General features: G+C 63.1%; 47 protein-coding genes and 1 pseudogene (1 of these 48 cut by a window edge). 26 read left to right on the plus strand and 22 right to left on the minus strand.

What is annotated here, in order from left to right; translation table 11 throughout:
• The 5 genes from ACFWEM_RS19420 to ACFWEM_RS19440 all read right to left on the minus strand — a co-directional run.
• Positions 1-716, minus strand: the 5' portion of a protein-coding gene (locus tag ACFWEM_RS19420; protein WP_283305929.1) for an IclR family transcriptional regulator. 67 nt of this gene lie to the left of the window's left edge; the window shows 716 of its 783 coding nt (coding positions 1-716); the start codon lies at positions 714-716; its stop codon lies beyond the left edge, outside the window.
• A 210-nt stretch (positions 717-926) separates the two neighbouring features.
• Complete coding sequence (gene bphC / locus ACFWEM_RS19425; RefSeq protein ID WP_378536064.1) at positions 927-1,838, minus strand: biphenyl-2,3-diol 1,2-dioxygenase; 912 nt, start codon at positions 1,836-1,838, stop codon at positions 927-929.
• A 39-nt stretch (positions 1,839-1,877) separates the two neighbouring features.
• Positions 1,878-3,059, minus strand: coding sequence for an acyl-CoA dehydrogenase family protein (locus tag ACFWEM_RS19430; protein WP_378536066.1), 1,182 nt, complete (start codon positions 3,057-3,059; stop codon positions 1,878-1,880).
• A gap of 51 nt (positions 3,060-3,110) precedes the next feature.
• On the minus strand, positions 3,111-4,307 hold the full coding sequence (locus ACFWEM_RS19435) for a Rieske 2Fe-2S domain-containing protein (protein ID WP_378536069.1): 1,197 nt from the start codon (positions 4,305-4,307) through the stop codon (positions 3,111-3,113).
• Positions 4,308-4,433: 126 nt separating this feature from the next.
• Positions 4,434-4,979: a hypothetical protein gene (locus ACFWEM_RS19440; protein WP_378536071.1), complete on the minus strand. Its 546-nt coding sequence runs from the start codon at positions 4,977-4,979 to the stop codon at positions 4,434-4,436.
• Between the two features lie 222 nt (positions 4,980-5,201).
• Between ACFWEM_RS19440 and ACFWEM_RS19445 the strand changes: the two genes are divergently transcribed.
• Entirely contained in the window at positions 5,202-6,776 is a 1,575-nt protein-coding gene (locus tag ACFWEM_RS19445) for an AMP-binding protein (RefSeq protein ID WP_042453457.1), read from the plus strand.
• Positions 6,777-6,800: 24 nt separating this feature from the next.
• On the opposite strand, the gene ACFWEM_RS19450 is transcribed toward ACFWEM_RS19445, so the two are convergent.
• On the minus strand, positions 6,801-7,484 hold the full coding sequence (locus ACFWEM_RS19450; RefSeq protein WP_378536073.1) for a response regulator: 684 nt from the start codon (positions 7,482-7,484) through the stop codon (positions 6,801-6,803).
• Positions 7,481-9,133 (minus strand): ATP-binding protein, encoded by a 1,653-nt coding sequence (locus ACFWEM_RS19455; protein ID WP_378536075.1) that lies wholly within the window; start codon positions 9,131-9,133, stop codon positions 7,481-7,483. The genes ACFWEM_RS19450 and ACFWEM_RS19455 overlap by 4 nt, the downstream gene beginning before the upstream one ends.
• A gap of 112 nt (positions 9,134-9,245) precedes the next feature.
• Here ACFWEM_RS19455 and ACFWEM_RS19460 point away from each other — a divergent pair, with 112 nt between their 5' ends.
• The gene (locus ACFWEM_RS19460; RefSeq protein ID WP_378536077.1) at positions 9,246-10,298 is read left to right on the plus strand and encodes a Bug family tripartite tricarboxylate transporter substrate binding protein; all 1,053 of its coding nucleotides are present in this window, start codon (positions 9,246-9,248) and stop codon (positions 10,296-10,298) included.
• Positions 10,299-10,391: 93 nt separating this feature from the next.
• Positions 10,392-11,777 carry a CitMHS family transporter gene (locus ACFWEM_RS19465; protein ID WP_378536079.1) on the plus strand — a complete coding sequence of 462 codons (1,386 nt, stop codon included), beginning with the start codon at positions 10,392-10,394 and terminating at the stop codon, positions 11,775-11,777.
• A gap of 6 nt (positions 11,778-11,783) precedes the next feature.
• Here the strand turns inward: ACFWEM_RS19465 and ACFWEM_RS19470 are convergent, their stop codons facing one another.
• Positions 11,784-12,971 carry a nitric oxide synthase oxygenase gene (locus ACFWEM_RS19470; RefSeq protein WP_378536081.1) on the minus strand — a complete coding sequence of 396 codons (1,188 nt, stop codon included), beginning with the start codon at positions 12,969-12,971 and terminating at the stop codon, positions 11,784-11,786.
• A gap of 235 nt (positions 12,972-13,206) precedes the next feature.
• Between ACFWEM_RS19470 and ACFWEM_RS19475 the strand changes: the two genes are divergently transcribed.
• Positions 13,207-14,367: a globin domain-containing protein gene (locus ACFWEM_RS19475; protein WP_378536083.1), complete on the plus strand. Its 1,161-nt coding sequence runs from the start codon at positions 13,207-13,209 to the stop codon at positions 14,365-14,367.
• A 3-nt stretch (positions 14,368-14,370) separates the two neighbouring features.
• Here ACFWEM_RS19475 and ACFWEM_RS19480 read toward each other — a convergent pair whose 3' ends face one another.
• Positions 14,371-15,117, minus strand: coding sequence for an FAD-binding oxidoreductase (locus tag ACFWEM_RS19480; RefSeq protein ID WP_050656278.1), 747 nt, complete (start codon positions 15,115-15,117; stop codon positions 14,371-14,373).
• A 16-nt stretch (positions 15,118-15,133) separates the two neighbouring features.
• Positions 15,134-16,330: an FAD-binding oxidoreductase gene (locus tag ACFWEM_RS19485; RefSeq protein ID WP_378536085.1), complete on the minus strand. Its 1,197-nt coding sequence runs from the start codon at positions 16,328-16,330 to the stop codon at positions 15,134-15,136.
• A 182-nt stretch (positions 16,331-16,512) separates the two neighbouring features.
• Between ACFWEM_RS19485 and clpB the strand changes: the two genes are divergently transcribed.
• The 5 genes from clpB to pyrE all read left to right on the plus strand — a co-directional run bounded on the left by clpB (position 16,513) and on the right by pyrE (position 22,720).
• Positions 16,513-19,065: an ATP-dependent chaperone ClpB gene (gene clpB / locus ACFWEM_RS19490; protein WP_230816327.1), complete on the plus strand. Its 2,553-nt coding sequence runs from the start codon at positions 16,513-16,515 to the stop codon at positions 19,063-19,065.
• Between the two features lie 173 nt (positions 19,066-19,238).
• The gene (locus tag ACFWEM_RS19495) at positions 19,239-20,195 is read left to right on the plus strand and encodes a hypothetical protein (protein WP_378536087.1); all 957 of its coding nucleotides are present in this window, start codon (positions 19,239-19,241) and stop codon (positions 20,193-20,195) included.
• A gap of 86 nt (positions 20,196-20,281) precedes the next feature.
• Positions 20,282-21,169 carry a hypothetical protein gene (locus ACFWEM_RS19500; protein WP_378536186.1) on the plus strand — a complete coding sequence of 296 codons (888 nt, stop codon included), beginning with the start codon at positions 20,282-20,284 and terminating at the stop codon, positions 21,167-21,169.
• A 46-nt stretch (positions 21,170-21,215) separates the two neighbouring features.
• Positions 21,216-22,016: an SDR family NAD(P)-dependent oxidoreductase gene (locus ACFWEM_RS19505; protein ID WP_378536089.1), complete on the plus strand. Its 801-nt coding sequence runs from the start codon at positions 21,216-21,218 to the stop codon at positions 22,014-22,016.
• A gap of 170 nt (positions 22,017-22,186) precedes the next feature.
• Positions 22,187-22,720, plus strand: coding sequence for an orotate phosphoribosyltransferase (gene pyrE, locus ACFWEM_RS19510; protein WP_003944385.1), 534 nt, complete (start codon positions 22,187-22,189; stop codon positions 22,718-22,720).
• A gap of 52 nt (positions 22,721-22,772) precedes the next feature.
• Here the strand turns inward: pyrE and ACFWEM_RS19515 are convergent, their stop codons facing one another.
• The 3 genes from ACFWEM_RS19515 to ACFWEM_RS19525 are packed head-to-tail and all read right to left on the minus strand — an operon-like array spanning position 22,773 to position 25,093.
• Positions 22,773-24,029: an MFS transporter gene (locus ACFWEM_RS19515; RefSeq protein ID WP_378536091.1), complete on the minus strand. Its 1,257-nt coding sequence runs from the start codon at positions 24,027-24,029 to the stop codon at positions 22,773-22,775.
• A 23-nt stretch (positions 24,030-24,052) separates the two neighbouring features.
• Entirely contained in the window at positions 24,053-24,496 is a 444-nt protein-coding gene (locus ACFWEM_RS19520) for a MarR family winged helix-turn-helix transcriptional regulator (RefSeq protein ID WP_378536093.1), read from the minus strand.
• Positions 24,497-24,529: 33 nt separating this feature from the next.
• The gene (locus tag ACFWEM_RS19525; protein WP_378536095.1) at positions 24,530-25,093 is read right to left on the minus strand and encodes a TetR/AcrR family transcriptional regulator; all 564 of its coding nucleotides are present in this window, start codon (positions 25,091-25,093) and stop codon (positions 24,530-24,532) included.
• An 88-nt stretch (positions 25,094-25,181) separates the two neighbouring features.
• Here ACFWEM_RS19525 and ACFWEM_RS19530 point away from each other — a divergent pair, with 88 nt between their 5' ends.
• Together ACFWEM_RS19530 and ACFWEM_RS19535 are read left to right on the plus strand one after the other, a co-directional pair.
• Positions 25,182-25,862: a lysophospholipid acyltransferase family protein gene (locus tag ACFWEM_RS19530; protein ID WP_378536097.1), complete on the plus strand. Its 681-nt coding sequence runs from the start codon at positions 25,182-25,184 to the stop codon at positions 25,860-25,862.
• Positions 25,863-25,911: 49 nt separating this feature from the next.
• Positions 25,912-26,625 (plus strand): lysoplasmalogenase family protein, encoded by a 714-nt coding sequence (locus ACFWEM_RS19535; protein WP_378536099.1) that lies wholly within the window; start codon positions 25,912-25,914, stop codon positions 26,623-26,625.
• Positions 26,626-26,629: 4 nt separating this feature from the next.
• Here ACFWEM_RS19535 and ACFWEM_RS19540 read toward each other — a convergent pair whose 3' ends face one another.
• Positions 26,630-27,073 carry a hypothetical protein gene (locus ACFWEM_RS19540; protein ID WP_378536101.1) on the minus strand — a complete coding sequence of 148 codons (444 nt, stop codon included), beginning with the start codon at positions 27,071-27,073 and terminating at the stop codon, positions 26,630-26,632.
• Between the two features lie 34 nt (positions 27,074-27,107).
• Here ACFWEM_RS19540 and ACFWEM_RS19545 point away from each other — a divergent pair, with 34 nt between their 5' ends.
• From ACFWEM_RS19545 to ACFWEM_RS19565, 5 genes are all read left to right on the plus strand, one after another.
• Entirely contained in the window at positions 27,108-27,890 is a 783-nt protein-coding gene (locus ACFWEM_RS19545) for an SDR family oxidoreductase (RefSeq protein WP_378536103.1), read from the plus strand.
• A 67-nt stretch (positions 27,891-27,957) separates the two neighbouring features.
• Entirely contained in the window at positions 27,958-28,557 is a 600-nt protein-coding gene (locus ACFWEM_RS19550) for a DUF6636 domain-containing protein (RefSeq protein ID WP_378536105.1), read from the plus strand.
• Positions 28,557-29,249: a TrmH family RNA methyltransferase gene (locus tag ACFWEM_RS19555; RefSeq protein ID WP_378536107.1), complete on the plus strand. Its 693-nt coding sequence runs from the start codon at positions 28,557-28,559 to the stop codon at positions 29,247-29,249. The genes ACFWEM_RS19550 and ACFWEM_RS19555 overlap by 1 nt, the downstream gene beginning before the upstream one ends.
• Before the next feature lie 57 nt (positions 29,250-29,306).
• Positions 29,307-30,428, plus strand: coding sequence for a glycoside hydrolase family 76 protein (locus ACFWEM_RS19560; RefSeq protein WP_003944321.1), 1,122 nt, complete (start codon positions 29,307-29,309; stop codon positions 30,426-30,428).
• Between the two features lie 11 nt (positions 30,429-30,439).
• A complete protein-coding gene (locus tag ACFWEM_RS19565; RefSeq protein WP_378536109.1) occupies positions 30,440-31,183 on the plus strand; it encodes an alpha/beta fold hydrolase in 744 nt (247 codons plus the stop codon).
• On the opposite strand, the gene ACFWEM_RS19570 is transcribed toward ACFWEM_RS19565, so the two are convergent.
• Positions 31,110-32,177 (minus strand): GNAT family N-acetyltransferase, encoded by a 1,068-nt coding sequence (locus ACFWEM_RS19570; protein ID WP_378536111.1) that lies wholly within the window; start codon positions 32,175-32,177, stop codon positions 31,110-31,112. The two genes, ACFWEM_RS19565 and ACFWEM_RS19570, sit on opposite strands and share 74 nt — an antisense overlap.
• Before the next feature lie 6 nt (positions 32,178-32,183).
• Between ACFWEM_RS19570 and ACFWEM_RS19575 the strand changes: the two genes are divergently transcribed.
• A complete protein-coding gene (locus ACFWEM_RS19575) occupies positions 32,184-33,536 on the plus strand; it encodes an LLM class flavin-dependent oxidoreductase (protein WP_378536113.1) in 1,353 nt (450 codons plus the stop codon).
• Positions 33,537-33,580: 44 nt separating this feature from the next.
• Complete coding sequence (locus ACFWEM_RS19580; RefSeq protein ID WP_378448523.1) at positions 33,581-34,708, plus strand: GTP-binding protein; 1,128 nt, start codon at positions 33,581-33,583, stop codon at positions 34,706-34,708.
• 11 nt (positions 34,709-34,719) lie between these two features.
• Here the strand turns inward: ACFWEM_RS19580 and ACFWEM_RS19585 are convergent, their stop codons facing one another.
• Both ACFWEM_RS19585 and ACFWEM_RS19590 read right to left on the minus strand, forming a co-directional pair.
• Positions 34,720-35,382, minus strand: a complete 663-nt coding sequence (locus ACFWEM_RS19585; protein ID WP_003944306.1) for a DedA family protein — start codon at positions 35,380-35,382, stop codon at positions 34,720-34,722.
• 29 nt (positions 35,383-35,411) lie between these two features.
• Positions 35,412-36,155 (minus strand): VTT domain-containing protein, encoded by a 744-nt coding sequence (locus ACFWEM_RS19590; protein ID WP_378536116.1) that lies wholly within the window; start codon positions 36,153-36,155, stop codon positions 35,412-35,414.
• A 203-nt stretch (positions 36,156-36,358) separates the two neighbouring features.
• On the opposite strand from ACFWEM_RS19590, the gene fbaA reads away from it, so the two are divergent.
• Positions 36,359-37,396 (plus strand): class II fructose-bisphosphate aldolase, encoded by a 1,038-nt coding sequence (fbaA, locus tag ACFWEM_RS19595; protein WP_021343256.1) that lies wholly within the window; start codon positions 36,359-36,361, stop codon positions 37,394-37,396.
• Between the two features lie 79 nt (positions 37,397-37,475).
• Here fbaA and ACFWEM_RS19600 read toward each other — a convergent pair whose 3' ends face one another.
• The gene (locus ACFWEM_RS19600; protein ID WP_378536118.1) at positions 37,476-38,351 is read right to left on the minus strand and encodes a nuclear transport factor 2 family protein; all 876 of its coding nucleotides are present in this window, start codon (positions 38,349-38,351) and stop codon (positions 37,476-37,478) included.
• Positions 38,352-38,476: 125 nt separating this feature from the next.
• On the opposite strand from ACFWEM_RS19600, the gene ACFWEM_RS19605 reads away from it, so the two are divergent.
• From ACFWEM_RS19605 to ACFWEM_RS19615, 3 genes are all read left to right on the plus strand, one after another.
• A complete protein-coding gene (locus ACFWEM_RS19605; protein WP_378536120.1) occupies positions 38,477-38,893 on the plus strand; it encodes a DUF3151 domain-containing protein in 417 nt (138 codons plus the stop codon).
• Positions 38,880-40,025 carry an aromatic acid exporter family protein gene (locus ACFWEM_RS19610; protein ID WP_378536122.1) on the plus strand — a complete coding sequence of 382 codons (1,146 nt, stop codon included), beginning with the start codon at positions 38,880-38,882 and terminating at the stop codon, positions 40,023-40,025. Before ACFWEM_RS19605 ends, ACFWEM_RS19610 begins: the two co-directional genes overlap by 14 nt.
• A 91-nt stretch (positions 40,026-40,116) precedes the next feature.
• Positions 40,117-41,046, plus strand: a complete 930-nt coding sequence (locus ACFWEM_RS19615; RefSeq protein WP_003944295.1) for a cation diffusion facilitator family transporter — start codon at positions 40,117-40,119, stop codon at positions 41,044-41,046.
• On the opposite strand, the gene ACFWEM_RS19620 is transcribed toward ACFWEM_RS19615, so the two are convergent.
• Positions 41,036-41,500 carry a pyridoxamine 5'-phosphate oxidase family protein gene (locus ACFWEM_RS19620; RefSeq protein WP_378536188.1) on the minus strand — a complete coding sequence of 155 codons (465 nt, stop codon included), beginning with the start codon at positions 41,498-41,500 and terminating at the stop codon, positions 41,036-41,038. The two genes, ACFWEM_RS19615 and ACFWEM_RS19620, sit on opposite strands and share 11 nt — an antisense overlap.
• A gap of 64 nt (positions 41,501-41,564) precedes the next feature.
• On the opposite strand from ACFWEM_RS19620, the gene ACFWEM_RS19625 reads away from it, so the two are divergent.
• On the plus strand, positions 41,565-42,509 hold the full coding sequence (locus tag ACFWEM_RS19625) for a helix-turn-helix transcriptional regulator (protein ID WP_378536124.1): 945 nt from the start codon (positions 41,565-41,567) through the stop codon (positions 42,507-42,509).
• Between the two features lie 4 nt (positions 42,510-42,513).
• Here ACFWEM_RS19625 and ACFWEM_RS19630 read toward each other — a convergent pair whose 3' ends face one another.
• The gene (locus ACFWEM_RS19630) at positions 42,514-43,455 is read right to left on the minus strand and encodes a DUF808 domain-containing protein (protein ID WP_378536126.1); all 942 of its coding nucleotides are present in this window, start codon (positions 43,453-43,455) and stop codon (positions 42,514-42,516) included.
• A 240-nt stretch (positions 43,456-43,695) separates the two neighbouring features.
• On the opposite strand from ACFWEM_RS19630, the gene ACFWEM_RS19635 reads away from it, so the two are divergent.
• Complete coding sequence (locus ACFWEM_RS19635; RefSeq protein WP_378536128.1) at positions 43,696-44,352, plus strand: class I SAM-dependent methyltransferase; 657 nt, start codon at positions 43,696-43,698, stop codon at positions 44,350-44,352.
• A 27-nt stretch (positions 44,353-44,379) separates the two neighbouring features.
• On the opposite strand, the gene ACFWEM_RS19640 is transcribed toward ACFWEM_RS19635, so the two are convergent.
• Positions 44,380-45,549 carry a thiolase family protein gene (locus ACFWEM_RS19640; protein WP_378536130.1) on the minus strand — a complete coding sequence of 390 codons (1,170 nt, stop codon included), beginning with the start codon at positions 45,547-45,549 and terminating at the stop codon, positions 44,380-44,382.
• On the minus strand, positions 45,546-46,961 hold the full coding sequence (locus ACFWEM_RS19645; RefSeq protein ID WP_378536132.1) for an MFS transporter: 1,416 nt from the start codon (positions 46,959-46,961) through the stop codon (positions 45,546-45,548). The genes ACFWEM_RS19640 and ACFWEM_RS19645 overlap by 4 nt, the downstream gene beginning before the upstream one ends.
• Before the next feature lie 58 nt (positions 46,962-47,019).
• Between ACFWEM_RS19645 and ACFWEM_RS19650 the strand changes: the two genes are divergently transcribed.
• Positions 47,020-47,508 carry a winged helix-turn-helix transcriptional regulator gene (locus ACFWEM_RS19650; RefSeq protein WP_378536134.1) on the plus strand — a complete coding sequence of 163 codons (489 nt, stop codon included), beginning with the start codon at positions 47,020-47,022 and terminating at the stop codon, positions 47,506-47,508.
• Positions 47,509-47,621: 113 nt separating this feature from the next.
• Positions 47,622-47,794: pseudogene (locus ACFWEM_RS19655) on the plus strand (HNH endonuclease); the annotation flags it as partial.

Here is a 47,794-nt window from a genome sequence, read left to right on the forward strand (position 1 = left end):
AGCGATCCGCCGTCGATGCCTCGCCAGATGGCAGCGGCCGCCATCCGAACCGGTGCTGCGCTGACGTGGTCGAGGCGGAGAGCCTTCGACGGCGCGCAGATGGATACCGCGGCAACAGCGCGGCCGATGGGGCCGATCGGTGCCGCAAGACAGCTGAATCCCGGTAAGCCGTTTCCGGTTTCGAATGCAACCCCGGATTCGCGAATCCGGGCGAGGTGGGGCAGCGCGTAACCCGATGACTTCGGCGAACCGAACGCGAGCAGCGCCTGACCGATCGCAGTGGTCTCGGCCCGGCGTCGACCACCCACACGCGTCGGCACCGCGGCTGCGAGGCGTCCGCCGATCTTCTCCATGTAGACCACATCGGGGCCGTCGAGGATGCCGAGGTGAACCACAAAGCCGGTGACGCGGTAGAGCTCGTGGAGAAGCGGCATGGCTGCAGCGTGGAGGCGGTCCTGATGAACCGCGAGCGATCCCAATTCGACGAGGCGCATACCGAGTTCGTAGTCGCGGCCGTCGCGACGCAGCCAACGCATCGAGACGAGACGTTCGAGCATGCGATGGGCAGACGAGCGGGGAAGGCCCGTGCTCCGAACGACTTGAGCGAGCGTCAACCTGCCGGGACCGTCGAAGGCGTCGAGAACCAGCGAGACGCGATCGAGAATTGCCGTCGGGGCCGAATCGCCGCCTAAAGCATCCACAGCCTGCAGTGTCATCGTGTACCTCACTTCTCCTAGAGCTCCACAACCAGTGAACTGGCTATTTCAATTAGAAATAGTTTCATAGACTTCCGAATTTGTGAAGTGGATCACCGGTCTGTTTTCGGGCGCGCCACCGAAGAAACGACGAAGGGGGCTTGCGCGAATACTCGCGCAGGCCCCCCTTCGTTCAACTACTGGCAGGTACTACATCGCTGCCGGCAGGTACTACATCGCTGCCAGCGGCTCGCTACCCGACCAGTCGTGGCCCCAGTAGCTGTCTGCTGTGATCTCCTCGGAGGAGTACGAGTCCTGATCCACCTTCGAGCCCTCGGTGCCGAACTCGATGTCCCAGCCGCCGGGTGCGCGGACGTAGAAGGAGATCATCTTGTCGTTGGTGTGACGACCCAGGGTCGACGACACGGAGAACCCGTCCTTCATCACTCGGTCGAGTGCCTGGCCGACGGCGTCGAGGGTGTCCACCTCGACCATGATGTGAATCAAGCCGGGCGCGCCGCCGTGCGGTGCCGGGCACAGGGCCAAGCTGTGGTGACGCTCGTTGACGCCCATGAAACGGATTCGCAACGGCCCGAATTCGGGCGGAGCCGGCAGACGGAACGCGCCGCGCGGGTAGAAGCCGAGCACCTCGGTGTAGAAGTCGAAGCTCGCCGCGCTGTCCATCACCGGAAGCACGACGTGGCCGAGACCCTGTGAGCCGGTGACGAATCGAGCGCCGAAGGGCGTCACCACCGGGCTGTGGTCGAGGATCGCTCCGTGGAAGACCTCGACAGCTGCTCCGCCGGGATCGGTGAAGGCGATGACTTCTTCGACCCGTCGAGCGTCCGCCTCGGCGAGCGAAAGCTGCTCCACCTCGGTGCCGTTCTTCTCGAGCGCTTCCTGAACGCGGCGCAGTGCGGCGTGATCGGCGACCTCCCAACCGATGTTGACGATCTCGTCGCGCTCACCCTCGACGACGACGATGCGCGCAGCGCGCTCGTCGAGCCGCAGGTACAGAGCGTTCTCATCCGGCCCACTGCCCTTGGCGAAGCCGAGAACGTCGAAAGCGAAAGTGCGCCAACGTGCCATGTCGTTGGTCGAGATCTTGACGTAGCCAAGTCCCTTGATGTCAGTGTGTGTCATCGTGTCTGGTTCCTGTCGATTTCTTGTGTCGAAGTCTGATCAGATCATCGCCCGCAGCGGACCCTGCGGGTCGGCGCCGAGGCGGCTCAGTGAGGCGGCGTGGAATACGGTGCCCGGTACGTGAATTGCGTGATGCTGCCCAGCGTGAGCGTCGCGCCAGAATCGCTGGAGCGGCTTGTCCATCCGCAGTGCGTTGCCGCCGCAGCGTGGGTAGACCTGATCGATCGCGTTGATCGCGCGCCAGGCGGCCTGCACCTGAGTCTGACGTCCCTCGGCGCGCTGCTCGAAGGTCACTTCCTTGCCGGCGTCCACTCGATCCCACATGCGGTCGACGTTGGCAAGCAGGGTGTCGCGCGCGGCCCGGATGTCGGCAGTTGCCTGACCGATCGCGAACAAGGTGTACGGGTCGTCCTTGACGGCCGTGCCCTGTGCGTTGATGCGATCGGCCTGGTACTCGTTGGCGTGGAAGAGCATTCCCTCGCAGATGCCGATCGTGGCGGCGGTGATACCGAGGGGGAACATGTTCGACCACGGCATCAGGTACAGCGTCTCGGTGCGTCCGTACTTGCGCACGGCCGTGCCGTCGATGACCTCGTCGCAGTCCATGACGCGGTAATCGGGGACGTAGGTATCCTTGACCACGAGGTCTTTGGAGCCGGTGCCGCGAAGTCCCATGACATCCCACGAATCTTCGATGATCTCGTAGTCGGTACGCGGAATGATGACATGGAGCATGCGCGGCGGCATCTCCATGTTGCCGTCCTTGTCACAGGCCATCGCGCCGAGGAATGCCCAGTCGCAATGGTCTGTGCCGGAGGAGAACTGCCAGCGACCGGAGAACTTGTAGCCACCGTCGGTCGGGATACACATTCCGCCGGGCATGTACGGCGACGCCATCCAGGTATCGGGATCCGATCCCCAGATCTCCTGCTGCACCTTCGGATCCGCGAACGCAAGCTGCCACGGGTGAACGCCGACGATCCCGTGGACCCAGCCGGCCGAGGGATTCAGCGAAGCCATGCGCATGACGGTCTCGGCGAATTCGCGAGGATGCGCCTCCATGCCGCCGTGTTCCTTGGGTTGCAGCATGCGGATGGAACCGATTGCCTTCATCTTCTTGGCAGTGTCGTCGGCCACCCGGCCGATCCGCTCGGCCTCGATGCCTTCGGCGAAGATGTCGTCGGCCATCGCGTTGATCTGTTCGAGCACTTCGTACGTCATGTTGTTCCTTGCGTTCAGTCAGGTTGTCTCAGAAGTGTTTTCGACTGCGAATCAGGAGGTTGTCTCGAGCGCCTGGGCGTCACGTGCGGCAACGTTTTCGGCGACTTCCCGCTTCCAGCTCTCCACTGCGCGGGTGGTGTCGATCTCGAATTCGAAGCGCTTCGTCATGTCTTCCGTGACGTTCTCGACATCGGTGTAGAACTGGTTGTACCAGCGCCGCAACTGGTAAACCGGGCCGTCCTCCTCCGAGAGCAGCGGGTTGTCGATCGGGGCCTTGTTCTTCCAGATCTCCACGTCTTGAAGGAATCCCATCTCGACACCCTCGGTGAACTGCGCTGCCATCGCGGCAGTGGACTCGTCGTCCATACCGGGAAGCTTCTTGACCATCGCGCCGTACTGCAACACGAAGGCATTGTTCGAGATGGGGTAGTGGCAGTTGATCAATACGGTCTCGATGATCTGCCCGTTGGCTTCGCTCTTGATCCAGTCGATCATGTACGACGGACCGAAATACGATGCATCCGAACGAAGCACAGCGTTGGGATCGCCGTAGTTGGTACCGCTGATGATGTCCTCACGTCCCACCGATTCCATGTACTGGCTCGCGACGTGACCTTCGAAGATGTTCTTGAAGTACTTGGGGAACGAGTAGTGAACGTAGAAGAAGTGGGCCATGTCCACGACGTTGTCCACGATCTCGCGGCAATGCGAGCCTTCGATGGTGAGCGTGTTCCAGCTCCAGTCGCTCCACTCGCTGCTTCCGAAACCCTCGATGTCGGGAATTGTGACCTCGGCGGGCGGGGGATTTCCCTGGGGGTCGTGCCAGACGAAGAGCTGGCCGTTCTTCTCGAGTGTGGTCCACGCCCGCGTCTTGGCCAGCGGCGGAACCCGTCGTGCGTAGGGGATCGCCGTACATTTTCCGTTACCGCCCCAACGCCAGTCGTGGAACGGGCAGGCGATCGAATCGCCCTTGACCGTGCCCTGCGCCAGGTTGCCGCCCATGTGGCGGCAGTAGGCGTCGAGGATCTTGATGTCGCCCTTACTGTCTGCGAAGACGACAAGGCTGGTGCCGAATGCGTCGATCTGGTGGGGTTGACCGTCGCGGTAGGTCTTGCTGAGTCCGAGGCAGTGCCATCCACGCGCGAACCGCGCGGGAGGCGCTGCCGCTTCGATTTCTCGAATTTCCTCGCCGGCGCCCGACTGCGTCGGGGCGTCCGTAGTGGTGAGTGGGCCGGTTCCGAGTGCCATGTCTTCCTCCGAGCCGCGTCTTGCGACGCTCCAGTGATGTGATCCGCCTCATACAACGACGAAGCGCCCGCTGGAGATACGGCAGTTCCCGCTGGATGGAACGCCTACTCGGTGACCTGCAGAGATTCAGCTCGCGAGAGTCGCCGCATTGTCGATCGCGTAAGTCGCCCAGGCGCGGGCGGTGACGACCCCGGCGGGATCGGTGGCGACCAGAGCTACGTCGGTGACGCTCTCGTGGTCCTTCTCGTACGTGGCGAGCACCGTCACGGAGCAGTTCAGATCTGTTCCTACGGAGGTCGAGGTGCAGCGTCCGCGGAACCGGCGTAGCGACGCGGAACCGTAACGTCGAGCGGCGAAATCAGCAAGGGCGGCAACGGAATCGGTTCCGGCGTCAGGTGTCGGGGCTTCACGAACGAAGACCTCGGCCACCAGATGCCCGGTCTGATCGTGGTATTCGGTGATCCGCTCGAGCGTCGAACCCAGCGACCTCACGGATCCGGTGAGCAGCGCGCCGGGGTCGGGGCGTCCGAAGAACACGACGTCCTGCTCGACGACGGACCCGTCGGGTGCGGAGCGCACGGTTCCGTACAACGAGTCGAAATCGGACAGGAGCGTGGTGGCAGCACGGGGAGCAGTTGCCGTGAAGTGGGCGGTACCGAGGTTGGTAGTCATGACACTCTCCGTTGGACGCGACCGAGACACGGTCGTCTCGGTGGGTACATCGACGCTAACCACCGCTCTGGCGGGTGACGACGGGCTTCCCGCTGATCGGGAGCATTCTCGGATTCGATCGAAGAGGTGGAACCTGTTCCAGTTTTGTGCAATTCTGGATATCGTATCCGTGACCGGGAGCACATCTCGATGACTGCACGCGCCGAGCAGAAGGAAGACCAGATGACAGACGAGTTCGCTGACCTGCACCGACCGGTTTACGGTCCGGACCTGCTCATCACCGCTCTGGAACGCAATCACGACAAGCCCGCGCTGTACCTCGGCGACGTGATCCTCACCGGCGGTCAGATGCGCGATCAGATCAGCTGCTTCGCCCAGGCGCTCGCGTCACTGGGAATCACTCAGGGCACCAGCACCGCAATGCTGTCGAAGAACCGCCCCGAGGTCCTGATCAGCATGGGCGCGACCATGATCACCGGGTGCCGGGCAAGTGCCCTGAACCCGATGGGATCGCTCGACGATCACAAGTACATCGTCGACGACGCCGAGATCGAGACCCTCATCTTCGATCCCAACGCCTTCGAGGAGCGTGCCGCCGAGTTGAAGGCGTCGTCGCCTTCGTTGACCAACGTGCTCTCGATGGGGCCGTCCGAGGTGGGAATCGACATCCTCGCGCTGGCTGCCACGTTCGAGCCCGCGCCGCTGAAGGCTGCGCACGTCGACGCCGAAGACGCCAGCAGCATGGTCTACACCGGTGGAACGACCGGCAAGCCCAAAGGTGTTGTGGGGTCCTTCCGTTCGGGTGCGGCGCTCAATCAGATCCAGATGTCGGAGTGGCAGTGGCCCGAGGACAACCGCTTCCTCATCTGCACGCCCCTCTCTCACGCGGGTGCAGCTTTCTTCATCCCGACTTTGCTGCGCGGCGGCGCGTTGATCGTCCTGCCCGCCTTCGAACCAGGCGCGGTGCTCGAGGCGATCGAGAAGCACAAGATCACGGCAACCATGCTGGTACCCACCATGATCTACATGCTCATGGATCACCCGGATCTGCCCAAGCGTGACGTCTCGAGTTTGCAGACGCTGTTCTACGGAGCGTCCGCGATGTCTCCGGCCAGATTGCAGGAGGGCATCAAGAAGTTCGGTCAGATCTTCTTCCAGTTCTACGGTCAGACCGAGTGCGGCATGACAATCTCGGTGCTGCGCAAGGAAGAACACCTCGCCGACGATCCGGCTCGCCTCGCCACCTGTGGACGGCCGGTGCCGTGGCTCGACGTCCGGTTGCTCGACGACGACCTCAACGAGGTGCCGCAGGGAGAACTCGGTGAGATCTGCGTGCGCGGTCCGCTGATCATGAAGGGGTATTGGAAGAAGCCGGCCGAGACCGCCGAGGCATTCCGTGGTGGTTGGCTGCACACCGGCGACATCGCGCGTAAGGACAAGGACGGGTTCATGTCGATCGTCGATCGCAAGAAAGACATGATCGTGACCGGTGGTTTCAACGTGTTTCCGCGCGAGATCGAGGACGTGATCTCGGCGCACCCGTCCGTCGCGTCGGTGGCGGTAGTCGGTGTGCCCGACGACAAGTGGGGCGAAGCCGTCAAGGCGTGCGTGGTGCTTCGTGCCGGACTGACCGTCGACACCGAGGAACTGGTCGAGAAGGTGAAGGCGGCCAAGGGTTCGGTTCACGCGCCCAAGAGCATCGACTTCGTGGATTCCCTTCCGCTGACGCCGCTGGGCAAGTTGGACAAGAAGGCACTGCGCGCGAGGTACTGGGAGACCAGCGCCCGCGCGGTCTAGCAACCAGCGTCGTGTAGCGCAGGTTCAGCGTTTCCAGACGTATCGACGCTCCGGGCGGCCCACCACTCCGTATTTCAGCGAGGTGGTGGATCGCCCGGTTTCGTACAGGTACTCGAGGTAGCGCCTCGCGCTCGCCCGCGAGATGCCGACCCTCTCGGAAATGTCTGTAGCCGAGGCGGGTTCGGTTTCGTCACGAAGTGCTGTCTCGACCAGCTGAAGGGTCTCGGGACTGAGTCCTTTCGGTAGACCCTTGAGGGACGATGCCGCGGTCGCGCCACCGGCCACGCCGAAAGCCTCGTCCACCGCTCGCTGTTCAGCTTCTCCGATGCTGTCGAGGTTCGCGTACGTCGATCGGTACCGCTCGAGACGCTCACGTAGAACGTCGAACGTGAATGGTTTCATCAGGTAATGCACGACGCCGCTGCGCAGTGCCTTCTTGACCGAGCCCGCCTCGCGTTCACTCGTGATGACAAGAACATCCAGCTCCGGTGCCAGCTCGCGAAACGGGGCGATCAGATCGAGTCCGGTGGTGCCGGGCAGGTGGACGTCGAGAAGAACCAGGTCGGGTTGCAACTCACCGACTGCGGTCAGGGCGGCCTCGGCCGAATGGGCAACGCCGCACACTTCGAAACCGTCTATCCGCGAGACGAATCCGCTGTGCACCTTCGCCACCATGAAGTCGTCGTCGACCACCAGTACCCGGATCATGCGCCCTCTCCGTCGTGCAGGACTGCCGTGAAGACAGTCCACTCGATGCTTTCTGCCGAACGAGTGCTCACGGTGACATCGCCGCCTCGCCGACGACACGTCAGGCGTACCAGCGCCAAGCCGAAACCGTGTCCGTCACTCGATTGTCCCTTGGTGCTCCAACCCTGGCCGAACACCCTGTCGCGATTCTCCGGCGCGATACCGGGGCCGGCGTCTTCCACCCGCACTTCGACGGCGGTGCCACGGTCGCGAATCGACAGCCGAACCTTGCGACGCGAGGCTTCCGGCATCTCACCGACGGCGTCGACGGCATTGTCGACGAGGTTTCCGACCACCGTCACGAGATCTCGTCCGAGTCTGCGGTCCACCGTCTCCAGATGCGTGTCCGGCGCCAGTTCGACCGTGACCAACCCCTGTGCAGCGGCGCCTATCTTGGCGATCACGAGTGCGGCGGTGCCGACGTCGGCGATCTTCTCGGTCACGGTCGCACTGACCTGCGCGCGCTCCATGGTCAGACCCTCGACGTAGCCGACCACCTCGTCGTATTCGCCGAGTTGGATGAGGCCGGAGATGGTGTGCAGTTGATTGTCGAACTCGTGGATGTGAGCGCGTAGTGCGTCGGTGCTGGTTTTGGTCACGTCGAGTTCTTCTTCCACGGAACGCAATTCGGTGCGGTCGCGGAAAGTGGTGACCGAACCGATGGTGCGGCCCTTCGATTCGATCAAGACGGTGTTGAGGACGAGCAGGCGATCGCCCACAAGAACCAACTGATCGGATTCGGTTGTGCCGGAAGTCAGTACACTCTGGAGGCGGTCGTCGAGGCCGAGGTCCCGCACCGATCTACCGGCGCTGCCCCGTGGGATGTCGAGGAGTTGGTGGGCACTGTCGCTCATCAGCACCACTTTTCCCTGTGCGTCGAAGGCGATGACGCCTTCCTTGAGGCCGCGCAGCATTGCTTCACGTTGGCGAACCAGGTCCAGGATCTCGCCGGCCTCCATGCCGAGGGTCTGCCGTTTGACCCTGCGGGCCAACAGGATCGACCCGACGCCGCCGAGAAGGGATGCCACCGCGAGGTACACCAGGAGATTCGGCGCGGACTGCCCTAGCCGCGTCCAGATCGAGGGGTACTCGATGCCGACGATCGAGGTTCCGGTAATCGCTCCTTCGCTGCCGAGAATCGGAACGTGCGCCTCCACGGCCTTGCCGGAGGGGGTGTCGACCAAACCCGTCCATGACCGATCCTGGGTCTGACGTGCGTCGATGCCGACATCGCCGGGACGCGTCGAAATCACGACACCGCCGTCGGCGTCGGCAAGCGAGACGTAAGTGACGCCCGAGATGGCGCGCACCGAGTCGACAGAACCTTGTAGTCCGGAGCGGAGGCGGGTCTGAGCCTGGGGGAGCAGTTCGCGTACTGCCGGGTTGGCTGCGAGCGATTCCGCTGCCGAGAGTGCGCGGCGTCCTTCCTCGCGTTGGAAACTCGCAGACGACTGCGCGAGGGAGAGAGCAGTGACGCACACGAGAACCGCAACGACGATCAGAAGTTGCAGTTCGAGAAGTTGTGTCGCGAGAGTGTGCCGGCGCCGACGCAGTCGCGCACGCAGAGGCAACTTGCGCTCTCGCTCCGCCTGCTCGTTTCCTGAGGACACCAGCCAGACCCTAGCCTTCAGTTCGATGCCGGGAAAGCGGCCGTTCGTGAGCACAATGAGCACAAATCAATTTGCTTTCCCAATGGTGACCCCAGTCACAAAGTGCGCCAGTATGAAACCTGTTCACACATCAGTACCGGCAGAGAAGGACAAGGCCATGAGCGCATCGAAGCGGCTGAGCAGGCATATCGCCCTGCTCGGTGCCTGCGCGATGACTCTCGTGCTCTCGACCGGATGTACTCCGCTCGAGTCCTTTCTTGCCGGTGACCGAGCGGGTGAGAGTTCCGAAGAACTGCGCGTACTGGTGCCCTCGGTGGCCGGTGGTGGTTACGACCTGACTGCCCGGACCATGGTGCAAGCACTTGCCGACGAAGGAACCGTCGACGCCGACGTCGTTGTGCTGCCCGGATCGGGCGGCATCGTCGGACTCAACCGCTTGGCTCTCGAACGCGGAAACCCCGACCTTCTCATGGTCATGGGACTCGGAGTTCTCGGTTCGCTCGAGATACTGCCGTCCGAGCACACACTTGCCGACGTGACGCCGATCGCGAGACTGGTCGAAGAACCGGAAGCGCTACTGGTTCCAGCAGATTCACCGTACAAAACTCTCGCCGATCTGACGCAGGCGTGGGTGGCGGATCCGTCGTCGATCTCGATCGGCGGTGGTTCGAGTGAAGGTGGACCGGACGGGTTGTTCCGCCTTCTGTTCGCCCGCGCGGTTGGTGTCGATCCGTCGCGCTCCCCGTACCGCATCTACGACGGCGGCGGAGAACTGCTTCCCGCACTGCTCACGAGGCAGGTCGACGTCGCTGCTACGGGTATCGGTGAGTACCTCGATCAGATTGCGGCAGGCACGGTTCGGGTCCTTGCGGTCAGCTCACCGGCCCGTACCCCGGCGGTGGATGCGCCCACGATGGCGGAGTCCGGCGTCGACGTCACGTTCACCAATTGGCGCGGGCTCATGGCGCCGCCGGGCCTGACGGACGATCAGCGTCAGCACTTGCAGAATTTGGTGCGGGATCTGGCGGCAAGCCCGCGGTGGAACGAGCTGTCTCGCCGAAACGGTTGGAACAGTGCAGTTCTCACCGAACCCGAGTTCTCCGCATTCCTCACCGATCAATCCCGGTTTGTCGACGCAACACTCGATCCGCCCGGCACCAACTAAGCACAACCGAAGTTTCGTTTCACCTCAACGAAGGTCACCGGCTCGATTTGCCGTGCCGTTTTTCTCGGCAATTCAGCACAAAAGGAGTTCATCATGCTCGTCACACTCGGCTTCCTCATGGTTGCGGTGTTCATGTTCCTGATCCTCACCAAACGCGCGACCCCGGTGGTGGGACTGACTCTGGTTCCGGTGGCCTTCGGACTACTTGCCGGGGCCGGCCTCGGAATCGGCGACATGATCACCGACGGCATCAAGTCGCTCGCACCCACCGCGGCGCTGTTGTTCTTCGCGATCATCTTCTTCGGAATCATGATCGACGTCGGACTCTTCGATCCGCTGGTCAAGCTCATCCTGCGGATGGTGCGTGACGATCCGATGCGGCTCGTGGTCGGAACCGCAGTGCTCGCGATGGTTGTCTCCCTGGACGGCGACGGTTCGACGACCTTCATCATCGTGACCTCCGCGATGCTCCCGCTCTACCTCAAACTCGGCGTCAGTCCCGTCGTCCTGACGGTGATCGCCGGCCTGTCCAACGCGACGATGAACATCATTCCCTGGGGTGGCCCGACCGTCCGGGCCGCGAGCGCGCTGGGACTCTCACCTTCCGACGTCTTCGTCCCGATGGTGCCGTCGTTGATCGTCGGACTGATCATGGTGCTCGGGTTCGCCATTCACCTCGGGATCATGGAGCGCCGAAGGATCGGGACTTTGGTCCTGACTTCTGAGCGCATCCTCGAAAAGGTCGGAAACGGTGGAAGTTCCAGCACCGGAAGCGCCGGCACCGGCGGCTCGAACGAGCCGGAAGACGACGGCGGCGACACCGGACGCTTCATCGACGGACTTGCCCCCGGGCGTGACACCTTGCGGCCGAAGCTGCTCTGGTTCAACGCAGCGCTGACGACGATCCTTCTCGTTGTGCTCGTGATGGACATCCTGCCCATTCCGGTCCTCTTCATGATCGCGTCGTCGATCGCCCTCGCGGTCAACTTCCCGGCGGTCAAGGATCAGGGTGAAGCAATCGCACGCCATTCGTCGAGCATCGTCTCGGTGGTCGCGATGGTGCTGGCAGCAGCCGTACTGACCGGCGTTTTCCAGGGAACCGGCATGGTCGAGGCAATGGCAGAGTGGCTGCTGCAGGTCATTCCGGACGCGATGGGCCCGCACCTCGCCGTCATCACCGGCGTCCTGAGCATTCCGCTCACGTTCTTCATGACCAACGACGCGTTCTACTTCGGTGTGCTCCCGGTGCTGTCCGAGACGGCAGCGCAGTACGGCATCGAGCCGGTGGAGATGGCACGTGCGTCGATCACCGGGCAGGCAGTGCACATGCAGAGCCCGCTGGTCCCGGCGATCCTGCTCCTGGTCACACTCGCCGGTGTGTCGCTGGCGGATCACCACAAGAAGGTTCTGTGGCGAGCCGGTCTGATCTCGATCACGATGCTCGTGGTCGGCGTCGGATTGGGACAGATCCCCTTCTGAGCGCGATCAGTTGTGGAAGGGGCACCGGCCTTGGTCGGTGCCCTTCTTCTTTTTTGTCACGAAGTTGGGCCGGATGTCGAGATCGGGCTCGTCGTACAGGCGGTGGAACGTCGGCGTGAGCGAGCTGGACATGGGCGGGTTCACCCATGACCAGTCGGTGGGGCACTTGCGCCCGGCCTTGTCCTCGCGCGCGATGTGATCGATGAATTGCTTTGCGACAGTGTGGTGGTCGACCATGATGACGCCGGCCTTGCGGTAGCTGTGAATAACTGCGCGGTTCAACTCGACCAGTGCGCGGTCCTTCCAGAGCGTGCGGTCGTGGCTCATGTCGAGCTCCATCATCGCTCCGATGGTGGGCAACATGTTGTAGCGATCGCCGTCGCTGAAGTTACGGGCTCCGACCTCGGTGCTGACGTACCAACCGCTGAACGGCGTGCAGGGGTACACGATTCCGCCGATGTCGAGGTTCATGTCCGAGACTGCGGGAACGGCATGCCATTTAAGTCCCAGATCAGCGAACCAGCTGTATTCGGGATGCTCGATCTCGACCTCGAGAACGAGGTCGGCCGGGACGTCGAAGTACTGCAGGGGTTCGTCGGGAACCGAAATCAGTACGGGGAGAACGTCGAACGGCGTACCGGCGCCTTTCCATCCCATCGCGGTGACCTGAGCGGTCAGATCGACGTGCCACGGGTCGCCGAGGATGGTGCCGTCAGGCTGCCGGTAGCCGGCGTAGCGGATCAGTTGCGGGCTGAGGATGCGGTACTCCTGACCGTCCTCTCGGGGGAGTGGCCCGACCGTCACGACCGACTGCAGAGCGCCGCCGTTGGTCGACATACGCAGGTGCTCCCAGCATGCTTCTGCGAGAGCGGAAGCCGTGACGGCATCGCGCGCGTCGATGAGTTTGAGGGTCCGCCAATGCGCGCGGCCGACACACCTGGCGTGGTTTCGCCAGGCGAGTTTGGCGCCGACGAGCAATTCCTCCGCTGTGTGCGTGTAGGTACCGGTCCGATGGAGCTCACGCAAGGCCTCGCGCCGCCGAGACGTCGGGAGGTGGCCCAGTTCCGGAGAGTCGAAAAATTCGACGCACTCGAGTTCCCGACGTTGAAGCTCGGTCAGCGTCGGGGTAGTGGAGGCGATCTGGGACGTAAGCCCGCTATCGGTGGGCAATTCGTCCTGTCGAACAAAATCCACGGCACGACTCCTGTTTGGCTGGTTGAGATTTCGCTGAACGTTAGCTCGGCGATCGAGAGTGTCGAAGCTCTTGTTTATCTTGCACGCAAGAATAAGAAAGGGACGGTCACACCGCGAAATGGGGTCGCATTGTGACACTTGTCCAGAATGATTTACGAGTCAGACATTTGTGACATAAGCTGCAGACGAAATTCCGCGGCGGGTCTTGCCGCGTCTAGTCGGGACGAGGATGAGCGTGGATTCGCAAGCAATTTCTCTGGTCCGGTCGAGCTTCAAATCCGTCGCTGCGGTAGAAGATGGTCCGGAACGGCTCGCCCGTACCTTTTATTCGATTCTGTTCGCTCGATCGCCCGAAACCCGTGAGTTTTTTCCGGCAGCGATGGATGTGCAGCGGGATCGGCTCGTCAGCGCTATCGCTCACGTCGTCGAACGTCTCGACGAGTCCGACGCGATACTCGAGTACCTCGCGCAGCTCGGCCGCGATCACCGTAAGTACGGAGTCACCGACGAGCACTACACGGCCGTCGGCAATGCCTTGATCGAAGCGCTCGAGACGTTCGGCGGTGCCGAACTGTGGACAGACGAGGTCGACAGCGCGTGGCGTAACGCGCTCGCGATCATCTCGGCAGCGATGATGGACGCCGCCAACGCCGAGGACGGTCCGCCTGCCTGGAGTGCCACCGTCATCGAATGCCGCCCGGTCATCAAGGGCGTCGCCGTCGTCCGGCTGCAACTCGACCAGACGATGGAGTACCGCGCCGGTCAGTACGTCAGCGTGCAGGTCGCCGCGAGGCCGCGCATGTGGCGCTACCTCTCACCGGCCACGCCGTACGACGGAAGCGGAATCCTCGAGTTCCACATCCGTCAGGTCACCGGTGGTTGGGTCAGCCCGGCGATGGTCAACCAGACCGCCGTCGGCGACACCTGGGTGGTCGGCTCGCCGATCGGTGCACTCGGGATTCCGGAGAACTCCAAGGACCTGCTGATGATCGCGTCGGGAACCGGTGTCGCGCCTCTTCGCGCGCAGATACTCGAGCTGATCCGACGCGGAAACACGCGCAAGGTTCATCTGTTCTATTCCGGTCAGAATCCGTGCGATCTCTACGACCTTCCACACCTGTGGAAGTTGGCCGAGAAGCACCCGTGGCTCACGATCGTCCCCGTCTCCGAAGAGGACGAGAATCCGTGGTGGCACACCGAAGCGGAGCCACTCCCGCCGATCGGCATGAAGAGGCGCATCGTCGGCAAGGTCGGCAAGGTCGTGACCTCGTTCGGGGACTGGGCGGGCTACGACATCCAGGTCGTCGGCAGCGAATCCATGGTCAACAGCACCAAATTCAGGCTTCGCGCAGTGGGCATCGACGTCGACACCGTTCGCAATGATCCGACGTACTGATCGTCAGTACGGGTCGAACTGAATGACGTCGGCCGGGGTGCCGGCCTCGATCAACCGATCACGCGTCGATCGAACCATGGCCGCGGATCCGCACACCAAGACCTGATGTTCGGTGAACGCGCCGTACGACGCGACAACGTCGGCGAGCGTTCCCTCGATGAGATGATCGTCGCCGAATCCGATGTCGACGTTCAACCGGTCGAACCATCCGTCGGGCGGGCCGCCGTCTGAGAGATCTTCGACGACGGGAATCGGCTGCAACCACGGAAACTGGTCGGCCAGCAGCCACAGCATGTCCGCTGCGTAGAGATCACGAAGCGTTCGGCCGCCGAAGAAGAGGTACACCTGCGGCGGGTTCGGGGTCTGAGCCAGATCGAGAATGATCGAGCGGAGTGGGGCCAAACCGGTTCCGCCCGCGACCATGATGACGGTGGGGCCGTTCTCGTCGACCGACAGATTGCCGCGCGGGTCGAGTATCTGCCAGACGTCACCGGGTTGGGTGTCCTTGACTATCGAACCGCTGACCCAACCGCCGGGAACCGTCTTGACGTGAAACTCCAACTTCCCGTCGTGTGAGGGAGGCAGGGCGGGGGAGAGCCGGCGGAGCAACCGCGAATTCTGCGGAACGCTGACGTCGACGTACTGGCCGGGGCGGAACGGGACGACGTCGCCAACCAGGCGGACAACCGCCAGATCCTCACGGAGACGGTGATGTTCGACGACTGTGCTCGACCAGGTTCGCTGGGCCATGAAAGTTCTCCTGTAGTCAGTAGAGCGGGTCGTGCCGGATCTGGTCGAGCGGAGTTCCGCCGGCGCGCAAGGCGTAGACGGTCGTCTTGATCATCGACGGTGACCCCGAGATCTGGACCTGGCGGTCGGCCCACGAGCCGAACTGCGAAACCACTTTTCCGATTGGTCCGATCAGTCGGCTGTGCATTCCGAAGGGGGGTTCGAGTACCGGTCCGTTGTGCCACCAAGGGTTTTCGGGTTCTTCGGATACCGGTACGACGGTCAACCACGGGTTGCTGAGCGAGATGTGCCAGAGCGTTTCGAGGTCGTAGAGGTCGCACGGATACCGTCCGCCGACGAACAGGTGCACGCGCGGATTGTTCGCGCGCTGAGACATTTCCATCACCTGGGCTCGCAGTGGGGCGATGCCGGTGCCAGAGCCGATCATGAGAACGTCGCGGTCGCTGGTGAAGTCGACCTCCAAGCCGCCGAGGGGAGTGGACATGACCCAGCGGTCACCGACATTGGTTTCACCGACGATCGCCGGGCTGACCCATCCTCCCGACACCTTGCGGATGTGGAACTCGAGCTGACCGAAAGGGTTGGTCGGAATCGCCGGCGAGTAGTACCGCCACATCTTCGGGCGTTGGGGAATCTGAACGCCGAGGTATTGCCCCGCCCCGTACGGAATGGGTGGGTCGGCTTCGAGGCGCACTATCGCCAGATCGTCGAGCACTCGTTCGTGGCTGACCACGGTTCCACCCCAGAGCGCCGGGGACGTGTCGGATTCGGCGCCGTCGGCCATCGTGCTGACGACGAGGTCGGTGAACTGAGACCAGGCATCCTCCAGTTCCGGTGTCCACTTGTAGCGACTGTGCGCGCTGGTTCCGTACATCGACCGAACCGCGCGCTCGAGTGCAACACCGGCAGCCTCGTAGTGCTCACGCTCGACGCCGTAGCGGCGATGATCGCGGCCGAGTTGGGTGAGGAACTTCCGGATCCGACGATGCTGGGGGAGGTTCTTGACGACGAACTCGATGGCTCTGAAGAAACGGTGCCCCTGCGATTCCATCCCGGCCGGGAACAATGAGCGGTACAGAGGATGTTCCGCAAAGAGGCCGGTGTAGAACACGGCCGAGAAGTGCGCACGGCTCTCCTCGTCGTCGGTCAGAGAATCGAGGCTGGATTGCAGACGGGCAATCACTGTCGGATCCAATCCATCCCCCTTTCGCACCAGCTGCAACTCTCGCCACAATTCTAGTACGGCTGAAAATGTGACCTACGAAACCAACTCGGCCTGGCGAAAACAAACTTGAGCGGAATAGACTCAAGTTTGTCCGCGTTGAGCATATTGACACAGTCGCAATACCAACCGGTCGCGGCTCTTCCCGTTCGACTTCGCCAGAAAGGTGACAAGTGGACTCGTTCACACCAACAACCAAGACCCAGGCTGCGATGACGGCTGCACTGCAGTCGGCGTCGTCGGCGGGTAACCCCGATATCCGGCCTGCCCATCTGCTGGTCGCATTGCTCGACCAGACCGACGGCATCGCTGCCCCACTACTCAAAGCTGTAGGCGTCGACCCCACCGTCGTACACCGAGAAGCACAGGCAATCGTCGATCGCCTGCCCAAGACAACCGGCGCAAGCTCCACTCCGCAACTCGGCCGTGAGGCACTCGCGGCACTGACCGCTGCTCAGCACCTCGCCACCGAGATGGACGACGAGTACGTCTCCACCGAGCACGTCCTCTACGGACTGGCCGGCGGCGACTCCGACGTCGCACAGTTGCTCGTGCGCCACGGCGCCACCCAGGACGCACTGCGTGAAGCCTTCACCACCGTCCGTGGCAGCGCTCGCGTCACCAGCCCAGAGCCCGAAGGCACCTACCAAGCGCTGGAAAAGTACTCGACCGACCTCACCGAAGCCGCACGAAGCGGCAAGCTCGACCCGGTGATCGGTCGCGACACCGAGATCCGTCGTGTCGTGCAGGTGCTCTCGCGTCGTACCAAGAACAACCCTGTACTCATCGGTGAGCCCGGCGTCGGCAAGACCGCGATCGTGGAGGGCCTGGCCCAACGCATCGTCGCGGGTGACGTCCCGGAATCGCTGCGAGGCAAGACCGTCGTGTCCCTGGACCTCGGGTCCATGGTCGCGGGCGCCAAGTTCCGCGGTGAATTCGAGGAGCGCCTCAAGGCTGTCCTCGACGACATCAAGAACAGTGCCGGACAGGTCATCACCTTCATCGACGAGTTGCACACCATCGTCGGCGCCGGTGCCACCGGTGAATCCGCGATGGACGCAGGCAACATGATCAAGCCGATGCTCGCCCGCGGTGAGCTGCGACTGGTCGGTGCCACCACGCTCGAGGAGTACCGCAAGTACATCGAGAAGGACGCAGCACTCGAGCGTCGCTTCCAGCAGGTGCTCGTCGGTGAGCCCTCGGTCGAGGACACCATCGGCATCCTGCGCGGCCTCAAGGAGCGCTACGAAGTGCACCACGGCGTGCGCATCACCGACTCCGCGTTGGTGGCTGCTGCCGCGCTGTCGGACCGCTACATCACGTCGCGGTTCCTGCCGGACAAGGCCATCGACCTCGTGGACGAAGCCGCATCGCGACTTCGCATGGAGATCGACTCGCGACCCGTCGAGATCGACGAGGTGGAACGCACCGTTCGCCGACTCGAAATCGAAGAAGTGGCACTCGAGAAGGAAACCGACGACGCGTCCAAGGCACGGCTCGAGAAGCTGCGTCAGGAACTCGCCGACGACCGCGAAAAGCTCAATCAGCTCAGCACCCGCTGGCAGAACGAAAAGCAGGCCATCGACTCGGTGCGCGTGCTGAAGGAACAGCTCGAAACCCTGCGAGGAGAGTCCGAACGCGCTGAGCGTGACGGCGATCTGGGCAAGGCAGCCGAGTTGCGCTACGGCCGCATCCCGGCGCTCGAGAAGGAACTGGAAGAGGCAGCAGCCGCTTCCGGAGCTGCCTCCGACGGTGACGTGATGCTCAAGGAAGAGGTCGGGCCCGACGACGTCGCAGACGTGGTCGCAGCCTGGACCGGAATCCCCGCCGGCCGGATGATGGAAGGCGAAACCGAGAAGCTGCTCCGCATGGAGTCCGAACTCGGCAAGCGGGTAGTCGGCCAGACCGACGCCGTCGTCGCCGTCTCGGATGCGGTCCGCCGCGCCCGAGCAGGTGTCGCCGACCCCAATCGGCCGACCGGTTCCTTCCTGTTCCTCGGCCCGACCGGCGTCGGTAAGACGGAGCTCGCCAAAGCCTTGGCGGACTTCCTCTTCGACGACGAGCGCGCGATGATCCGCATCGACATGAGCGAATACGGTGAGAAGCACTCGGTGGCCCGACTCGTCGGTGCCCCTCCGGGATACGTCGGCTACGAAGCCGGCGGCCAGCTCACCGAAGCAGTTCGGCGACGCCCGTACTCGGTGGTCCTCTTCGACGAGGTCGAGAAGGCACACCCCGACGTGTTCGACGTCCTGCTCGCAGTGCTCGACGAAGGCCGACTCACCGACGGTCAAGGCCGCACGGTGGACTTCCGCAACACCATCCTGATCCTGACCTCCAACCTGGGATCCGGTGGAACACGTGAGCAGGTCATGGACGCGGTACGCCACGCGTTCAAACCCGAGTTCATCAACCGTCTCGACGACGTCGTTGTCTTCGACTCGCTCTCCGAAGAGCAGTTGGAGCACATCGTCGACATCCAGCTCGAGCAGTTGCAGAAGCGTCTGGCTGCGCGTCGTCTCACCCTCGAGGTGAACGGTGCGGCCCGGATGTGGCTTGCAGTGCGCGGCTACGACCCGCTGTACGGCGCTCGGCCTCTGCGTCGACTTGTTCAGCAGTCGATCGGCGACCAGCTCGCCAAGCTGCTCCTGGCCGGCAAGGTCCAGGACGGCGACACCGTGCATGTCGGTGTCAGCGAGGACGCGGATCAGTTGGTTCTCTCCTGATCGGTTCTGCCTCGATTCGGTAAGCGAAATGCCCCGTCGATCCAAGTGGATCGGCGGGGCATTCGCTTTTTGTTCTACCCTGGATGGCTGGATGCTCGAACTGGGGAAGTCTGCACCCGCGCCTCTCCGAACGACTTCGACGCTCTTTCGTCCTAACCGAAGGTGAGCCAGGCATGACCGATCAGAACGATCCGCGTAATTCGGGTGGGCCGCGCCGTGAGGATCCCGAGGCGACCGAGGTGTGGGGGCGTACGCCCGACCAGCCGACGGAGCAATACGGGACGGTGTCCGGCCCGTCGAATCCGAACCAGCCGACGGAGTATTTCGGTCAGCAGCCGGGGGCAGAGCAGTATCCGGGGGCACAGCAGTATCCCTACGGTGGTCCGGATCAGAACACGGAGTACTTGGGTCAGCAGGGGCAGCAGCCGAACCCCACTCAGGCCTTTCCCGCCTACAACCCGCAGTTCGATCCGCAGGCACCGCCGCCCGGTGCGACGCAGGCCTATCCGCCTTACACGGCCCAGCAGTACGGGAACACGCAGCAGTACGGAAATACACAGCAGTACCCGGTTGCCGGGGGCGGCGGTGGAGTTCCGCCGGAACAGCCGTTCATCGAAGACGGGTCGCCCGGAGGTGGCAAGAAGCGCAAGCTCGGGACGTGGGTGGCCGCCGGCGTGGTCGGGATCCTCGTCGCCGTGATCGCGATCATCGCGTTCTCGGCGTTCGGTTCGAACGACAAGGGCACCCAGACCGCTTTCGTCCCCCCGACCACCACGACGCAGGCACCGACCACCACACCGCCGAAGGCGAGCACAACTGCGCCGACTCCGACGACGGATTCCCCGCTCAGCCAGCTTCCGGGCGGGCTCGGCGAAGTGATCGGTGACGCCGGGGGAGCCGTCGGCACCGTGAAGTCGAACGACGGCGGCACGTTGGTCATCGATTCGATCGGCGGCTCGCAGGTGACGGTCCTGACCACCTCGGACACCACGCTCATCGCGCTCAACCGCGCGACCATCGCGGATCTGCAACCGGGAGACAACATCGTCGTCGACGGAACGCCGGTGGAGAACGGCACGATGACCGCGAACACGATTCTGAGTACGTCGTTGCCGAAGTTCGGCAACTGAGTCGTTCACGACACATCGGGCGAGTCCACCAGGGTGTCGCGGGAGGTTGAGGCCGTGAGTCGCTACCCTGGAGGGTGATGACTGGAATGTGGTTCGGACTGGCAGTAATTGCACTCGCAGGCGCGGGTGCGCTTCTGTACGTCGACAGGACGAGGCGAGATCAATCGGGGCGAGTGCGCCAGATCTGGGCAAAGGCGCAGGGCTACACGTACACGGCCACTGATGATCAGCTGGCAGGCGAATGGCACCGCGCGGTCATGGCCAAGCAGGACTACCTGACTGCCACCGACGTCGTCCGCGGCCGCCGTCGCGGCGAGCAGTTCGTGCTGTTCGACCTGGAAGAGACCGCAACCATCGTGGCCGTTCGCCGCGAGATCGGGTCGGACGTCGACATCGATCTTCGGTTGAAGTCGACGGCTCCGCCCAAGGACGGCGACCTGAACCTGCTGGGTGCGATCGGTTCCCGGGTGGTTTTTGCAACGGACCTCGAGATTGCTCGTCGCGTCTGTGATCAGCGCATGGTGGCGTTCACCGAATCCGTTCCGCCGTCGATCAGCATGCTGTGGAGCGAAGGGCAGTGGACGCTCGGTTCGCTCCCGGTGACCAGCAACGGCCGGGATTGGGACGCTGCAATCGAGTCGGTTGCGCGCCTGTCCGGCATTTTGCATGTACTGCCCCCGGTCACGGATCCCAACGAACTCGAGGTCGATCACGATCCGAGCCGCCCGCGGCCGGGCGCCGAGAAGTCTCGCCCCACTCCGGATCCGGTAGAGCAGCCCCGTACGCGTCAGGAGCAGCCGCCTCGTGAAGCTGCGCCGCGTGAGTTTTCGCCGCGTGAGTCTGCATCGCGTGAGTTCGGACCGCATGAAACTGCGCCACGTCAGGACCAATCGCTGCGCAAGCCCGAGGCGGCTGACAAACCGGCTCAGCGTCCGGCGTCGCAGCGCTCGGGCACAATTCGTCCGGTCGACTGACCTTTAAGGTTCCCGTCCAGTAGCAATAACCACTAGCGTGGCCGGTATGTCGACTTCCCACTCGGATCGCCCTGTGCGCCCCGTTGCCCTGGTGACCGGACCTACTTCTGGTCTCGGCGCCGGTTTCGCCAAGAAATACGCTTCCCTCGGATACGACCTGGTTCTCGTCGCGCGTGACGAAGTCAGATTGCACGACCTCGCGTCCGAGTTGAAGACGATGTTCGGCACCGAGTCCGAGATTCTGGTTGCCGATCTCGCATCGGAGGCCGGACGCGATTCGGTCGCGCTGCGCCTCGAGAAGGGCGTCGAGGTGTTGGTGAACAACGCCGGATTCGGTACCTCCGGCGAGTTCTGGACCGCAGATCCGGCGCTTCTGCAGTCGCAACTCGACGTCAACGTCACCGCCGTGATGCGGCTGACTCGCGCGGCGCTGCCCAGCATGATTGCGTCGGCGCACGGAACGATTGTCAACGTTGCAAGCGTCGCGGGCCTGCTCTCCGGTCGCGGTTCGACGTATTCGGCAAGCAAGGCATATGTCATTTCATTCACCGAGGGGCTGTCCGGCGGGTTGGCCGGAACGGGAGTGCGTGTGCAGGCGCTGTGCCCCGGCTTCATCCGCACCGAGTTCCACGAGCGTGCGGGTATCGAGATGTCCACGATCCCCAAGCCGATGTGGCTGAGCGTCGACCAGGTGGTTGCGGCGTCGATGAAGGATCTCGGTGACGACAACGTCATCAGCATTCCGGGAATCCAGTACAAGGTCCTCACGACGGCCGGGCGTCTGGTTCCCAAGGGACTGGTTCGCCGGATGACCAACATCGTCGGCAGAGGCCGAGGGCGAACGTAGCCCAGAGGATGAAGCCGAACGTAGCCCAGAGGATGAAGCCGGACGTAGCCCAGAGGATGAAGCCGGACGTAGCCCAGAGGATGAAGCCGGACGTAGCCCAGAGGATGAAGCCGGACGTAGCCCTGAGGCAGAAGCTGAACACACGGCAGTGGTCGGTAGGCTGAGCACTCATGAGCGATCGTGAGGACTTGGCTGCGCTGGTGCGCGAATTGGCTGTTGTACACGGGAAGGTGACGTTGTCCTCGGGCAAGGAAGCCGATTACTACGTCGACCTTCGCCGCGCGACACTCCATCACAAGGCAGCGCCGTTGATCGGCTCGCTGCTGCGTGAACTGGTCGCGGACTGGGATTTCGACGCTGTCGGCGGTTTGACAATGGGCGCCGATCCGGTTGCGATGGCGGTGATGCATGCTCCCGGACGTCCGATCGACGCGTTTGTCGTCCGCAAGGCTGCCAAGGCGCACGGGATGCAGCGTCAGATCGAGGGCCCGGACATCGTCGGCAAGCGCGTCCTGGTGGTCGAGGACACGACTACGACGGGCAATTCGCCGTTGACGGCAGTGAAGGCACTGCGCGAGGCAGGGGCCACCGTGGTCGGAGTCGCGACGGTCGTCGATCGTGCGACGGGTGCGGACGCGGTGATCGGTGCCGAGGGCGTCGAGTACCGCTCGCTGTTGGGCCTGGAAGATCTGAACCTGAGCTGACGCCCCGTGAGTGGTTAAGGAGTCCCTGCACTCCTCAACCACTCACAGGGGGTTAGTCGCCGACGGTTACGGCGAGTGCTTCGTCGACGCTGTGCGGTGCGGGATCGTGGTCGTCGACGTGAGCGAGGACTTTGCGTCCGCTCGACAGGACGAACACGGCGGCGAGGGTGAGAACCGCGCCGACCCAGAACGGCATGTGGACATTGGATTCGCCGAGCTTGCCGGCTACCCACGGGGCTGCGGCTCCGCCGACGAATCGAACGAAACTGTAAGCGGCCGAGGCAGTCGACCGTTCCACGGGAGCCGAGATCATGACGGTCTCGGTGATGAGTGTGTTGTTCACGCCGAGGAACAATCCGGCGAGGACGACGCCCACGATCAGAACGATCTTGTTCTCGGTGAAGAGAGCCATCATGCCCAGGTCGAGTGCGAACAGTGTCAGTGCCAGCATCATCATCGGCAGTGTGCCGAAGCGACGTTGCAGGCGTGGGGCGAGGAAGACCGACGAGATCGCCAGCATCAGACCCCAGCCGAAGAAGATGAATCCGATCGCGTACGCCCCCATGTCGAGGGGGAACGGGGTGTACGCGAGCAGGGTGAAGAATCCGTAGTTGTAGAGCAGCGCGGTGATGGCGACGGTGAGTAGTCCGCGGTGTCGCAGCGCCTGGAAGGGCGCGGCGATCGACGTGTGGTGTTCTGGCTTGGGTGCGCTGGGAAGCATCACGACGATGAGGATGAAGGCAACCGCCATCAGGGCTGCGACGCCGAAGAACGGTGCGCGCCAGCTGATGTCACCGAGAACCCCGCCGACCAACGGTCCGACCGCGATGCCGATACCCAATGCGGCCTCGTAGAGAATGATCGCGCGTGCGACACCGCCACTGGCCGCGCCGACGATGGCCGCGAGTGCCGTTGCGATGAAGAGCGCATTGCCGAGTCCCCATCCTGCACGGAATCCGACGATCTGCCCGATGGTGCTGGAAGCGCCTGCAAGAGAGGCGAACACGATGATGATTGCGAGGCCTACGAGGAGCGTCTTCTTGGCGCCGATGCGGCTCGAGACCACACCGGTGATGAGCATCGCGACGCCGGTGACGAGCATGTAGCTGGTGAACAGGAGTGAAACCTGGGACGGTGTGGCGTCGAGTTGTTCACCGATCGGCTTGAGGATCGGGTCGACCAAACCGATGCCCATGAAGGCGATGACGCTGGCAAAGGCTACCGCCCACACCGCTTTCGGTTGCTTCAGGAGGCTCGGCGGAGCCTCGTTCTGGTGCGTTGATGTCGCGGTCGTGTTGCTCACGGCCACCTCCTTTTTCAGTGGTGGGTATTTCAGCTGGGATCGGAAGTTTTGATGATGGAACGTAATTCGGCCAATCCGTCAGCCAGCTTCTTGATCTGTTCGGGCTCGAGCTCGACGAAGTGGGGGACGAGGGCGTCGGCGATCTCGTTTCGGCCTTCGTTCAGGATCTTTCGCCCCTTGTCGGTCATGGCGACTCGCACTGCCCGGGCGTCCTCCGGGTCGGCGCGGCGTTCGACGTAACCGTGTTCGCCGAGTTTGCGCAGTAGCGCGGTGGCGGAAGGTTGCGAGCATCTGTCGAGGCGGGCGAAATCGCTGATCCGCATTTCGCCGTACTCCTCGAGGAGTGAGAGTGCGCGCAGCCAGGCGCGTGGGTACTGATCGGACGCGAACGAGCCTGCCAGCTTCGCGAAGCGGTGCGTATTGCTCACGAGGTCGACGAGTAGGTCATGCAGTTGCTGCTGGTCATCTGCCACGAGAAATATTATTGCATAGGTTAACTATGTAAATCAACGAGTGTGTGGCAGATGATCCGTCACGGTCGCGGTGACCAGCGCGGCGATGTCGAAGTCTGGGGCGACGAGCGCGAGGCTTCGATTTGCCGCCAGCACTGCGACGCCGTGGGTTCCCGTCCAGATGCTCAGTGCGGAGGTAGTGGGATCGGACGCTTTTGCCGCTTCGGTCAGTGTCCGGAGAGCTGTGAAGAGGGGGCGTGAGGACTCTCGAAGGTTGCTGCCCGCACCCTCGAGGAGATCGTGGCGAAACATCAACTCGAACATCGCCGGCCGCTCCTGGGCGAATGACACGTATTCGATTGCGGCCGAGATCAATCGGTCGCGTGCCGATTGTTTGCCGGTGAGGATGGGATCGAGCCTGTCGGTGAGGTCGACAAGCCCATGGAAGGCGATCGCGGCGAGCAGGCTGTTGTGCGTCGGAAAGTATCTCCGCGGGGCTCCGTGCGACACGCCCGCCCGACGCGCTATCTCCCGTAGCGTCAGTTCCGTGGGGCCGTCGGCATCGAGAATCTCGACGCCGGTGGCGACGAGCGTTTCGCGAAGGCTGATGACGGTCATAGAAGACAGTGTCTACTATTGCGGACGTAGACAGTGTCTACCCGCGTGTGGAGACGGTTCTCGGTGATGTGCAGAGAGGTGATGCCCAGTGCTCTATTGGTTGTTCAAATTCGTCCTGATCGGCCCCGTCCTGTGGGTGTTCGGGCGACCGACGATCGAGGGCCAGCACAACATCCCCAAGAAAGGGCCGGTGATTCTCGCGGGAAACCATCGGGCAGTCGTCGACTCGTTCTTCCTGGTTCTCATGGTTCGCCGACGCATCACCTTCGTCGCGAAGAGCGAATATTTCACCGGGACCGGTGTGAAGGGCGCGATGCAGCGCTGGTTCTTCGGCGGTGCAGGTCAGGTGCCGATCGACCGTAGCGGCGCCGACGCCTCCCGTGCGGCGTTGGACACGGCCATCGGGATTCTCGACAAGGGCGGAGTCTGGGGGATCTACCCCGAGGGAACACGATCACCCGACGGATGCCTGTACAAGGGAAAGACCGGAGCGATTCGTGTCGCCCTGGAAACCGGGGCGCCGGTCATTCCCGTCGTCGTACACGGCGGCGACGCAGTCAACCCGCCGGGTACGCGGATGTGGCGCTTCAGCAAGGTCCGGATCACGGTAGGGGAGCCGATCGACTTCTCTCGGTACCGCGAACTTCGTGGCTACCAGGCCGTCGTGCGTGCGGCGACGGACGAATTGATGGCAGTGCTCTGTGACCAGTCGGGGCAGGAATACGTCGACGTCTACGGTGCGGACGTCAAATCCGGCGATGCCGCTTGAGTGACCCAGTACGGTCGCTGTTGGACGTGTAACCAACAGGAGGATTGTGATGGCGGGCAAGTGGGGCATCGAGCACGCAGTTTTTGCGGCGGCGACGGCAGCGACCGTGGTCGGGGCAGTAGTCGGTAACGAGCGGGTTCAGCAGATCGCGAAGCCGTTGATCGCACCCGCGCTGGCTGCCCGAGTGCTGCGCAAGCGTTCGGAGACGGAAACCGCCGATACCGCACTGCTTCTGGCCGGCCTCGCCGCCGCAACCGTCGGCGACGTGTTCATGATCGACCCGGACAACGACGCCCGCCTGATCAAGGGAGCGTCGTCGTTCGCGGTGATGCAGGCAAGTTACTCAGCGCTCCTGCTGCGCCGCGGCGCTCGCCCGACCCGAGCCGCCCTGCGGCCCCGCATCAGCGGTTGGTCGACGGCGTCCGGTTTGCTCCGTGCCAAGGCGCCGAGCGTGTCGACGCCGCTGACCGGATACGGATTGATGTTGGGAACCACCTCGACGTTGTCGGCGGACCCCGCTCTGGCGCCGCAGGCGAAGGCCGTGCTCGACCTGGTCGTTCCCAACAAGGATCGACGCTCCAGGCTCGGTTTGGGCGGAGTGCTCTTCACCACGTCCGACGGACTGATCGTGGTTCGTCGACTGTTCATTCGCGGGACTGCGGGCCGCGCCGCTGCCGAGGGCGTGATCTTGGCGTCGTACGCGGGCGCACAGTTGATGCTGGTGGAGGGCATGTTGGCGCTGGGACGCAAGAAGAGCGTCTAGTTTTTCACGGGCACAGCATGATTCGGTCTCGGTTCTTCGGGTCCACCAGGACGGTAACCGTGGATCCGGGAGTAATCTTGTCTTTGTACTCGGGTCGGATCTCGTATTCGATCCGGCCCGAGTACGAGTCGGAGCCCGGAACCGTGAGATGAAGTGCGAGTTTGGCCAATTCACCGTCGACGGTTCGGCGCAGGGGAGTGACCGTGTCTATTCGTGCCCATCCTTCGAGGCCGTGCTTTTCGAGTTTGCGTTCGGCGCGGGTCGGGCGGTTGGCCCAGGCCATACCGAATCCGAGAACCGCGCCGAAAGCGGCGAGCAGTCCGCCGATCTGATAGGGCAGCGTGCCAGGGGGAGTGTGCTCGACCAGCCATCCGAGCCACACCGCGAGCACGATCAGATACCCCACCGCGATGAAACACACGGTGTGTACGACGCGACGGTGATTCATCAGATTTCCTCCACATCCAGGATAGCCTGACCGCATGAGCGAACCGAACGTCTTCATCACCGGCGCTGCGGCGGGAATCGGGCGGGAGACGTCGCTGTTGTTCGCGCGCAACGGATACCGCGTCGGTGCGTTCGACATCGACGACGCCGGCCTTGCGTCCTTGAAGGCCGAGATCGACGGTTTCGGTGGCAGTGTCGTGACGGGAGTCCTGGACGTCACGGATCCGCTCGGCTGGGCGCAGTGCTTGGCCGAATTTGCCGGGGAGTCAGGGCGTCTGGACATCCTGGTCAACAACGCGGGCGTGCTCTCCTCGGGAAGATTCGAGGATATTTCTCTTGCGGCACATCGCCGAATGATCGACATCAATGTCACCGGCACCCTGAACGGCACGCACACGGCTTTTCCGTACCTCCGCGATACCGCCGGGGCGCAGGTGGTCAATCTGTGCTCCGCCTCGGCGATCTACGGCCAACCCGAACTCGCGACCTACGGCGCCACCAAGTTCGCGATCCGCGGCTTGACCGAGGCGCTCGATCTTGAATGGGCGCAGCACGACATCCGCGTACTCGCCCTCTGGCCCCTGTTCGTCCAGACGGCGATGGTCACGGGAATGGACACCGGTGCCACCAGATCGTTGGGCATCAAACTCACCGCCACCGACGTCGCCCAGGAGTTGTGGGCGGCCACGCGCGGCGCCGGACGCATCCACAAGGTTCACTACCCGGTCGGAACTCAGGCGAAGCTCTTCCTCAGTGCGTCGCGTTTCTCGCCCGCGTGGCTCTCACGGTTGATGAACAAGCGCGTCACCAGCACTTAGTCGGCCACACGATAGAGTGCACTGGCGGCTGTTGCGGGGCCAAAGTGACGTGTGTGGAGGTATTCGGGTGGTTCGTGTTCGGGTGGGGTTCGTGTTGTTGAGTGTCGGGTCGGTGCTCTTGCTTGCCGGGTGCGGCGGCGAGGCGGATTCAGCGCCGAGGGTAGCGGCGCAGCCCAGTTCGGCCACCACGACCGCGGTGCCGACGACGACAACCACCGTCGCTCCCGTCGTCACCACGACCACCGAACCTCCGACCACGACACCACCGCCGACGACGACGCTGACGGACGTGCAGTTCGAGCGCAACGAGTCCTACTACTTCACCACTCCCGACGGGAACTTCCAGTGCGGCATCATCAAGTTGCCCACCAGAATCGAAGCCGGGTGCGAGGGTACGACCACCCCGGTTCCGCCGCGACCGGAGAGTTGCATGGTCAACTGGGGCAACGGCATTCGCGTCACCGACGAGGGTGAGGGTGCTTTCATGTGTTCGGGCGGTGAGGTGTACACGTCCGGCGGCCCCGACGCCGATCCGGTGTTGGCGGCCGGCCAACCGCTGAGCAAACTGGGTTTCACCTGCACGACCACCGCGACAGACGTCTCGTGTGTCAACGATCAGACCACGCACGGCTTCACGGTGGCTGCAAATTCCAACGAGGTGTTCTGATGACCGAAGTCGCTGCCGAAGACGTTTCCGGCGGGGCCGGCGAACCGGGACCCACCGAGTGGGGCGAGAACCCCAACGGCGTGGGGCCGTGGACCGAGGAGCACGACACGGAACCTCCCACCGACGAACGCTACGACCCGGTACTTCTGGCCGAGGGTGATCGTCGAAACGTCTTGGACGAGTACCGGTACTGGACGAGGGAAGCGATAGTCGAGGACATCGACTCGCGTCGTCACACCATGCATGTCGCCATCGAGAACTTCGCGCACGACGCCAACATCGGCACGGTGGTCCGCACAGCCAACGCGTTCGCCGCAGCCGCTGTTCACATCGTGGGGCGTCGGCGCTGGAATCGGCGGGGCGCCATGGTGACCGATCGATACCAGCACATCGTTCACCACGCCGACATCGGCGAGCTCGTCGAGTACGCCCGTGAGAATTCACTCACGATCGTGGCCGTGGACAACACTCCCGGGTCGGTGCCGCTGGAGACTGCCAGCCTGCCGCGAGAGTGCATCCTGCTGTTCGGCCAAGAAGGGCCTGGGGTGACCGAACACGCGAAAGAGGTTGCGTCCATGACGGTCTCGATCGCACAATTCGGTTCGACTCGCAGCATCAACGCCGGAGTCGCGGCCGGCATCGCGATGCACGCGTGGGTCCGTGAGCACGCCGATCTCGCCGATTCCCGCTGATCCCGCTCACGTATTCCGGCTAGCGCGTAGCGCCTCGACCAGACAGGATAGATAGTTATGCAGGAAGTGTGGGCAGAGCGAGCCGATGCGGCTGAGGGCGCGATAGTCAGTCGTCACCTTCGGCGCCTGTGGGGGATGCCCCGAACAGCACTCGGCGTGGTTGCCTGGCCTGCAGTTCGGCGCGAGCGGATGTTCAAGCCGTGGCACTACTGGTGGCAAGCACACCTGCTCGACACTGCAATCGACGCACTCGAACGTGACCCGACACCCAAGCGTCGTCGCCGGGTGGCGAAGGTTGCCCGCAGTGTGCGGGTCCGCAACGTCTCGGCGTGGACCAACAATTACTACGACGACATGGCATGGCTTGGTCTATCCCTCGAACGTGCTCAACGCATGTTCTCGGTCGATCACCGGACTGCGGTCCAGGCGCTCGAATCGCAGCTCTTCGATTCGTGGTCCCCGGCCGACGGCGGCGGTATTCCGTGGTGCAAGGGCTCCGATTTCTACAACACCCCGGCAAACGGGCCCGCCGGAATCATGCTGGCGCGCACCGGAAAACTCTGGCGTGCGCAGGCAACAGCCGACTGGATCGACGAGACGCTGCGGGATCCGGACTCCGGACTGATCTTCGACGGTATCCGGCGCGACGGCACCCTCGAGCGCGCGATCTACTCGTACTGTCAGGGCGTCACGCTGGGGTTGGAAACCGAATTGTCGACGCGATTGGGCGAACCGCGTCACCGCGAGCGAGTCCACAAGCTGGTCGACGCCGTGTACGACGGCATGACCGAGTACGGAGTCATCACGGGCGGTGGCGGGGGCGACGGCGGATTGTTCAACGCGATCCTGGCTCGCTACCTCGCGTTCGTGGTGGTGAACCTGTCGTGGGAGACCCACGAGGACCTGCGAGCGCGAGAACTTGCAGCGCAGATCGTTCTGTCCTCCGCGGAAGCTGCCTGGAACAACAGACTGCAGATCGAAGGCCTGCCGCTGTTCGGGCACGACTGGACCAAGGATGCTCAGTTGCCGAGTCTGTCCGGCGACATCGCCACCTTCGCCGCCGGGACGGTGCGCTCGTCGAGTGTGCCCGAGCGAGACCTCTCGGTGCAGGTGGGCGGGTGGATGCTGATGGAAGCGGCATTTGTCGTCTCGGCGGCGGGATACCCCCGTAAGCGTTAGGGTTCTCCGTCATGGAATCCCGGCACGTGATCGACACTGACGGCGTTCGTCTTCACATCGACGTCGGTGGGTCAGGGTCGGACGTTCTAATTCTCTCCGGCGGGCCGGGATGCGTTCACTATCTTGCTCACGACGCGCTGCTTCCTGAAGGAATGCGTGCGTGGTGCCCTGAGCCGCGCGGGGTAGGCCGGTCCGGTGGCGGCGCTCATACGATGGCGCAGGCTGTTGCGGACCTCGAACTGGTCCGGCACACGTTCGAGATCGACAGCTGGGTAGTACTGGGTCACTCCTGGGGCTCCGACTTGGCTGTGCGGTACGCACTCGACTGCCCGGAATCGGTGTCCAGTGTCGTCGGAATCGCGGGGCACGGCCTCCACAAGGACCGGCACTGGTCGAAGCAGTACGAAGCGGGGATCGAGCCGGACCCGCAGATACCTTGGGAACCTGGTGTCTGGCAATCGCTTCAAGCATCGTTCATCGAGTGGATTCATGAGCCACAGCTGTTTCGGCAGTTGGCCGACTCACCCGTGCCCATGACATTTCTCGCGGCGGCCGACGACATTCGCCCGTCGTGGCCGTTGCAGCAATTGGCCGCGCTCGTGCCGAACGCTCATTTCGGGGTCGTCGACGGTGTTGCACACAACTTCTGGCAGTCTCACCCGGACCTGTGGAGGAAGGTCGTCACCGAGGCGTGTGCGAGGCAATCTCCACCAGGATTCGCTCCGCAACGGTCTGGTATCCCAGTCTCCGATTGACGGTCAGCATCGGGTGGTTTTCTGCGTTCACCGTTGTGTAAATCTCTCTCAGCAAAGGAAATTCAGCTGCCAACACACACGCTTGTTGCTCCTTGACCCACTGAGCGAGACCGTGCCCGCGGTGTCGGGGGAGTACCACGGTGTCGTGCTGCGAAGCGTGGGTGCTGTCATTTTCGTCCACCGTCACCACTGTCGCTGCGGCTACTTCGCCGACGGCGTCGTCGACCGCGCAGCACACCAGGAGCACCTGAGAGCCACCGGTCATCTTCCGTTCCCACGATCTGAGCTCGTCGACTCCCCAATTACGTTCGGGCATCTGCAGTCCGGCGCCCGGTGCGTCGAGGAGTCGGTTCAATGCCTCCGAGAAAGAGTGGACAAATTCGTCCGGGGTTCGGTTGCGCCAACTGACGATTCGATAGCCGGGGCGGGCGCTGTCTGCGGTGGGAGGGCTGAGGTGCTGAACCTGGTTGGCCAGTCGAAGCAGCACGCGATGGCTGTCGAACTGCTGCAGGAAGTGCTCGGCTGCACTTCCCGTGCGCGCAGTCACCCTGATTCTGCGCACGCCGAACCGATCGATGTCGGCCTCGACGAGTTCGGCAAGCGCCCGTCCCACTCCTCGTCGTTGCGCACGGGGACTCACGTACATCCGAAACTCTGCGAGATCGGCGTCCGCTGAATTTCTTCGCGCCTGGGCGATGCCGAGAACCTCGTCGGTGCCGGCGTCGCGTGCGATCCAACGCCACACGTCGACCGAATCGTCTTCGGTCTCGATCATTTTCGCCAGCGCAGTCGCCGTCGGCGACGCTCCGGAAAGGTGACGCTGGCCTTCGGAGAACACTTCGCACCATTGCCGAAGAACGGGTGATGTCCTCAGAGACGGTACGAACTCGGCTTCAACTACACAGGTCACCAATGCGACGATACCGAGCGCCCACTCGGAGTTGGAATCACACGAACCGTAACCCTGTCGGAGGAAGGTGGTTGTTGCCAGCATTCAGGCATGTCTGATTCCTCGCGCCAATTGAGCCTCAACGCGTTCATTCACCCCGCCGGCCATCACGAAGCGGCATGGCGGCATCCGTGGACAACCCCTGAGCGTTTGTTTGATGTCACGTACTTCCAGGAGATCGCGCGTACCGCCGAGGCGGCTAAGTTCGACGGAATCTTCTTCGCCGACGGTCCGGCATTGCGCAGCGACGTCGAGCACGGTCCCGCGGGGACGTTGGAGCCGATCACCTTGTTGACAGCCATTGCAGTGGCGACCGAGCGGATCGGTTTGATCGCGACGGCGTCGACCACGTACTACGAGCCGTACAACCTGGCTCGGCTGTTCGCCTCGCTCGACCACATCTCCAACGGACGCGCGGGGTGGAACATCGTCACCACCGGCACCGATCTGGCGGCAGCCAACTTCGGGCTGGCCAAGCATCCGGACCACGGTGACCGGTATTCGCGTGCACGGGAATTCGTCGACGCGGTGGTGCGGCTGTGGGACAGCTGGGAGGACGACGCGATCAGTCTGGACCGCGAGAGCGGAATCTACGCGGACAGAAACAAGATTCACGAGATCAACTACGTCGGGCGGCATCTGCGGGTGCGGGGACCGTTCAATGCACCGCGAACGCCGCAGGGATACCCGGTGCTGGTGCAGGCCGGTGCGTCCAACGACGGTCGTGCGTTTGCCGGTCAGTACGCAGAGGCGATTTTCACAGCGCACCAAAGACTTTCCGACGCTCAGGCGTTCTACACCGACATCAAGTCGAGGGCTGCTCAGTTCGGCCGCAACCCCGATCACGTCAAGATCCTGCCCGGAATCAGCCCGTTCATCGGTGACACCGAGGAGCAGGCGAAGGCGCTCGAACGGGAGTTCAACGAGTTGACTTCGCCGGAGTACGGGCTCGCGCAACTCGGTGCACTCACCGGGACCGATGTTCGGAATCTGGAGCTGGATGGACCGGTTCCCGTCGAATTGTTCGCGGCTGCAGGCGATGTCACCGACAACAAGCAAAGCAGATTGCAGGTGATCGCCGGCATCGTCGAGCGTGAGCGTCCGACGGTTCGTGGCCTGCTTCATCGTTTGGCGGGTGCGCGCGGACATCGGGTGTTTGCCGGAACTGCCGAGCAGGTGGCCGACACTATCGAGGAGTGGTTCACCAGCGGTGCTGCCGACGGATTCAACGTCATGCCGCCGTACTACCCGGGTGGACTCGAGATCTTCGCCGAGCGCGTGGTCCCGATCCTGCAGGACCGCGGTCTGTTCCGGACCGAATACTCGGGTACGACGCTTCGCGATCATTTCGGTTTGCCGAGGCCCGAGAGCCAGTTCTCGGGTAGTGCGTCCGCAGTGCAGTAGGCCCGATTCACGTTGTCGATAACGACAACGGTTATCATTAAGGGATGAAGCAGCTACCAGTAACTGTGCTGTCCGGATTTCTGGGCGCAGGCAAGACCACACTCCTCAACCACATCCTCGCCAACCGTGACGGTCGACGCGTCGCCGTCATCGTCAACGACATGAGCGAGATCAACATCGACGCGGCCCTCGTCGCGGGCCAGGGCCACCTCGATCGCACGGAGGAGAAGTTGGTCGAGCTGACCAACGGATGCATCTGCTGCACGCTGCGTGAGGATCTGATCGACGCCGTCGGCGCTCTGGCGCGAGAAGGACGGTTCGATCAGTTGGTGATCGAGTCCACCGGCATCTCCGAACCGATGCCGGTGGCAGCCACCTTCGACTGGGAATTCGAGGACGGCTTCAGCCTCGGCTCGCTCGCGAAGCTCGACACGATGGTGACCGTGGTGGATGCGTCGACCTTCCTCGGCGAACTGGCCAAAGGCGAACGACTCGACGAGCGCAACCTCGAAGCCGGGGAGGGGGACGGACGAAGCATCTCCGATCTCCTGGTCGATCAGGTGGAGTTCGCCGACGTCGTCTTGCTGAACAAAACCGACCTGGTGAGCCCGCGGGCGGCAGGAACCGTCGAGGCAACGCTCCGCAGGCTAAACCCCACCGCTCAACTGATTCGGACGGACCACGGAAAAGTCACCCTCGATCGCGTCCTCGAAACCGGTCTCTACAACCCGGAACTCGCTGCGCAGGTACCCGGTTGGGACGAGGAACTGGCCGGTGGGCACACCCCGGAAACCGAGGAATACGGAATACGCAGCGTCACGTATCGCGCCTCGCGCCCCTTTCATCCGGCCAGGCTCGAGGCTGCGCTCGGTCAATTCGCCGGCCTCTTGCGAAGCAAAGGATTCTGCTGGATCGCCAGTCGGCCCGAATTCGCCGCGATCTGGTCGCAGGCAGGCCCCAACCTCGTCATCGAACCGGCTCAACTGTGGGCGTCGGCGGCGGAGGTGCCGGGGCAGGAGATCGTGTTCATCGGAGTGAAACTCGACCCGGCGGCGCCGTCGCGAATCCTCGATCCGGCACTGCTGACCGATGACGAACTACGCGAAGGACCGCGGGCCTGGACTCGCTACGAGGACCCGCTGCCGGCGTGGGACCAGAGCCACCTGCACTGAGCAGACGGCTTCTAGTCGAGGACCTCTTCGACCTCGACGTCTTCGGCCGGACGGGCCATCTCCTTGCGGTACTGCCAGATGCCCAACGCGGTACCGATGACCAAGCTGACCATCATCACGATCAGTACGGCGGGCAGCAACCACGGGACACGATCGAGGAACGAGCCTCCGTAGAAACCGAGCAGCAAAAGCACCGGCGCCCAGATGATCGCGCCGATAGTGCTCGCGATGGTGTAGCGCGTGTGGTTCATCTTGGCTGCGCCCGCGACCATCGGGCACAGGGTGCGCACCCACGGAACCCAGCGGGCAATCAGGACCGCCCAGAACCCGTGCTTTTCCAACAAGATGTTGACGCGATGCAGGTTTTTCTCGGTGAAGTACTTGCCGCCCTTACGGGCTTTGATGTGGTTGCCCGTCCGGTGGCCGATGACGTACCCGACCTGGTTGCCGGCAATGGCAGCGATCATCGCGCCCACCGACAACGCCCACACGTGACCTGCACCGGACTCGTGGCCGGCAAGAACGATTCCGGCTGTGATGAGTAGCGAATCACCGGGGAGAAACAATCCGAGGATGATCGCGCACTCGATGAAGACGAACGTGACGACGATGATCCAGACCAACAGAGGCCCGGCAGTCTCGAGCGGGGAGAAACTGCCGGATGCGAGCGTCATCGTCGTCAGTTCTTCGCCTCGTTCTGCAATCAGGGGGTGGGGTCTTCGGGGACTGTCACCGTCGAATTATCCGTAGTGGAAGTATTCGCCGGTTCACTGCGTCTCGACGACAAAAGTCGCTTTCCGATTTCGAAAATGATCGGCAGAACCGACACCAGAACGATGCCGATGAAGATGATGTCGATGTTGTCACGGATGAAGCCGATCTGCCCCAGCCAGTAGCCGAGGAGCGTGACGCCTGCACCCCACACGATGCCGCCGACGATGTTGTACGTCAGGAAGACCGAATACTTCATGCGCGAGGCACCGGCGACCAGCGGAGCGTACGTGCGCACGATCGGAACGAAGCGTGCGAGGAAGATCGTGATCGGGCCGTGCTTCTCGAAGAACGCATGCGACTCGTCGATGTACTTCTTCTTGAAGATGCGCGCGTCGTTGTTCTTGAAGAGAGCCGTACCGCCCTTGATGCCGATGTAGTAACCCACCTGATCGCCAAGAATCGCGGCGATCGGAATGGTGAGGAGCAGCAGCCACAGTGGTGCGAATCCTTCGACCTCACTGGCTCCGGAACCTGCCGCTGCGACCAGACCGGCCGTGAACAGGAGCGAATCACCCGGGAGCAGCGGGAACAACAGCCCTGATTCGATGAAGACGACCAGGAGGAGACCCAGCAAGAACCAGGTCCCGAACGAGTTCAGGAGATGGACGGGATCGAGGAAGTCCGGCAGCAAGGCCAGATTGGTCACGGATTCAGTTGCTGCCAGCACATTCACGGAGGCCAGAGTACCGGCCGAATCTGAGTGTTTCCCACCCCCGCAGGTAATCGCGTCGGTCTCGGTGGCTGATGCCGGGGTTGTACGACGGCCGAGACCGCAAAGAGACGTGGCGAGTAGGACTTGCCATACTGCTAGGACCACACGAAGCGCTTTCACATCGACGAGCGCTCCGAACGACACGTATATGGAGGACTCCCGCCGTGCCTATCGCAACTCCCGAGGTCTATGCCGAGATGCTTGGTCGGGCCAAGGAGCATTCCTTTGCCTTCCCCGCCATCAACTGTGTCGGCTCCGAATCCATCAACGCAGCCATCAAGGGCTTCGCGGACGCCGGCAGTGACGGCATCATCCAGTTCTCGACGGGCGGCGCCGAGTTCGGTTCCGGTTTGGGCGTCAAGGACATGGTCACCGGCGCTGTTGCGCTCGCCGAGTTCGCACACGTGATCGCGGCAAAGTACGACGTCACCATCGCGCTGCACACCGACCACTGCCCGAAGGACAAGCTCGACACCTACGTGCGTCCGCTGCTCGCGATCTCGCAGGAGCGCGTCGACGCCGGTCGTAACCCGCTGTTCCAGTCGCACATGTGGGACGGCTCGGCCATCCCGATCGACGAGAACCTGGCCATCGCCAAGGAACTGCTCGCCCTCTCGAAGGCTGCACGCATCATCCTCGAGGTCGAGATCGGTGTTGTCGGCGGCGAAGAAGACGGCGTCGAGGCCGAGATCAACGACAAGCTCTACACGTCGAGCGAAGACTTCGAGAAGACGGTCGACGCTCTGGGCATCGGCGAACAGGGCAAGTACCTGCTCGCTGCCACCTTCGGCAACGTCCACGGCGTCTACAAGCCGGGCAACGTCAAGCTCAAGCCCGAGGTTCTCGAAGAGGGCCAGAAGGTTGCCGCTGCCAAGCTCGGCCTGGCCGCCGGCTCGCAGCCCTTCGACTTCGTCTTCCACGGCGGATCGGGATCGCTGAAGTCGGAGATCGAGGATTCGCTGAACTTCGGCGTCGTCAAGATGAACGTCGACACCGACACCCAGTACGCGTTCTCCCGTCCGATCGCCGGACACTTCTTCTCCAACTACGACGGCGTCCTCAAGATCGACGGCGAGGTCGGAAACAAGAAGGCATACGACCCGCGCAGCTACCTCAAGAAGGCCGAAGCAGGCATGACGGCTCGCGTCGTCGAGGCGTGCAACGACCTGAAGTCGGCCGGACGCTCGGTGTCCGCAGGCTGATCGGTTTCACAACTGAACTTCACAGAACAAAATGCGCGCCGGCGAGTTTCTCGCCGGCGCGCATTTTCCGTTCCGGTGCCTACTTGCTGGGATCGCAAACCTTCCACGTGCCGTCCTGGCGTTCGAGGTCGAACGTGCGCCACGACTGCTCGCCGGTGCTCGGCAAACTGGCCTGGACCTGAGCGATCGCGGTGTCGTCGGTGATGCGAACAGCGTCGACGGCACCGACCTGCGGGATCGTCTTCTGCGCGACGGCATTGTCGTGGACCTGAGCGAACGCCGCGTCGGGGATGGTCCGGTAGTACTCGCCCAGCGCTCCACACGTCGACGTTCGCAGAGTCGCCAGATCGCCGGTTTGCAGTGCGTCGACGTACGTCGAGATGGCGGTCTGAACCTGGGCTTCAGGTGAGCTTTCGCCGCTACCGCTGTTGGACGAGACGAAGACTGCGATGCCGATTGCCGCGAGGACGGCGACGCCGGCCGCAGCCGCCGCGATGTACCAGCCCTTGCCGCTGCGCTTGGTCTTTTCCGGGGCGGCAGGCTCGATGCGAGTCGGCATCGGCTGGGCCGGAGGCGGGGTTGGCGCGACGCCCACCCGTTGAGGCGCGGCGCGCTGCTGCGGTTGAGGCGCGGCGCGCTGCTGCGGTTGAGGCGCGGCGCGCTGCGGCGGTGGTGTGGGGGCCTGCTGCCCTGTCGGGGGCGCCACCTTGGGAATGGCGACGGTTGCCGGCTCCGGCTTGGGTGCCGGTGCCGGTGCCGGTGTTGCCGTGGGTGCCTGAGTTGCCTTGGGGATCGCGACGGTTGGTGCGCTGGTGGCTTTGGCGTCGCCGTCCGCTTTCGAGCCCGTGCCTGCCTTCTGAATCGCCACAGTCGCAGGTTCGACCGGGGCCGACTTCTCCGGCGCATCGTTCGGGGCTGCGCTCTTTTTCGAGTTGTCGTCTTTCGAGTCCGGCACGGGTAACCCTTCGGTCTTATGCAGCAATGACCATGTCAGGGTAACGACCGGTATGTACCCGGCATAACTCCGACCGTCGGCGAGGCGGTCCTGTGGCGGAAAGGCGTAGCGGGCACAATGAGCGCATGACCCAATTCGGTGACCTGCTCGGACCCAAGCCCACTCTGCTTCCCGGCGACGACGACGCGGAATCGGCACTGCTCAACCACGCTGACCCGGCCCAGGTCGCGGCCAACCATCCCACTGCCTCCATCGCGTGGGCCTACCTCGCCGAGGCTGCCCTGGACAAGGGCGAAACCATCACTGCCTACGCCTACGCGCGTACCGGCTACCACCGTGGACTCGACCAACTGCGTCGTAACGGTTGGAAGGGTTTCGGTCCCGTGCCCTACAGCCATGAACCGAACCGTGGCTTCCTGCGTTGCGTCGCAGTCTTGGCGAAGGCTGCGAAGACGATCGGTGAAGCCGACGAGTACGCGCGTTGCCTCGATCTGCTCGAAGACTGCGACCCCAACGCCGCCGAAGCGCTTGGCCTCGGTTAGCAGTTTCCGCCCGAGCCGGGCCGGCATCAAGGACCGGGCTCGCAAATCGGTGCGTCGGCTTCAGACGTCGGCGCTACCGATCATTCAATGTGCCTTGGCGGCCGGATTAGCGTGGTGGGTTGCCACCACGGTGATCGGGCACCATGCGCCGTTCTTCGCGCCGATTGCCGCCGTGGTCTCGCTCGGTCTGTCGCTGGGTGCACGACTACGACGCTCGTTCGAGTTGGTTGCGGGCGTCACGGTCGGCATCGGAATCGGCGATCTGATCATCTCCGGTATCGGGAGCGGTCCGTGGCAGATCAGTTTGGTTGTCGTGCTGGCGATGTCCGTTGCGGTGCTTCTCAACAGCGGGCCGATTTTCTCCATGCAGGCGGGAAACTCGGCTGTGCTGGTGGCGACGCTCATCCCGCCGGGTGGCAGCGGCGGTCCGGATCGCATGATCGATGCCCTGGTCGGTGGACTGGTGGGCATCGCGGTGGTCGCGATCATCCCCACCCACCCGGTACGACGCGCACGCAAGGATGCAGCATCGATCCTCGGAACAGCTTCCGAGGTACTGCAATTGGTGGCAGACGGCCTCGTCGCGAATGACCCGGACCCGATCGTGAAGGCACTGCAGAAGGCGCGCGCAACTCAAGGCGCCATCGACGGGTTGCGCAGTAATCTTCTCGGCGGGCGCGAGATCAGCCGAATCTCCCCGCTGTACTGGAACAGTCGACCTCGCCTCGAAAGGCTCATGGCAACAGCCGATCCCATCGACAACGCGTTGCGCAACATTCGAGTGCTCGCGCGTCGTTCGTTGACGTTGGTCAGAGATGACGAGATTCTCGATCCCCGTTTGGTGGCTCAGGTCGAGCGCTTGTCGAAAGCCGTTGAAGTGCTGAAAGACATGATCCTGGCGGAGCCGGGGGAGCAGCCCGATCAAGCCGAGGCAGCGCGTGTCCTGCGCTCGGTGGCCAAGGAACTGAAACCTGCGATTGTCGAGAACGCGGGCCTGTCCTCGACTGTGGTGTTCGCCCAGATTCGATCGTTGGTGGTCGACCTCCTGCAGGTCGCGGGCATGAAGCGCATCTCGTCGATCGCCACACTGCCGCCGACTGTGCCGCACCCGGCGTACGAGCCGGATCACTGACCTCTGCCCTTTCCCGCTCACTGAGCAACTCATTGTATGTATGCGAATGTATGCATATGCTCTGAGAAGGACTTGGGAGGGAACAGGACAAATGGGAGCAGGGCACGGCCATTCGCATGGCCACTCGGCAGCAGATTCGGTCGGCGTAGGACCGTCACCGCAGCGCATCAGAAAAATGGCGATCGCACTTGCGATCCTCGTCGCGTTCCTCGTGCTCGAAGCCACGGTCGGCATCCTGATCAACTCGTTGGCTCTGCTTGCCGACGCCGGTCACATGCTTACCGACGTGGTGGGTATGGCCATGGGACTGACCGCGTTGCTACTTGCGAAGAAGGGCAGCACCACCGCGGCCAGGACCTTCGGTTGGCATCGCGCCGAAGTGTTGACCGCCATGGCCAACGCGGTGATGCTGCTGGCCGTCGCGGCCTGGGTCTTCTACGAGGCAATCGGTCGGATCGGAAACGAACCCGAGATCCCGGGCGGCGCCCTGATCATCACTGCGGCTGCCGGTCTGGCCGCGAACATCGTCGTGATGCTGATGCTGCGCGGCGACTCCAAGGACAGCCTGGCCGTGCGCGGCGCCTACCTCGAAGTGCTTGCCGACGCCGTCGGTAGCGTCGGTGTTCTGATCGCCGGTGGCCTTGTCCTGCTGTTCAATTGGACGTGGGCGGACGTCGTCGTCGGTGTTCTCATCTCGCTGTGGGTGGTGCCGCGTGCGATCAAACTGGCCGCAGCATCGCTGCGCATTCTGACACAGGCGTCGCCGGCCGACGTCGACGTCGAAGCGGTCGAGGCCGACCTGGCCGCGCTGCCGAGCGTGATGGGTGTTCACGACCTACATGTCTGGACTCTCACCACCGGCATGGATGTCGCCACGGTCCACCTGACCAGTGACGCGAATTCGTCGAACGTTCTGGAATCCGCGCGCACCGTCCTCGAGAGTCACGGTCTTTCCCACGCCACCGTCCAGGTGGAATCGTGTGCCAACGGCGAGCACTGCGAGAAGAACGTCACTTGGTGAAGCGGGTGATCTCCTTGCCCGGCTTCCAGAGGTCTACGTACATGTGCTCGTCGTCGACAGTCGTATGCACCACCTCGTCGATGTCGAGAACGAAGAGGTGCAGGGGCTTCGGAACCTCGTAGGTGTAGCTTGCCAGCACGGCTTCGAACTCGTCGCCGGTCACCTCGCGTGCGATTCCGGCGATCTTCGCATCGCCGCCTTCCATCGTGTGCTCGCCGGGATTGCTGTGGAGGGCGTAGCGCCCGTCGCGGATGAGGTCCTTCGCCTTGAGCGCGCCGAACATCGAACCGAGCACCAGACGCCCGTCGAGGATTTCGACTTCGGTGCCGCTGACCCTCGGTGAACCGTCCTTGCGCAGCGTTGCGAGGACATGATGCTTGTGGGCCTCGAATCGCGCTTGGACCGCGTCGGCGAGGGTGGGAACTTCTTCGGAGAACTGCTTCCAGGTGACCATGACGGTCATTGTGCACCCCTATTCCTGACAACTTCTGTCAGTGATTCTCGGTAATGTTCGCGTCATGAGATCCGCGCGGTTGCTCCAACTCATGTTGCGTTTGCAGGGCAGTCGTGGCGTCGTTGCCGATCAGTTGGCCGACGAGTTCGGTGTATCGGTGCGGACGATCTACCGCGACGTGGCCTCGTTGTCGGCTGCCGGAGTGCCGATCTGGACCGAGAGCGGACCGGGCGGTGGCGTCCGTCTGCTCGACGGTTGGCAGTCCAAACTCTCCGGTATGACGGACGACGAGACGTCCGCGCTCATGCTGTTGGGTGTGCCGTCCATCGCTGCGGATCTCGGGCGATCCGACGCCGTCGGTTCGGCGGGGGCCAAACTGCTCCGCACCCTGCCCGGACCGCTGCGCGAGAGCGCGCGCCTGTGGCAGGACCGAATCCTGGTCGACGTCCCAGGCTGGTTCGGCGGCGTCGACGACATCTCCGCGCTTCCGATCGTCACATCTGCCGTGCTCGACTCGCGTCGGCTGCGGTTCATCTATCGCGATCGGGAGCGGACGGTCGAACCGCTGGGGTTGGTCATCAAAGCCGGCGTTTGGTACCTCGTGGCGGGTTTGAACGGACGTACCCTCTCGTTCCGGGTAGGCCGCATCAAAAACGCCGTGGTAGAAGATGATTCGTTCGCCCGGCCGTTGGATTTCGACCTGGCGTCGTGGTGGGCGGCGTCGATGGCCGAGTTCGACCGGTCGCTGCTCCGTTTCCACTGCCGAGTGCGGGTGTCGCCTGAGGGAAGGCGTCGGCTCCCCGATGTGGTGGGCGAGCTTGCCGCTGCTGTCGAAGTGGGACCAGAGGACAACGACGGATGGGTGAGTGCCGAGCTGAAACTCGAGAGCGAGGATGTCGCGCTCTCACAGTTGATCGGGCTGGGCGTAGACGTCGAGGTGCTCGAACCCTCGTCCTTACGTGAAGGGATGCGCACCGTGGCGGAGCGGATGCTGCTCCGCCACGGTTAGGTGATCAGGCCGTCGCAGAACGCTTTGCAAGCAGACGGGTAATACCTAGTTGAGCTGCAACGATGATCGCACCAACCACCAGGCCAAGCGCTGCCGACGCAAGTGTGTTGACGATCCACGCCAATACACCGCCGACTCCGGCGATGTCACTGACTGCTTCTTCGCCATGATGAACGGCATCGTAGAGCGGGTGGAAGCCCAGTTCGTCGATGCCGACCAACAGGATGTGGCCACCGACCCACAGCATCGCGGCGGTACCCACCACCGAGAGCACTGACATCACGTGAGGCATGCCGCGAACCAGGCCTCGGCCGACCTTGTGGGTGAAGCCCGATGACGTCTCGGCGATTTTCAAGCCGATGTCGTCCATCTTCACGATCAGTCCGACGACGCCGTAGACGACCACGGTGATGACCACGGCAACGACGGCGAGAATTACCAACCGGCTCCAGAAACCTTCGCCCGCGATGGTGTTGAGTGCAATCACCATGATCTCGGCGGACAGGATCAGGTCGGTGCGCACGGCGCCCGAAACCACAGCCTCTTCGTCGCGCGGATGCTCGCCGGCCGTTTCGTGGTGGTCACCGTGGCCGAAGATTGCACCCCAGATCTTGTGCACTGCTTCGTAGCTGAGGTAACAGCCGCCGACCATCAACAGGGGAGTCAGCAGCCAGGGAAGGAACTGACTCAGCAACAGAGCGATCGGCAGAATGATCAGCAGCTTGTTGCGCAGCGATCCGATGGCGATGCGCTTGATGATCGGTAATTCGCGTTCGGCCGCGAGCCCGCGGACATACTGCGGTGTGACGGCTGCGTCGTCGATGACCACGCCTGCAGCTTTGGCGGTCGCCTTACCGGTTGCGGCGGCGACGTCGTCGATCGAGGCGGCTGCCATACGAGCCAGGGCTGCCACGTCGTCGAGCAGGGCGAAGAGTCCGCCGGCCATCACAGACCTCCAGTGGAATCAGTGGAAAAAGGTGGCCGGACCGAACCGGTGACGCAATTACTTGATCGCACGAGGTCTCTATCCATGATCGTCGTAGGTGAGGTCAGGTCACCTGGAACGATACCGGGGGCATCCGTCAGGGACGACCTCGCTCGGTCGATTGCCCTTCGTCACGAAAGGTCTTCCCGACCCGGTGCTCGCATGTAAGACTGCACAGAAGATCGATCGAAACGGGGCACTATGCGTGAACCAGACACTGCACAGGTCGCCAAGACTTTCGACGCAATGGCGGCGCACTACGACCGACAGATCGGGCGCTTCGAACGCTTTGTGCTCGGTGACGCCCGGAAATGGGCTGTGGACCAGGCCCATGGGCGCGTGGTCGAGATCGCCGTGGGAACCGGGCTGAACCTGCCTCTCTACGGGGATGACGTCGATTACGTCATCGGCGTGGATATCTCGAGTGCGATGCTCGATCAGGCCAGGATGAAAGTCTCCGAGGGGGTGAAGACCGAAGTCGACCTACGTCTCGGCGACGTGCAAGCACTCGATGTTCCCGACGAGTGCGTGGACACGTTGGTGTCCACGTACGCCTTTTGCACGATCCCCGATCCGGACCGAGTTGCGAGCGAAGCATTTCGGGTCCTGGTGCCTGGAGGTCGGTTCGTTCTCGCGGAGCACGGGCCAAGCAAGAACATTGTTGCGCGCACATTGATGAAGGCCGTGGAACCGCTTTTCGTACGGTTCGGTGCTGATCACCTCACCCGCGAACCGGTCGGATACCTCGAAAACGCAGGCTTCCTGATCGACGAGGTGCAGCGCAGCGGACGGGGCGGAATCGTGTTTCGGGTGGTGGCGCGGAAGCCGGATCCCGAATGGACGGCGCTCGGTCACTGACGTCCGAGCACCGTCCATGGAGTTTGCTCAGCCCAGGCGCTCCAGGATGGTCGCGTTGGCCAACCCACCTGCCTCACACATGGTCTGGAGCCCGTAGCGCGCGCCGCGCTGTTCCATCGCATTGACCAGGGTGGTCATGATCCGCGTTCCACTGCCGCCCAGCGGGTGACCGAGTGCGATGGCGCCGCCGTGGACGTTCACCTTGGACAGGTCGACGCCGGTATCCGCAGCCCACGAGAGGACCACTGGGGCAAAGGCCTCGTTGACCTCGAACAGGTCGATGTCCGAAACCGTCAACCCTGCACGGGCCAGGACCTTCTGCGTAGCCGGGATCACCGCGGTGAGCATGTATAGCGGATCGTCGCCGGCGACGGCGAAGCTGTGCAACCGTGCCTTCGGGGTGAGGCCGAGTCTCGCGGCGATCTCACTGGTCGTGATCATCACCGCCGAACTGCCGTCCGAAAGCGGGCTGCTGTTGCCCGCGGTGATGGACCAGTCGATCTGCGGGAATCGCTGTGCGTAGTAGTCGGATTCGAAGGCGGTCCGTAGGCCGCCAAGGGTCTCGACCGTGGTGCCGGGGCGGATCGCTTCGTCGACCGACAGCTGCGGGAGCGTAGCGAGTTCCTTGGTGAAGTACCCACTCTCGGTTGCCAGCGCGGCTTTCCGATGACTCGACGCCGAGAACTCGTCCAGTTGGGTACGGCTCAGTCCCCACTTGGCGGCGATCAATTCGGCGCTGATGCCCTGCGGAACCAGACCGTCCGGGTAACGCTCTTCGAAACCTACCCCGAGTGACTCGCGCCCGACGCTGCTCGAGCCCATCAGCACTCGGCTCATCGACTCGACTCCGGCAGCGACGACGATGTCGTATGCCCCGGCGATGACACCCTGAGCGGCAAAATGAACCGCTTGTTGGCTACTTCCACACTGTCGGTCGACCGTGGTCCCCGGAACCGACTCGGGGTAGCCGGCGGCAAGAAGTGCAGTGCGAGTGACATTCTGGCTTTGCTCGCCGACTTGACTGACCGCACCGCCGATGACGTCGTCGATCAGTGCGGCATCGATTCCGGTTCGCTCGACCACCGCTTTCAGGCTGTGGGCGAGCAGGTCGACGGCATTGATGCCGTGCAGTGCGCCGTTGGCCTTTCCCTTGCCGATCGGAGTGCGAACGGCTTCGACGATAACTGCGTCTCTCATGACAAATTCCTTTCAGGGATGGCGGATTCAGCGGGGACAACTGGGGAGGGTGCAGTAGCCGGGGTCATTCCCAGTGATGCCAGTGCAGAGGCAAGCGCGACAGCGAAGATCACCCACCAGGCCTGACGGAAAGTGTCAGGGGCGACGGAGGAGCCGAGAACCGCGATCAGAACGCTCACGCCGAGAACGGTTCCGATCTGTCGGCTCATGCTGATGATTGCGCTACCGGTGGCTGATCGAGCCGGCGCCAGATCTGCGGTGGCCTGGGACAGAATGGTCGGGAGGGCAAGGCCGACGCCGATTCCGGCGATGATCCAGCCCGGCAAGAGTCCGGTCGCGTAGTTGGGCGTTGAATCGACCGAGACGAGGACCAATACCGTTCCGACAGCCCACAGAATGCTGCCGAGTGCGGCGACGCGTCCGGCCGAGTACTTGCGCGAAAGCGAGCCGCCGGCGATTGCGAACAGTGGAACCAGAAGTGGACCCGGCGAGACGGCGAAGCCGGTTCGCAATGCCGAGTATCCCCAAACTTCCTGCAGCCAAAGGATGTTCGAGAGCAGACCGGCGGCAAATGCCGCACTGAACAAGATGGCGGTGACGTTGGACCAGGCAAATGAGCGGATCTTCAGAAGGTCGGGAGCAATCAACGGAGTGCGATGGCGAGAGTTGCTCCACCAGAACGAGAGTAGGGTGACGGCGGCGACGGCGAAGGCTATCAGAACGCGGCTGTCGGTCCATCCCCAGTCCGGACCCTGGACGAGAGCGAGTGCAAGAGAGCCAATTCCGACTGTGAGCAGGGCGGCGCCGACGAAGTCGATTCCGGCATCGCTGTCTTTGTGTGTCGTGTCGGGGACGAGCCGGACTGCCAAGTAAAGCAATACGATCCCCACCGGAACGTTGATCAGGAAGACCCAGCGCCACGACGCTTCGACGAGAATCCCGCCGACGACAGGCCCGAATGCCGCTGCTGCCGCACCGGCCGCCGCCCAGATGCGCACGCCGGATTGGCGTTTCGCAGCCGGGAGTGCGCTGATCAAGAGGCCGAGGCTGGCCGGGGTGAGCGCTGCGGCGCCGACTGCCTGAACGATGCGGAATGCCACCAGTGCCCACAATGACGGACTGAAAGCGCAGGCGGCGCTGGCGAGGGTGAACAGCGCGAGGCCGGCGATGAAGGCGCGCTTGTGCCCGATCCTGTCCGCCCAGCGTCCGAGGGGTATCAACAGTGCGGCGTAGATGATCGCGTAGCTGTTGAGGATCCAACTGAACTCGCCGAGCGAGTGACCCGGGTAGCTCTTGGCGATGTCGCCGAAGGCCACGTTGACCACGAAAAGATCGAGGCTGGCGACAAACGGCGCCCCCGACAGTATGGCGAGGAGGGGCCCGGTCCGCACCGGCTGGCTATGAAGTTCCATAGTCAGCAATCTAGACTCTGGCTATGGTTATGGCAAGCCAGGGGGTATGGTGAATTGCATGGACGCTGTACGACTGACCGGAGTGCTCGAAGATCGCGACGCCTGGCGGGCCACGCACTGTTCGATCGGGCGGGCCATGGAAGTGGTCGGCACTCGCTCGGCAATGCTGATTCTGCGAGAGGCCTATTACGGCACAACGCGATTCGACGACTTCGCGTCGCGAGTCGGCATCACCGAGGCGGTCGCGTCGGCGAGGCTGAAAGAACTCACTGAGGCGGGCCTCTTCGAGCGTGTGCCGTACAAGGAACCTGGAAAGCGGACGCGGCACGAGTACGTGCTCACTGAGAAGGGTCGTGACCTGCTGCCGGCAGTTCTGGCGCTGATGCAGTGGGGGGACAAGTACCTGCACGGCGGAAAAGGTGGACCGTTGGAGGTGGCGGACGACGCCACCGGCGAGCGCGTTCGCGTCGAGGTGCGCAGTGAGTCGGGACGTGAAGTGCCTTTGGGGGAGTTGCGGGTATCTGTCAACAAATCGCGCGGGCGATAGCTTTTGGCGCGCTCGAATATTCATGTACTTCAACGGGTCTCGAGTGTTCTTTGCTTTTGAAGTTGTCCGTTATGTCTCTGGTTATCGAAAGTATGTTCGATTAAACTTTGGGTATGGACAGTCGGGATGCGTGGCAGCTGGATGGTGAGGGCCTCAAGAGTGAGGTTCTGGATCTGGTGCGTGTCCGGCACGAGTTGCAGTCGCGGATGGTGTTGTTGATCGTGGAGATGTTTTCCCGGGAGACTGTGGTCGGGAAGGGTTTTCGGGCGATCGCGCAGTGGTTGCA

It is taken from the genome of Rhodococcus sp. NPDC060176, assembly GCF_042728675.1.
GTDB lineage: Bacteria > Actinomycetota > Actinomycetes > Mycobacteriales > Mycobacteriaceae > Rhodococcus_F.

Excerpts from the sequence above, each read along its gene's own strand:
- bphC (WP_378536064.1), bottom strand. The coding sequence starts at position 1,838 with ATGACACACACTGACATCAAGGGACTTGGCTACGTCAAGATCTCGACC.
- ACFWEM_RS19430 (WP_378536066.1), bottom strand. The coding sequence starts at position 3,059 with ATGACGTACGAAGTGCTCGAACAGATCAACGCGATGGCCGACGACATC.
- ACFWEM_RS19435 (WP_378536069.1), bottom strand. The coding sequence starts at position 4,307 with ATGGCACTCGGAACCGGCCCACTCACCACTACGGACGCCCCGACGCAG.
- ACFWEM_RS19440 (WP_378536071.1), bottom strand. The coding sequence starts at position 4,979 with ATGACTACCAACCTCGGTACCGCCCACTTCACGGCAACTGCTCCCCGT.
- ACFWEM_RS19445 (WP_042453457.1), top strand. The coding sequence starts at position 5,202 with ATGACAGACGAGTTCGCTGACCTGCACCGACCGGTTTACGGTCCGGAC.
- ACFWEM_RS19450 (WP_378536073.1), bottom strand. The coding sequence starts at position 7,484 with ATGATCCGGGTACTGGTGGTCGACGACGACTTCATGGTGGCGAAGGTG.
- ACFWEM_RS19460 (WP_378536077.1), top strand. The coding sequence starts at position 9,246 with ATGAAACCTGTTCACACATCAGTACCGGCAGAGAAGGACAAGGCCATG.
- ACFWEM_RS19465 (WP_378536079.1), top strand. The coding sequence starts at position 10,392 with ATGCTCGTCACACTCGGCTTCCTCATGGTTGCGGTGTTCATGTTCCTG.
- ACFWEM_RS19480 (WP_050656278.1), bottom strand. The coding sequence starts at position 15,117 with ATGGCCCAGCGAACCTGGTCGAGCACAGTCGTCGAACATCACCGTCTC.
- ACFWEM_RS19495 (WP_378536087.1), top strand. The coding sequence starts at position 19,239 with ATGACCGATCAGAACGATCCGCGTAATTCGGGTGGGCCGCGCCGTGAG.
- ACFWEM_RS19500 (WP_378536186.1), top strand. The coding sequence starts at position 20,282 with ATGTGGTTCGGACTGGCAGTAATTGCACTCGCAGGCGCGGGTGCGCTT.
- ACFWEM_RS19505 (WP_378536089.1), top strand. The coding sequence starts at position 21,216 with ATGTCGACTTCCCACTCGGATCGCCCTGTGCGCCCCGTTGCCCTGGTG.
- pyrE (WP_003944385.1), top strand. The coding sequence starts at position 22,187 with ATGAGCGATCGTGAGGACTTGGCTGCGCTGGTGCGCGAATTGGCTGTT.
- ACFWEM_RS19525 (WP_378536095.1), bottom strand. The coding sequence starts at position 25,093 with ATGACCGTCATCAGCCTTCGCGAAACGCTCGTCGCCACCGGCGTCGAG.
- ACFWEM_RS19535 (WP_378536099.1), top strand. The coding sequence starts at position 25,912 with ATGGCGGGCAAGTGGGGCATCGAGCACGCAGTTTTTGCGGCGGCGACG.
- ACFWEM_RS19540 (WP_378536101.1), bottom strand. The coding sequence starts at position 27,073 with ATGAATCACCGTCGCGTCGTACACACCGTGTGTTTCATCGCGGTGGGG.
- ACFWEM_RS19545 (WP_378536103.1), top strand. The coding sequence starts at position 27,108 with ATGAGCGAACCGAACGTCTTCATCACCGGCGCTGCGGCGGGAATCGGG.
- ACFWEM_RS19555 (WP_378536107.1), top strand. The coding sequence starts at position 28,557 with ATGACCGAAGTCGCTGCCGAAGACGTTTCCGGCGGGGCCGGCGAACCG.
- ACFWEM_RS19560 (WP_003944321.1), top strand. The coding sequence starts at position 29,307 with ATGCAGGAAGTGTGGGCAGAGCGAGCCGATGCGGCTGAGGGCGCGATA.
- ACFWEM_RS19565 (WP_378536109.1), top strand. The coding sequence starts at position 30,440 with ATGGAATCCCGGCACGTGATCGACACTGACGGCGTTCGTCTTCACATC.
- ACFWEM_RS19570 (WP_378536111.1), bottom strand. The coding sequence starts at position 32,177 with ATGCTGGCAACAACCACCTTCCTCCGACAGGGTTACGGTTCGTGTGAT.
- ACFWEM_RS19575 (WP_378536113.1), top strand. The coding sequence starts at position 32,184 with ATGTCTGATTCCTCGCGCCAATTGAGCCTCAACGCGTTCATTCACCCC.
- ACFWEM_RS19580 (WP_378448523.1), top strand. The coding sequence starts at position 33,581 with ATGAAGCAGCTACCAGTAACTGTGCTGTCCGGATTTCTGGGCGCAGGC.
- ACFWEM_RS19585 (WP_003944306.1), bottom strand. The coding sequence starts at position 35,382 with ATGACGCTCGCATCCGGCAGTTTCTCCCCGCTCGAGACTGCCGGGCCT.
- ACFWEM_RS19605 (WP_378536120.1), top strand. The coding sequence starts at position 38,477 with ATGACCCAATTCGGTGACCTGCTCGGACCCAAGCCCACTCTGCTTCCC.
- ACFWEM_RS19615 (WP_003944295.1), top strand. The coding sequence starts at position 40,117 with ATGGGAGCAGGGCACGGCCATTCGCATGGCCACTCGGCAGCAGATTCG.
- ACFWEM_RS19620 (WP_378536188.1), bottom strand. The coding sequence starts at position 41,500 with ATGGTCACCTGGAAGCAGTTCTCCGAAGAAGTTCCCACCCTCGCCGAC.
- ACFWEM_RS19625 (WP_378536124.1), top strand. The coding sequence starts at position 41,565 with ATGAGATCCGCGCGGTTGCTCCAACTCATGTTGCGTTTGCAGGGCAGT.
- ACFWEM_RS19630 (WP_378536126.1), bottom strand. The coding sequence starts at position 43,455 with ATGGCCGGCGGACTCTTCGCCCTGCTCGACGACGTGGCAGCCCTGGCT.
- ACFWEM_RS19635 (WP_378536128.1), top strand. The coding sequence starts at position 43,696 with ATGCGTGAACCAGACACTGCACAGGTCGCCAAGACTTTCGACGCAATG.
- ACFWEM_RS19640 (WP_378536130.1), bottom strand. The coding sequence starts at position 45,549 with ATGAGAGACGCAGTTATCGTCGAAGCCGTTCGCACTCCGATCGGCAAG.
- ACFWEM_RS19645 (WP_378536132.1), bottom strand. The coding sequence starts at position 46,961 with ATGGAACTTCATAGCCAGCCGGTGCGGACCGGGCCCCTCCTCGCCATA.
- ACFWEM_RS19650 (WP_378536134.1), top strand. The coding sequence starts at position 47,020 with ATGGACGCTGTACGACTGACCGGAGTGCTCGAAGATCGCGACGCCTGG.